Raw genomic sequence first — 54,899 nt, 5'->3', positions numbered from 1 at the left:
ACGACGGTGTTCTGGTGCAGGATGCCGGCGACCTCGCGCTGGGCGGTGGTCAGCTCGCCGGTCACGCCGTCCTCCAGCAGGGCCACGCCCTCGCGCAGCGCGGCCAGCGGCGTTTTCAGCTCGTGCGAGATGTGGCGCAGGAAGCGGGCCTTGTCGGCGTCCAGCTCGGTCAGCCGCAGGCGCAGCCATTCGAGCTGCTGGCCCACGCGCTGCACGTCGGCCGGGCCGTGGATGTCGATGACCTCGTCGAGCCGGTTCTCGCCCAGGCCGACGATCGCATGCTCCAGCCGCTTGAACGGCCGGCCCAGCCAGACGCCGAAGGCTACGGCCAGCGCCAGCGCGATCACGATGGAGCCGACCACCAGGCGCATCAGCCGCAGCCGGCTGCTCTCCAGCTCGGCCAGCAGGGCCTTGTTGCGCTCCTCGATGGTGTGCTGCACCGCCAGGCCGATGGCGGTATTGAGGCTGTCGAGCTCGCGGAATTCGCCGGCCACGGCGCGGTCGCGGTCCAGCGCGGTGGCCAGCGGGCCGTCGAGCAGGGCTGCGATGCGGTCGAGCTGGGTGCGCCACTGCGCCGCCAGCTCCTCCGGGATGTCGCCGGGCGCCAGCCGTTCGGCCAGCGCGTGGCGGGCGTCGCGCGCGGCTTCCTCGAAGCGGCGGCGCAGCATGGCATCGCCCAGCACCAGCGACTGGCGCGCCGCACGCTCCATGGTGGCGCTGCGCTCGGCCAGCGACTGGGCCGCGGCCGACAGCTCCAGCGCGCGGGCGGCGCTGCCGTTGCTCTGCGCCATCAGCTTGTCGAGCGTGAACACCGCGCGCAGCGAGATGCCGCCGAGCAGCGCGGCGATCAGCAGAAAGGCGATCAGCAGCAGCTGCTGGAACGAGGCGCGGCGCGGGCGGCTTTTCTTCATGCGGCGGCCAGCGTGTCCTCGGCGGTCCGCACCACCTCGCCGCGCAGCGTGTAGCCGGGCGCGGCGACGATGTGTACGTCGATCATGCGGCCGACCAGGCGGGCGGCCTGCGGGCCGCCGGGGAAGTTGACCACGCGGTTGCATTCGGTGCGGCCCATCAGCTCGACGCTGCCGTCGGCCGCGGCCTTCTTCGCCGTGCCCTCGACCAGCACGCGCTGCACCGTGCCCACACGGCGGCGGCTGATGGCGCGGGCGTTGGCCTCGATGGCGGCCTGCACTTCCTGTAGGCGCGCGAGCTTGACCTCGTGCGGCGTGTCGTCGCGCAGGTTGGCCGCGGGCGTGCCGGGGCGCGGGCTGAAGATGAAGGAAAACGAGGTGTCGTAGCCCACGTGCCCGATGAGATCCATCGTCCTGCGGTGGTCGTCGTCCGTCTCGCCGGGAAAGCCGACGATGAAGTCGCTGCTCATCGACATGTCGGGCCGGATGGCGCGCAGCTTGCGGATGGTGCTCTTGTATTCCATGGCGGTGTAGCCGCGCTTCATCGCCATGAGGATGCGGTCGGAGCCGTGCTGCACCGGCAGGTGCAGGTGGCTGACGAGCTTCGGGCAGCGGGCGTAGGCCTCGATGAGGCGCGGCGTGAACTCGTTGGGGTGGCTCGTCGTGTAGCGGATGCGCTCGATGCCGGGGATCTCGGCGATCACCTCGATGAGCAGCGCGAAGTCGGCGATCTCGGCCGTGTCGCCCATGCGGCCGCGGTAGGCGTTCACGTTCTGGCCCAGCAGCGTGACTTCCTTCACGCCCTGCCCGGCCAGGTGCGCGACCTCGACCAGCACGTCGCCGAACGGGCGGCTCACCTCCTCGCCGCGGGTGTAGGGCACCACGCAGTAGCTGCAGTACTTGGAGCAGCCTTCCATGATCGAGACGAACGCGGCCGCGCCCTCGACGCGTGCGGGCGGCAGGTGGTCGAACTTCTCGATCTCGGGGAAGCTGATGTCCACCTGCGGCCGGTTCCTGCGCGCGCGCTCTGCCAGCAGCTCGGGCAGGCGGTGCAGGGTCTGCGGGCCGAACACCACGTCCACGTACGGCGCGCGGGCGACGATGGCCTCGCCCTCCTGGCTGGCTACGCAGCCGCCCACGCCGATCAGCACGCCCTTGTCCTTGAGGTGCTTGACGCGGCCGAGGTCGGAAAACACCTTCTCCTGCGCCTTCTCGCGCACCGAACAGGTGTTGAACAGGATCAGGTCGGCTTCCTCCACGTCCTGCGTGGGCTCGTAGCCCTGGGCGGCGGCGAGTACGTCGGCCATCTTGTCCGAGTCGTACTCGTTCATCTGGCAGCCGAAGGTCTTGATAAATACTTTCTTGACCATGGGGTTGGTTTCTTTCAGGGAGTATGCCTTGATCGCAGGCACTATCTACCCGCTACAAATGGATACCCCCTTGGGGGATTATTGCGAGCCGAAGAGGAGGCCGCGCAGGCTGAAGCTGCTGCCGGCGCCGGCGCGGCGCACCGCGGCCTCCTCGGCGGTAAGGATCCAGACTTCCTGCAGGTCGCCCGACGCGGCATCGCGCAGGTAGTTGACCGCCAGGGTCTGGCCGGCCAGCGAGGCCGGCACGACGAACAGGTTGCCCGTGCTGCGGATGCGCGCGCCCGGCGCCAGGCGCGCAGCCTGGCCGTCGAGCAGCACGGCGGGCGGCGTGGTCACTTCGAGCGTGCCGCGCAGGGCCGCGTCGGGAAAGCTGCGCACGATCGCCTGGGCCGCCGCCGGCGCGGACGCCAGGGCCAGGAAAGAAAAAGCCAGCAGGGCTGGCAGCGTGCAGCGGGTCATGGTGTTCATCCAGGGGCTGGGCCGGCGATTTTACCGGCGGCCGGCGCAGCACCCGGCTGCACCGCGCGTTCACTGCGCGGCGATGCCCAGGCCCCGGTAGACCGCGCCGAGCTGGCGCGCCAGCCGCTTCGACTGCGGCTGCGCGTTGGCCTGCGGCTGCAGCAGGTTCTGCGCGGCGGCGAGCCGGCCGCCGCGCACCAGCGCGTCGATCCAGAGCTGGCTGAACAGGTCGCGCTGGGCGTGGCTGCCGCCGATCTCGACCAACTGCGGGATCGCCGCGCCCAGGCCGCGCGCGGCTTCGCTCCAGTCGCCGCGCGCATGGGCGACCAGCCCGCGGGCGGCGGGCACCGCCACCTGCTGCCATGCGGCGCGCGTAGCGGGCGCGGTCTGCCGCGCCGCATGGGCCTCCACGTTGGCCAGCAGCGCATCCGCTTCGGGCCGGCCGGCGCGGGCCAGGCCGTAGAGGTACTGCAGGTCGAGAAAGGGCAGCACGTGGTCGGCCGTGCGCGTGCCGAGCCAGCCGGCCAGCTCCTGCCAGCGCTGCGCGCCCACGTCGGCGCCGGCCAGCTCCAGCCGCGCGAGCAGCGAGACGGCGCCGATCTGGTCCTGGCTGTAGTCCTTGACCACGCCCCAGACCCGGGTGTCGTAGAGCGCCAGCGCCTCGTCCTGCCGGTCCTGCTCGATCAGGAACAGGGCGAGGTGCCACCAGTTGTGGGTGACCATGAACGAGTTGAGCCCGACCCAGGTGTCGGCCACCGAGCGCAGGAACTCCTCGCCCTCGGCGATGCGGCCTTCGGTCAGCATCACGTGGGCCAGCGCATGGTGGGCCCAGGGTTCCCTGCGCTGCAGTGCGATGGCGCGGCGGGCGCTGGCCTCGGCGCCGCGCAGCAGGTGGCACTGCTCCTGCGCGAAGGCGGCCATGCCGTGCAATGCGGCCACCCCGGATGCGGCCGCGAGCGCCGGCTGCACGATGCGCAGCATGCCGGGCGAGTCGCCCTGGTTGAACAGGTGGTAGTGGCCGAGCTTGAGCGAGGCCAGGTCGCGCGGGAACAGCCGCGCCTGTTCCTCGTGCAGCGCGATGGCGCGCGGCAGGTCGCCGCCGACCCAGGCGGCCACGGCGGCGACGAAGCGCTGCTCGCGCTCGGTGGCGCGGGGCGCGGCGGCCAGGGCGCGGTCGATGAAGGGGTGGGCGTTGACCGGCGCGCCGGCCGATTCGGCGAACATGTGCAGCGCGGCGCAGGCGGCCTGGATGTAGGCGCTGCCGGTGTCGCCGGCCGCGTCGAGCACGCGGGCCACGCGGGCCTCGCAGGCCAGGAAGCCGTCGACGAAGTCGTGGGCCGCCGCCAGGCTGGCGGCGTCGGCCAGGGTCAGCGGGTTGCCGAGGCTGTCGGTATGGGGCATCGAAGCATTGTGCCGCCGATGGCCGGCCGCCGCCGGCCGCCGCCGGCCGCGCGGGCCCGCCTGCCTAGAATGCGGCGTTCGGCGCGGCCCCGGGGCCGGGGATGGAGACGATGGAAGCAGCGGAGACAGGCAGCGGTGCCTACGCGCAATACGAGGCGCTGCGGGCGCGCGGCCCGGTCGTGTGGGCCGATGGCTGGTTCGGCGGCGCCTGGCTGGTGACGGGCTTCGACGGCGTGGAGGCCGCACTCAAGGATGGCCGCCTGTCCGCCCAGCGCACCGGCGGCTGGGTCATGCGCAACGCGCTGCGCGGCAGCGCCGAGCGCCGCAGCCTGGTGCGCATGCAGCGCCTGCTCGCGCGGGCGCTGCTGTTCGTCGACAGACCCGCGCATCCGCGGCTGCGGCAGGCGATGCTGGCGGGGTTCCGGCCCGCCGTGGTGCAGGGCCTGCGGCCGTTCGTGCAGGCGCGCGTGGACGAACTGCTGGCCGCGGCCGACCGCGCGCTGGCGGCCGGCCGGCCGTTCGACGCCATCGAATCGTTCGCCAAGCCGCTGCCGGCGCTGGTGGTGTCGCAGCTGCTCGGCCTGCGCGACGTGGAGCCGTCGGAGTTCCTGGAATGGTCCACGCGCATCGCGGCCTTCCTCGGCGCGGTGCAGCCCGCGCCCGCGCAGGTCGCGGCCGCCTGCGAGGCCGTGGTGGCCATGGCGCGGTACCTCGACGGGCAGATCGCCTCGGGCCGCTGCGGCGACGGCCTGATCGCGAACTTGGTCGAGGCCCAGCGGCGCGGCGTCCTCCACGACGGCACCGAGATGCTGGCGCAGTGCGTGATGCTGCTGTTCGCCGGGCACGAGACCACGCGCCACTTCCTCGCCACCGCCCTCTACTGGGCGGTGCGGCGCGGGGATGTGTGGGATGCCCTGGCCGACCCCGCCCGCGCGCCCGCGGCCCTGCGCGAGCTGATGCGCTGGGACAGCCCGGTGCAGTACACCGGCCGGCGGGCCAACACCGCGTTCGACCTGCTGGGCCAGCCGGTGCGGCGCGGCGACCTCGTCATCCCGCTGATCGGCTCGGCCAACCGCGATCCGCGGCAGTACGCGGCGCCGGACGCCATCGACGTCGGCCGCCAGGCCGGTCTGCCGCTGTCCTTCGGCGCGGGCCTGCATTTCTGCCTGGGCGCGGGCCTCACGCTGATGGAGGCCGAATGCGCGCTGGGCGCCGTCGTGCGTCACTGGCCGCGCGGCGCGCTGGCCGTCGCCGAGGCGGCATGGATGGAGGGCGTGCCGCTGTACCGCGGGCTGCGCAGCCTGAAGCTGCGGCGGTTGGAACAATAGAGGGAGTATGAACCTATAGTGCCTGTCGACTGTGCGCTGTGGGCCTATACTCCCGGAGTTACCTCGCGCGCCGGGGCAGCCTCGGGCACCGGGACCAGCGGCTTTCGCCAGATCAGCTGCACCTCGTCCGGCAGGTCTGGATAGGCGCCGGGCACGGCCTGCGCGAGCGTGCAGCCCAGCCGCTGGTAGAACGCGCAGGCGCCCGGGTTGACGTTCTGCGTCTCCACCTTGAGCTCGGTGCAGCCGTGGCGGCGGCCCCAGTCTTCGGCCGCGCGGAACAGGGCCGCGCCCACGCCTTCGCGGCGGGAGGCCGGGTCCACGCGCAGATCCCACACCACGAGCAGGTCCGCGCCGGGCGTGTCGCGCGCGGCCACCAGCCCGCCCACGCGCTGCGCGCCCTGCCAGGCCGACAGCAGCGCCCAGTGCGCGGTGTCGAACTGCCGGGGCCAGCGCTGCGGGCGCTCATGCGCGTCGTAGTCCTTGTGGAACAGCGCCGGCAGCTGCCGCCGCGCGAGCGCGAAGCGCGCCCCGTCGGCCTGCACGTCGAGCACCGTATCGGTGGAGAAGCGGCTCGGCACCGTGGCGTGGCCGTCCAGGTCGTCCACCCGGTCGATGCGCACCGTGAGCACCGGGCGCTGCGGCTGCGGCACCGGCGCGAGCTTCTCGCGCAGCACGGCGTTGACCTCGGCCCCGTAGATCAGCGTGGTCGCGCTGACGTAGAGGAAGACCAGCGTGGCCACCACGCCGGCGAAGCTGCCGTAGACCAGCGCGAGCTTGCCGGCGCTGCGCAGCGTATATGACAGCGTGGCCGCGGCGCCCACCCACAGCGCCGCGCCGGCGAGGGCGCCCGGCAGCACGGTGTAGAGCCGCTGGCGGATGTCGGGCAGCCAGCCGTAGAGCAGCGCATACAGCACCGACAGCGCGACGAAGGCCGCGCCGTAGCGCACGCCGTCGTGCAGCCAGGCGATGCCCTGGGCGGCGCCCACGTTGTCCTCCAGCATCCGCCAGACGTAGGGCATGACGACCACGGAGCCGAAGGTGGCCACCACGCCGACGCCCACGACCAGCGTGAACAACGTCACCTTGATGCGCGCCCGCCAGAAGGGCAGGCCGCGGCCGATGCCATAGGCGCGGTTGAGCGCCGTGCGCACCGCCTGCATGCCCGAGGACGCCGTCCACAGCGTGACCACCACGCCCAGCGCCAGCAGCGCCTGGTTGCGCTGGGCCAGCACCTGGGCGACGACCGGCTGCATGGCCTGGCGCACGACGGGCGGCGCGTACTCGAGCACCCGGCCGGCCAGGTCGGCCGCATCGCCGGGCTGGCCGATGTAGCCGGCGGCCGACGACAGCAGGATCAGCAGCGGGAACATGGCCAGCACCGACGAGAAGGCCAGGCTGCCGGCCTGGTTGGCGCTCTGGTGCAGCACATAGTTGCGGATGGCCAGCAGCAGGACCCCGAGGCCCGGGGTCGCGAGTGCGGCTGTGCTGAAGCGGCTCCATGCCGCGCCGGGTCGGATCATGGGGCGATTCTGATGCCGGATGCAACGCCTGCGGGCGTCTCTGACTTTTTGCAACGCTCCGGCGGCGTCGCGCGGCCCATGGCCTCCCAGGGCGGCAAAAAGAAAAGCCCCTTAGGGAAGGTCTGCACGAATCGAGTTGACGTGTGCTTGCATAGCACCGGCATCGCAATGTGATCTCGGAAAGCGATGAGCGCGTATTTGCGCGACCCAAAAGGCTCCCAACGACCTCACACGAAGTCATCGGGCGTACCGCAGACGCACCTATGCCCCAGCGGCCAGCCGGTGGCGCACCATCCACAGGTTGCTCAGCGCAAACAGCGTCTTGGGCTGCTCCGTGTTCTTCCTCAGTCCCCGGTAGCGCACCTTGGTGTGCCCGAACTGGCGCTTGATCACCCGAAACGGGTGTTCCACCTTGGCCCGGATGGCGGCCTTGAGCTTCTCCAGCTGGTGCAGCAACCCCTGCACTGGGTGCTCCTTGTCCAGGGTCCGCCGCTTTCCCGGCTTCATGGCCACATGCCATTCGACACTGTCCTTTGCATCGGCCCGCTTGTGCACTCCCTGGTAGCCCGCATCACCAAAGGCGTCTGTCTCCTGACCGTGCAGCAGGCTGTTGGCCTCCACCACGTCGGCGATGTTGCCGGCCGTGCCCCGCACCGTGTGCACCAGGCCTGAGTCGGCATCCACGCCAATGTGGGCCTTCATGCCAAAGTAATACTGCTGGCCCTTCTTGCTCTGGTGCATCTCGGGGTCGCGCTCACCGTCTTTGTTCTTCGTCGAACTCGGCGCGGCAATGAGCGTGGCGTCCACCACCGTGCCGGCCTTCAACAACAACCCCTTGGCCGTGAGCAGGTCGTTGACCACGGCCAGGATCTGGCCTGCGAGCTTGTGCTGCTCCAGCCGGTGGCGAAAGCGCAGGATGCTCGTCTCGCTGGGCACCGCTTCGTCCCAACTGCTCAAACCCGCGAAATCGCGAAACAGCGGCACGTCGTGCAAGGCCTCTTCCATTGCCGGGTCCGACAGGTTGAACCATTGCTGAAGAAAGTGGATGCGCAGCATGGTCTCTGCTGCAAAGGGTTGCTGGCCGCGCCGGCCGCCCTCGGGCTGGTAGGGCTCCACCAGTGCGACCAAGTCAGACCACGGCACCACTCGGTCCATCGAGTCCAGGAACTCCCGCTTGCGCGTGCGCTTGCTCGATTGGGGCTGCATCAGGCTGGCTTGCTTCATGGGATGCAATCGTCTCGCCGGCCGCCGCTCATGGCAAGCACATCTCGACAGGATTCGTGCAGACTATCCTGAGCGGAAACGCGGCTGCGGCACGGTTTTCAGATCGCCGTCGAGCGAACCGATGTAATCGGCCAGCACCTTCAGCTCGGCATTCGAGAACTGCTTGGCCACGCCCGCCATCACGCCGTTAGAGCGCCCCACCCGCGGCGCCGTGCCCGCCTTGTACGACCGCAGCGCGGCGTAGAGGTAATCGGGATACTGGCCGGCCACCTTGGGATACGACGGGTCGATCGGCTTGGCGAAGCCTTGGCCGTGGCAGGACACACAGGCGCCGCGCTTGATCAGGTCGGCCACCTGGCCGGCGGCCTCGTGCCCGGCCTTGGGCGCCGCCGATGCGTCGTGCCCGCTGGCTTCGTAGTAGGCGGCGACATCGGCGATGTCCTGGTCGGTCAGCGATTCGGCGATGCCGCGCATGGTGGGATGCTGGCGGTCGCCCTTGCGGTAGGCGTCGAGCGCCGAGGCAATGTACTTGCCGCCCTGCCCCGAGATCTTCGGCACCTTGTAGACCGAGGGAAAGCTCGCCTGGTATCCCGGGATGCCGTGGCATCCGATGCACATGGCGATCTTCCTGCCGCCTGCCTGGGGGTCTCCTTTGACTTCCTGTCCATGGGACGCAGCGGTCACGGAAGCGACAGCCACAGCGAATATCGTGGTCAACGTCTTGTTCATTTTGCGCGCACAATCAAACGAAAGGCGGGTGCCGGGACGGGTAGCTATCCGGACAAATTATATCGACCGCCCCTTTGAAACCACCCTTGCCGAGCGCGCGTTTTCTCCATGATTTCCCCCATGAAATTTCAAGGCTCAGAGCAGTACGTCGCCACCCGGGATCTCACGCTCGCCGTCAATGCGGCCATCGCCCTGCAGCGCCCGCTGCTGGTCAAGGGCGAGCCCGGCACCGGCAAGACCATGCTGGCCGAGCAGGTCGCAGCCTCGCTCGGGCTGCCGCTGCTGCAATGGCACATCAAGTCCACCACCAAGGCGCAGCAGGGCCTCTACGAATACGACGCGGTGAGCCGGCTGCGCGACAGCCAGCTTGCCAGCATCGACGGCGGCGAGCGGGTGCGCGACATCCGCAACTACATCGTCCAGGGCGTGCTGTGGCAGGCCTTCACCGCCGAGCAGCCGGTGGCGCTGCTGATCGACGAGATCGACAAGGCCGACATCGAATTCCCGAACGACCTGCTGCGCGAACTCGACCGCATGGAGTTCTACTGCTACGAGACGCGCGAGCTGATCCGCGCCAGGCACCGGCCGGTCGTCTTCATCACCTCGAACAACGAGAAGGAGCTGCCCGACGCCTTCCTGCGCCGCTGCTTCTTCCACTACATCCGCTTCCCCGAGGCCGACACGCTGCGCCAGATCGTCGCGGTGCACTTCCCCACGCTGCGGCAGGAACTGCTGGCCGCGGCCCTCAAGACCTTCTACCAGATCCGCGACCTGCCGGGCCTCAAGAAGAAGCCTTCGACCAGCGAGCTGCTGGACTGGCTCAGGCTGCTCGTGGCCGAGGACATCCCGCCCGAGGCGCTGCTGGCCGCCGACGACAAGGTCGCCGTGCCGCCGCTGGCGGGCGCGCTGCTGAAGAACGAGCAGGACGTGTCGCTTTTCGAGAAGCTGGTCTACCTGAACCAGAGGAACCGGTGACGCGGATGGCCTTCGTCGAACCCGTCGTCCTCTCCGACCGCGGCATCCGCCTGGAGCCGCTGGCGCTCTCGCACGAGGCCGGGCTGGCCGCCGCCGCGGCCGACGGCGAACTCTGGAACCTGCGCATCACCTCGGTGCCCGAGCCCGGCGCCACGCAGGCCTACATCGAGGCCGCGCTGCAGGGCCGCGCCGACGGCCGCCGCTTCGCCTTCGCCGTGATCGAGGAAGCCACCGGCACCGTGCTCGGCACCAGCAGCTACCACGACATCGTGCCGGCCATCCGGCGCGTGGAGATCGGCTACACCTGGTATGCCCGGCGCGTGCAGCGCACCCACGTCAACACCACCGCCAAGCTGCTGCTGCTGGGCCATGCGTTCGACACGCTGGGCGCGCACGTGGTCGGCTGGCGCACCGACAACTTCAACTTCGCCTCGCAGCGCGCCATCGAGCGCCTGGGCGCGAAGAAGGACGGCGTGCTGCGCGGCCACGCCCTGCGGCGCGACGGCACCATCCGCGACACGGTGATGTACAGCATGCGTTCCGGCGAATGGCCGGAGGCGCGGGCGCAGCTGCTGTACCTGCGGGACCGCCCGCGCCCCGAGGCCGGCTGAGCCATGCTGATCGACTTCTTCTACACCCTGCGCGCCGCGACGCTGCCGGTGTCGGTCAAGGAGTACCTCGTGCTGCTCGAAGCGTTGCAGGCCGGCGTGGCCGGCCCCGCGTCGGACGCCGCCTGGAGCATCGACGACTTCTACCACCTCTCGCGCACCGTGCTGGTCAAGGACGAGAAGCACTTCGACCGGTTCGACCGGGCCTTCGGCGCTTACTTCCACGGCGTGGAGCTGCTGGCCGACTTCACGAAGGAGATTCCGGCCGACTGGCTGCGCAGGCTCGTCGAGCGCGAGTTCACGCCCGAGCAGAAGGCCGCCATCGAGAAGATGGGCTGGGACGAGCTCATGGAGACGCTGAAGAAGCGGCTCGAAGAGCAGAAGGAGCGCCACGAAGGCGGCAGCAAGTGGATCGGCACCAACGGCACCAGCCCGTTCGGCCACGGCGGCGCCAACCCGCAGGGCGTGCGCATCGGCGGCGCCGGCAGGACCCGCAGCGCGGTCAAGGTCTGGGAGCAGCGCGCCTACCGCGACTACGACGACACGCAGGAACTCGGCACGCGCAACCTCAAGATGGCGCTGCGCCGGCTGCGCCGCTTCGCGCGCGGAGGACTGGCCGAGGAACTGGACTTGCCGGGCACCATCCGCGGCACGGCGGCAAACGCCGGCTGGCTCGACATCCGCATGGTGCCCGAGCGCCACAACAACGCGCGCGTGCTGCTGCTGATGGACGTGGGCGGTACGATGGATGAGCACATCCACCGCGTGGAGGAGCTGTTCTCGGCCGCGAAGAACGAGTTCAAGCACCTGGAGTTCTACTACTTCCACAACTGCGTCTACGACTTCCTCTGGAAGAACAACCGGCGCCGCTTCAGCGAGAAGTCCGCGACCTGGGACGTGCTGCACAGGTACAACCGCGACTACAAGCTGATCTTCGTGGGCGACGCGACCATGAGCCCCTACGAGATCGTGCAGCGCGGCGGCAGCGTCGAATACAACAACGACGAGCCGGGCGCCGCATGGCTGCAGCGTCTGACGCACGCCTTCCCGAAGCACGCCTGGATCAACCCCGAGCCGCAGGGCGTGTGGCCCTACCGCCAGAGCATCGGCCTGGTGCGCCAGCTGATGTCCGGGCGCATGTATCCGCTCACGCTCCAGGGCCTGGAGGACGCGATGCGGCTGCTGTCGAAGTAGCGCGTTGCAGGTTCACACACCGCCGGGCAGGGCTTGGGGCAGAATAGCCCGATGCCCTGGCCCTTCTCCGCGACCGAGCATCCATCCACTCGTTCCCCTTTCGCGCCGGCCCGTGTGCCGGCGTTGGCTTTTCTGGTGTGCACCGCTGCCCTCCTCGCCCTGCCCGGCTGCGGCCTGCTGCGGCCGGACAAGACAGCGGAAGGGGAGCCGGAGGACCACCAGCTGCTGACCAGCGAGCAGGCCGCCCAGCGCGCCGACAAGGAAAAGTCGGACGAGGCGAAGGACGGCGACGGCAGGACGAAAGCCCCGTCCAGACGCGACGCCTTCACCGTCGACGTCAAGGCGCCGCCCGACATCGCCGACTACCTGCGCCGCCACCTGGAGCTGCAGCGCTACCGCACGCTCGACGACCTGCAGTCCAGCGAACTCTCGCGCCTGCTCGGCGCGGCCGAAGGCAATGCCCGCGAGCTGTTGGGCACGCTCGGCTACTTCGCGCCGCGCATCAGCGTGCTGCTCAACGAAACGCCCACGTCCGAGAAGGCGCCGCGCGAGGTCGTCGTCGCGGTCGATCCAGGCACGCCGACCACCGTCTCGGGTGTGCAGATCGGTTTCTCGGGCGCCACCAACGACCTGCCGACCGATGCCAGCCGCCAGCGCGCGATCCGCGACGGCTGGTCGCTTGCGCCCGGCGCGCGCTTCACCCAGGACGCCTGGGACGGCGCCAAGACCCAGGGCCTGCGCGCCCTGACCGCGCGCCGCTATCCCACGGCCCGCATCGCCGACAGCCGGGCCGACGTCGACGCCGACGCGGCCCGCCCCAACCTGTCGGTGGACTACGACTCCGGCCCCGCCTACCGGTTCGGACCCATGCAGGTGCGTGGCGCCGAGCGCTATCCGCCCGAGGTCGCCGAGCGCCTGGCGCGCCTGCCGGTGGGCAGCGACTACGACCAGGCCCAACTGCTCGACGCGCAGCAGCGGCTGGCCTCCAGCGGCTACTACGACTCGGTCTTCCTCACGCTCGACACCGAGGCCGGAGTCGACCCGGCGGCCGCGCCGGTCATCGCCCAGGTGCGCGATGCCAAGCTGCAGAAGGTCGTGTTCGGCGTGGGCGTCAGCACCGACAGCGGCCCGCGCGTGTCGGTCGACCACACGCACAACCAGCTGCCGCTGATCGGCTGGCGCGCGCTCTCCAAACTGTCGATCGACCGCGAGACGCAGGTCATCGGCTCCGAGCAGAACTCGCTGCCCGACGAGGACCAGTGGCGCTGGGTGACCTCCGAGCAGCTCAAGCGCGAGAGCACCGGCAACTACGACGTGGACAGCGCCCGCCTGCGCGGCGGCCGCAGCAAGAACACCGACCACATCAGCCGCTCCTACTACCTGCAGTACGACCGGGCCACGAGCGAGGGCAGCGACGCCCCGCCCTCGGCCGCCGCGCTCAGCGTGAACTACGCCTGGACCGGCCGCTACTTCGACAACAACGCCGCGCCCACGCGCGGCTGGGGCTTGAGCGTGGAAGCCGGCCCCGGCTACACGCTGATGGGCGAACGCAAGCCCTTCGTGCGCGTCGACGCGCGCACGCTCGGCTACATCCCGTTCGGCACCGTCGTGCCCGAGACCGGCGCCCCGCGCCGGGCCCGGCTGCAGCTGCGCGGCGAGCTCGGCGCCGTCCTCGCGTCGCACAACGCGGGCATCCCGTCGCCGCTGATGTTCCTGACCGGCGGCGACACCACGGTGCGCGGCTACAGCTACCGCCAGATCGGCGCGCGCACGGTCAACAACCTGATCTACGCCGGCCGCTACATGGCCGTGGCCAGCGTCGAATGGCAGCGCCCCATCGTCTGGCACGGCGAGATGACGGATTTCGAAAGCGCCGTCTTCGTCGATGCCGGCGCCGTCTCGGACAAGGCCAGCGATCTGCAGATCAAGACCGGCGTCGGCGCCGGCGTGCGCTGGCGCAGCCCGGTCGGGCCGCTGCAGGCCGACCTGGCCTACGGGGTCGATCCGAAGAAGCTCCGGCTGCACCTGCGGCTCGGCTTCATCTTCTGATACCCCCACCATCGACACCCCCAGGCGCCCGTCATTCGCCCACCACAGCCATATACCCCCCGATGCACCTGCGATGGCAGACCAACCGCCCGCCCCCATGACCTCGCCTGCGGCGCCGCCCCGCAGCCGCCGGCCCCGCGTCCTGCGCTGGATCGCCGGCACGCTGGCCGTGCTGCTGCTGGCCGCAGTGGCCGTCCTGGCCGGGGCCTGGATCTGGGCCGGCTCGCAGCAGTCGCTGGGCGCAGCCCTGGCCCGGGCCGCGCGGTACCTGCCCGCGGGGCAGACGCTCGCATCGCGCGACGTCGCCGGCTCGCTGCGCGGCGGCGGCCGCATCGGCTGGCTGCGCTGGCAGAGCGAGGCGCTGGCCGTCGAGGTGCATGACGCGCACATCGGCTGGAGCCTGGCGCCGCTGCTGCGGCGGCAGGTCAGGCTCGGCGAAGTCCACGTGCGCGAGGTGGTCATCGAGAAACGCGGCCCGCAGAAGGAAAGCGAACCCGTCGAGCCGTTGCAGGGCCTGGTGCTGCCAATGGAGATCACGCTGCCCTTTCGCATCGACACCATCCGCTGGACGGGCCCGCCGGAAACCGTCGCCACCGGCCTGGCCGGCAGCTACCGCTACCGCAACGGCCGGCACGAGGCCGAGATCACCGGCGTGGACGTGTACAGCGGCCACTATGCCGCCCGCGCCACCGTGCAGGGCGCCGCGCCCATGGCCGTCGATGCCGCGCTCCAGGCCCGCGTGCGCGCCCCGGCCCCCGGCGGTGCAGAGCCGCTGCCGGTGCGGGCTGATGCCCAGGTCACCGGTACGCTCGCGGGCGCCGGGGCGCGCCTGCAGGTGAAGGCCACGCTCGACGCCGAGGCTGCGCCGGCCGCCGTGCCCGCGCCTGCACCGGCACCGAAGAAAACCGCCCGCGGCAAGCCCGCCGCCAAGCCGCCCGCGCCGCCGCCGGCCCCTGCCCCGGTGCCGATGCATGTGAGCCTCGACGCCGAGGTCGCCCCCTGGAACACCGCCCAGCCCCTGGTGCGCGCGCTGGCCGACCTGAGCGGGTTCGACGCGGCCCGCCTCGCTCCCACCGCGCCCTCCACGCGGATCGACGGCCACGTCGAGGCCGGCCCCGACGGCGGCCGCTGGCTCGCCCGCGCCACACTGCACAACGCCCTGGCCGGCCCCTGGGACCAGCGCCGTGCGCCCATCGAATCGGCCGAAGCCCAAGCCGTGTTCGACCACGGCGTCTGGACCATTCCGCAGGCCACGGTCCACCCGGCCGGCGGCGGCACGCTGGCGCTCGAAGGCCGCTGGGGTCCGGCCCCGGCAGTTCCTGAAGAAGGCACTTCCGCCAAAGCCCAGCCCGCCGTCGCCCCGTGGCAGGCCCGGCTCGCCGTCGCGGACCTGCGCCCCGGAGCGCTGCACACCCGGCTCGACGGCCCGGCCATCACCGGCACTGCCCAGGCCACCGGCGACGCCGCCGGTACCATCGCCTTCGATACCGACCTGAAGGCCCGCGGCGCCGCGGCGCCGCCGCGCAAGCAGGCCGGCGTGCTCCAGGGCCTGGGCCTGCAAAGCGCCAGCGCCAAGGGCCGCTGGGTCGCGGCCGAACAGTTGCTCGACCTCGCCGCGCTGGCCGTCCAGACGCGTGACGCGAAGCTGCAAGGCAAGGTGCAGGCCCGCGTCGCCGCGCAGTCCGGCCAGGGCCAGTTCGCCTTCAGCGCCCCCGGCGCGCGCGCCGACCTCGACGGCCGCATCGCGCCGGCCGCCGGCAGCGGCACATTCGATCTGCGTGTGGACGATGCCGCCGCGCTGCAGCGCTGGGCCGCATCGCTGCCGGGCCTGGGCGGCCTGCTGGCCGGCGCGCAGGCCAGCGGCACCGCGCGGCTCGACGCGCGCTGGCAGGGCGGCTGGCAGGCGGCGCAGCAACGCCTGGCCACCGGCCGCGCGCCGGCCAACGCGCGCGACGAGCTGTCGCTCACGGCCACGCTCGACACGCCGCGGCTGGACCTGCGCATTCCGAGCAATACTGGGGGTATATCCCTAGAGCCGGCGGATTCCAGCCGCTCGACGCCCCCTTCCCCCCCCAGTACATCCATCGCACTGCAAAGCGTGAAGGCCGAGCTGGCCGGCACGCTGGCCCGCGCCACGCTGGCCGTGCGCGGCAGCGCGGCCATGGACACGCGCCGCGCCACGCTGGACCTGTCCGCCAGCGGCGGCCTGGCCGGTGACGGCCTCTGGCAGGCCACGCTGGCCGCGCTGAAGTTGGACGCGCAGGACGAGGGCCTGCCGGGGCCATGGCGCCTGGCGCTGTCGCGCCCGTTCGACGCCCGCGTGCGCACTGGCGGCGGCGCACTGCTGGTCGAGGCCACGGCCGGCAGCGCCACGCTGTCCGGCCCGGCGCCCGGCGCGGTGCAGATCGCCTGGGAGCCGCTGCGGCTCGAACGCACCGCGGCCGGGGCGCTGCGCCTGCGCAGCCAGGGTCGCATCGACGGCCTGCCCATGGCCTGGGCGCAGGCCGTTGCGGCCGAAGGCCGCGACGCGCTGGCCGACCTGGGCCTGGCCGGCGATCTGGTGTTCGACGGCACCTGGGACATCGACGCCGGCGACACGCTGCGCGCCCGCGCCTCCCTGGTGCGCCGCAGCGGCGACATCCGCGTGCTGGCCGGCGACGCGCCGGCCGCGCCCACGCAGCTCACCAGCAGCGGCCCGGCCGAATCCAAGGCGGCCACGGCCCGCACCGCGCTGGCCGGGCAGACCGTGGCCGCCGGCGTGCGCGAGGCCCGCGCCACCCTCACCGCCGAGGGCGACGCGGTGCGCGCCGAGCTGGCCTGGGACAGCGAGCGCGCCGGCAGCCTGCAGGCCCAGGGCAGCACCCGGGTGCGGCAGGCCGACGGTGGCTGGCAGTGGCCGGCCGACGCGCCGCTCGCGGCCCGCGTCCGCGCGCGGCTGCCGAACGTGGGGCTGTGGTCGGTGCTCGCGCCGCCGGGCTGGCGCATCGAGGGCTCGCTCGACGCCGACGCCACCCTGTCCGGCAGCCGCGCCGCGCCGCGCTGGAGCGGCACGCTGGCCGGCGACCGGCTTGCGGTGCGCTCGGTGGTCGACGGCATCGAACTGCGCGACGGCCGGCTGCGCGCGGCGCTGGCCGGCGACCGGCTCGACATCACCGAATTCACGCTGCACGGCGGCACCGGCCCGGCCACGCGCATCCCCGGCATCGCCGGCACCCGGGCCACGGCCTCGCAGCTCGGCGCAGCCGGCGGCGGCACGCTCGCCGCGCGCGGCAGCGTCGCCTGGAACCAGCCGGCGACCGACGGCGGCTCCGGCCTGCGCATGGACATCGCGGCCACGCTCGACGCGCTGCGCGTGTCGGTGCGCACCGACCGGCAGCTCACGCTGTCGGGCCGGCTCGACAGCACGCTCGAGGCCAGCGGCCGCCTGAAGCTGCGCGGCGACCTCAAGGCCGACCGCGCCGCTATCATCCTGCCCGACGACACTGCGCCCACGCTCGGCAAGGACGTGGTCGTGCATTCGGCCGCGCTCGACCGCGAAGCCGCCCGCAAAGCGCGCAAGGCCGAGGCGGCCGCGGCCAGGCCGGGCACGCGCAAGCCGCCGGACATCGTCGTCGGCTTCGACCTCGGCGACGACTTCGCGGTGCAGGGCCGCGGCATCACCACGCGGCTGGCCGGCAAAGTCGAAGTGCGCAGCACCGCGGGCCTGGACCAGCCGCCGCGCCTGACCGGCGAGATCCGCACCGTGGCCGGCCGCTACCGCGCCTACAGCCAGCAGCTCGACGTCGAAAGCGGCCTGATCCGCTTCAACGGCCCGCTGGACAACCCGAGCCTCGACATCCTGGCGCTGCGGCCCAACATCTCGGTGCGCGCCGGCGTGCGCGTGACCGGCACGGCGCAGTCGCCGTCGGTCAAGCTCTATTCCGAATCGTCGCTGACCGACGCCGAAATCCTCTCGTGGGTCGTGCTCGGCCGCAGCACGGCCAACGGCGGCGCCGAGGCCGCGCTGCTGCAGCAGGCGGCGCTGGCCTTCCTGAGCGGCGGCAAGGGCCCGGGCGGCGCGGGCATTGCCAACCGTCTGGGCCTCGACGAAATCGGCTTCAAGGGACCGACCAGCGCCACCGGCACCACAGCGGCCGAAGCGGCAGCGCTCACCTTCGGCAAGCGGCTGTCGCAGAACCTCTACGTCACCTACGAGCGCAGCCTGAGCGGCACGCTGGGCGCGCTCTACATCTTCTACGACCTCTCGCGCCGCCTCACGCTGCGCGGCCAGACCGGCGTGAAGAGCGCGGTGGACCTGATCTACACGCTGGCCTACGATTGATCCTGGCGAGGCCCCTGCCACCCTTACAATGGCGGGCTTTGCCGCACCGCTTGCCTTCCCGTAGTTCAATGGATAGAACGGGCGCCTCCTAAGCGCCAGATACAGGTTCGATTCCTGTCGGGAGGACCACACCCGAGCCCGCACGCTTCCGCCAGCGTCCGGGCTTTTTTGTAACGCCGGGCCTCCCCACGGCAAAAGCGTCTCATCGGCGACCAGCCGCCGGTGCTGTGCGGCACAGCGCTGGGCTGGATGGGCGCGATAGGCCGCGCAGCGGGCGACTGGCTGGAAACGCCAGCACCACCGGAAAAATACCCCCGGACCACAAGCCCGCCAGCACTTGGGATTCGGGCATTAGCGGCCTATACCCCTCGATACCATCCTCGCCGTTCAGCGTGGATCCGGGTCCAGCCGGCGTCGAGCCGGCCGTTCCAGATCTCGCAGGCCGCTGCGCGGACGTCAGTGCCGCCGCGGTAGCTCGTATTCGGGATATGCAGCGTGAAGCTCAACACGCGGCCCTCCTTGACCGGCGCGCTGTAGTACACGCCGCGCGGGTCGCGCATCAGCGGGAGGTACCACGCGAGGCAGAGATCCGCCTCGCCCGCCAGTTGCGGGTCTGCCGGCGGCCCCTCCCCAAGCGGCTGCTGGCGCAGCCGCTCGGCCTCGTCGGCAGAGCGGTACGCAGGCCCGTCATCCAGCGGCGGCGCCGCAGGGCGGCCGTCAGGATACGCAGGATACGCAGGATACGCAGGATACGCAGGATACGCAGGATAGGGATACGCAGAGGGCTGCGGATAGCGCGGCGGACGCGGCGGCGGTGGCGGCGGCGGCGGCCGCTGGCCCGGCGCACCGTCCACCCGCGAACCCCGGACGCCCGGCGGGCACGGCAGCTGCTGCAAGGCGAACCCACCGCCCAGTTGCAGGCACCGGTGGACCTGGGCTTCGGCCGATACCCCCGCGCCCATCCACAGCGCCGCGGCCGCCAGGGCGACGAACAAGGGGTGCCGCCGGCGCATGGCCTTGCACTCAGCCCAGGCTGCGCACCTTGGCTGTGAGCCGCTCCTGCACCGGCAGCGAGACGAACTTGCCAACTTCGCCGCCCAGCGCCGCGATCTCGCGCACGAAGGTGCTGGAGATGAATTGGTACTTGTCGCTCGGTGTGAGAAAGACCGTCTCCACGTCGGGCATCAGGCTGCGGTTCATGCCGGCGAGCTGGAACTCGTAATCGAAGTCGGTCACCGCGCGCAGGCCGCGCACCATGGCCTTGCCGCCGCGCTCGACGACGAAGTCGCGCAGCAGGCCCGAGAAGCTCTCGACCTCGACCTGCGGATAGCGGGCTACGGCCTCGCGGACCATCTCGATGCGCTCGGCGAGCGAGAACAGCGTCTTCTTGTGGTGGCCCGCCGCCACGGCGACCACCACGCGCGGGAACAGCGCCACCGCGCGCCGCACCACGTCCTCATGGCCCAGGGTCATCGGGTCGAAGGTGCCGGGATAGACGGCGATCACGGGTTGTGACATGGGTGGGGTCTCCTGCGAATGAAACAATCCCCGTCCCGCGGCTCGCCGGCAGAGGTCGGCGCATTATGCAGTGCGGTGCAGCATGGATCCGGCCATTCCCGCATGCCCTGGTCGCCGGATTGGCGGCTATGGACGACCTTCGCCCGCACCGGCCCGCCGCAGCAGGTGCGCATGCACTGCGCCAGCCCGCAGGTGGCGGTGCACGGCCAGGCCGAAGGGCGCCAGCGCCTCGTCGCTCCAGGCCGCAGGCGCTTCCAGGTAGGCGAAGCCGCCGGCGGACAGCGCGGGCGCCGCGGCCGCCAGCGCCGGCTCGAACAATGCGGCATCGAACGGCGGATCGATCAAAACCAAGTCCAGGCTGCCGGCGGCGGCCTGCCGCAGCGCGGCCACGCCGTCGCCGCGGCGCACCTGCAGGATGTCCGCAGCACCGTCGAGCCTGCCGCGCAGCGCCTGCAGTCCGGCGACCAGGGCCGCGTCCTGCTCCACCAGCGTCACCTGGGCCGCGCCGCGCGAGGCGGCCTCAATGCCGAGCGCGCCGGTGCCGGCGAAGGCGTCGAGCACGCGCCAGCCGGCCAGGTCCTGGCCGAGCCAGTTGAACAGCGTCTCGCGCACCCGGTCGGGCGTGGGCCGCAGGCCGGGGCGGTCGGGCACCGGCAGGCGCGTGCGCTTCCAGATGCCGCCGACGATGCGGACCTCGCCGGCGCCGCGGTGCGGGGGCGGCCTGCCCGGCCGGCCCGTGGGCCGGCTCACGGCCTGCCTCCGACCACCACGGTCACCATGCGCTGCGGCTGCAGCACGCGCGAGAACGCGGCGCGCACGTCGGCCGCGGTCACTTTCTCGACCTGCTGCGTCCAGGTGTCCAGATAGTCCAGCGGCAGGTCGTACCAGGCAATGTTGGCCACGTTGGCGATCAGCTTGGCATTGCTGTCGATGCGCAGCGCGAAGCCGCCGACCAGGTTGGCCTTGGCCGCGCGCAGCTCCTTCTCGGTCGGGCCATCGGCCACGAAGCGGGCGATCACGCCGCGCGCCACCTCGACCGCCTGCGCGGCCTGGTCGGGCCGGGTCTGCAGGCTGGCGGTGAAGGCGCCGGCGTGCAGGCCCGGCGCGAAGGCGCTGTAGACGCTGTAGCTCAGGCCGCGCTTCTCGCGCACCTCCTCGGTCAGGCGTGAGACGAAGCCCCCGCCGCCGAGTACATAGTTGCCCACGGTCAGCGCGAAATAGGCCGGGTCGCTGCGCGGCACGCCCGGCTGGCCGATGTGGACATGGGCCTGGGCGGCGTTGAACGGGATGCGGATGTCCTGCGGCGCGGCCAGGGCCGGCACGTCGGCCACCGGCGGCAGCGCGGAACAACCCGTGGATGCGGCGGGAAGGCGCGACAGCAGCGCGGCCGCGATGCCATCGGCCTGCGCGCGGGTGACGGCGCCGACGATGCTGACCTTGGCGCGGCAGGACTGGATGCGCGCGGCATAGGCGGCGCGCAGGTCATCCACACCGATGCGTCCCAGCGTGTCGGCGTCGGCCGTGAAGCCATAGGGATGGCCGCCGTAGACTGCGCGGCCATAGGCGCGGCCGGCGACGGCGCCGGGCCGCGTCTGCGCCTCTTTCAGCGCGGCGATGGCACGCGCGCGCTCGCGCTGCCAGACATCCTCGGCAAAGGCCGGCTCGCCGATCTGGCGGGCGGCCAGCGCGACGGCCCGGCCGAGCAGCGCAGGGTCACTCAGGCTGCGCAGCGAGAAGCCGAAGCGGTCGCTGCCGGCCGAGGCGTCGAACGAGGCGCCGAGGTCGGCCCAGGCCTCGCCGAGCGCGTTCTCGTCGAGCGCGGGATCGCTGCCGCGGGCTTCGACGCCGCGCGGCGCGACGGAGGCGATGGCATCGGCGAGGCCGGCCTGCTGCGCCGGGTCGCGGCGGCTGCCGCCGTCGAAGTCGACCTGCACGTCCACGATCGGAATCGATGGGCTGTCGACGTAGTAGACCTGCGCGCCGCTGGGCTGCGACCAGTGCTGGATCGGCAGCGCGGCCCGCGCCGGCAGCGCGCCGGCCAGCAGGGCCAGCGCGGCCGCGAAAGGAAGGGCCGCGCGCCGCGCAGCCAGGCGAATCGTCGTCATCGTCATCGTGCAACCTCCTCGTGGATCAGCGCAGGGAGGAAGGATCGCCGGCGGGTGCGCGCGGCCTGCGGTTCGGATCCACCGGCAGCGGCACCAGCGTGGCCACGGTGAGCTGGTCGTCGCCGAAGTAGCGCGCTGCCACCTGCTGCACCTGGGCGGCGGTGATGCCGCGCAGGCGCTCGATGATGCGGTCGCCGGTATCGAGGGGCAGGCCCTGCACCCAGTGGCTGCCGAGCTCGTTGGCCCGGTCGAAGACCGAGTCGCGCTCGTAGACGCGGCCGGCCACCCACTGCGTCTTCACCCGGGCCAGCTCGGCCTCGCTGATGCCTTCGCGCGCGACGCGGGCCACCTGCTCGCGCAGCGCGGCCTCGACCTGATCGGCCGTCTTGCCGGCCGCCGGCACGCCGGTCAGGTAAAACTGCGCCGGCCCGCGGCCCAGCAGGGCGTGGGAGGCACCGACGCTGTCGGCCACGCGGTCGGGGCCCTGGGTCAGCGCGCGGTCCAGCCGGGCGCCGCTGTAGCCGTCGAGCACCGCCGCGAGCACGGTGAGCGCGAGCGCGTCGTCGTTGTCGGCGGCCGCGTCGAGCGAGCGCAGGCGCGGCGCCTTGAAGGCCAGCAGCACGTAGGCCTGCTCGGCCGGCGCCTTGAACCAGATGCGGCGCAGGCCCTGCTGCGGCGGTTCCTCGCGCGGCTTGCGCACCGGCACGGCGCGCGCCGGGATGCCGCCGTAGTAGCGCTCGGCCAGCCTGCGCACCGTGGCCGGGTCCACGTCGCCCGCGACCACCAGGGCCGCATTGGCCGGCACGTACCATTGGTGGTGGAAGGCCCGCACGTCGTCGGCCGTCATCGCCTCAATGTCGTTCATCCAGCCGATCACCGGGCGGCGGATGGGCGAGGCCTGGAAGGCCGCGGCCATCAGCTGCTCGAACAGCTGCGCGCGCGGATTGTCGTCGGTGCGCATGCGCCGCTCTTCCTTGATGACCTCGATCTCCTTGGCGAACTCGGTATCGGGCCAGCGGTTGTTGGCGAAGCGGTCCGATTCGAGCCGCATCGCGTCCTCCAGCTTCGCGGCCGGAATCTGCTGGTAGTAGCCGGTGTGGTCGCGGCTGGTGAAGGCGTTCTCGCGGCCGCCGAGCGCGGCCACGCGGCGCGAGAACTCGCCGGGCGCGAGCTTGGCCGAGCCCTTGAACATCATGTGCTCCAGCGCATGGGCCACGCCGCTGGTGCCGTCGACCTCGTCGAGGGAGCCCACGCGCACCCAGACCATCTGCACCACCGTCGGCGCGCGCCGGTCGGGCTGCACGATGACCGTGAATCCGTTGGACAGCGTGAACTGCTGGGGGGCGGCTGCGGCCCCTACGGAGGGCACCGGGGGCGCCGGCCGCGCAAGCGGCGCCGTCTGCGCGCCGGTCGAGAAGGCGGCCAGCAGGCAGAGTAGGGGTAGGAGTCGTTTCATAAAATGCTGCGATTCTAAGAATCCACCAATGTTCAGTTTCTTCAAGCAAAAACCCCCGACCTCCGACGCGCCTGCCGCCGATCCGAAGCCAGCGGCTGCTCCCGCGCCGGCCGATGTGCCAGCCGGGGCCGGTGTGTCCGGCTGGCTGCGCAATGCCTTCGGGCGGGCGCCGGCCGCAGAGCCGGTGGCAGTGCCCGCGCCCGCGGCTGCACCGGCCACGCCGGCGGCACCGACGCCCGTGCCCGTGGCCGTTCCAACCCCGGCGCCCGCGCCGGCCGCAGAGCCTACCGCAGTCCCGCCGGCGCCTGAGCCCACGCCCGCCATCCCGGTTGCACCGCCGGTGGTGCCGGCACCGGCCGCTGCTCCGGTGCAGGCCGGGGCGGCCGCCGAGCCGCCCGCCGCCGGGCGCCGCGGCTGGCTCGACCGCCTGCGCGCCGGCCTGCGCAGGACCGGCCAAGGCATCGCCACCGTCTTCACCGGCACGCAGATCGACGACACGCTCTACGCAGAACTCGAAGAAGCCCTGCTCATGGCCGACACCGGCGTGAAGGCCACCGACCACCTGCTGGCCGATCTCAAGCGCCGCGTGAAGGAGGGCCAGGCCACCGAGCCGGCGGCCGTGAAGTCGCTGCTGGCCGACGCCATCACCGACTTGCTGCGCCCGCTGGAGAAGACGCTGGTCATCGGCGAGCACACGCCCACGGTCATCATGGTTGCGGGCGTCAACGGCGCGGGCAAGACGACCTCGATCGGCAAGCTGACGAAGCACCTGGCCGACGCCGGCGCGTCGGTGCTGCTGGCCGCGGCCGACACCTTCCGCGCCGCCGCGCGCGAGCAGCTGGCCGTCTGGGCCGACCGCAACACCGTCGAGATCGTCGGCCAGCAGGGCGGCGACCCGGCGGCCGTGAGCTATGACGCGATCACCGCCGGCAAGGCCCGCGGCAAGGACGTGGTGCTGGTCGATACGGCCGGCCGCCTGCCCACGCAGCTGCACCTGATGGACGAGCTGCGCAAGATCCGCCGCGTGGTCGCCAAGGCCGACGCCACCGCGCCGCACGAGGTGCTGCTGGTGATCGACGGCAACACCGGCCAGAACGCGCTGGCGCAGGTCCGGGCGTTCGACGATGCGCTGCAGCTGACCGGCCTGGTCGTCACCAAGCTCGACGGCACGGCCAAGGGCGGCGTACTCGCGGCCATCGCGCAGGAGCGGCCGGTGCCGGTCTACTTCATCGGCGTGGGCGAGAAGCTCGAAGACCTCGAAACCTTCGACGCCCGCGAATTCGCCCAGGCGCTGCTGGCCTGACGCAGTAGATACTCCCCAGCCTACCAATTCACGGCACCCAAGGCATGAGCGCTGTAGCTGCATACTCCTGCCATCAGCATCAACGCGTTTCTGTTGGTGACGCTTGCGCCGTGCGGGAACCCTGCGGCGCACAATGACTCCAATCGGTGCCGGCACCAGTAGCCTTCCACCGCAAAAGGAGTTAGCTGGGTGTCTTTAGCACTCATTTCAACAGAGTGCTAACATGCCATACTGAAGTGAAAGGATTTCTGGTATGAACTATCAAACTGGAACCGCGACCACTGCCTTGGCCACCACCAATCCGTGGTCGCTCGTGCCCCCGCTGGGCAACCTCGACGCCTACATCTCGGCCGTCAACCGGCTGCCCCTGCTCACGCTCGAAGAAGAGCAGGACGCCGCGCGCAAGCTGCGCGATTCGGGCGACGTCGAATCCGCCGGAAAGCTCGTGCTGTCCCACCTGCGCCTGGTCGTGTCGATCTCGCGCCAGTACCTGGGCTACGGCCTGCCGCAGGGCGACCTGATCCAGGAAGGCAATGTCGGGCTCATGAAGGCCGTCAAGCGCTTCGACCCCGACCAGGGCGTGCGCCTGGTGAGCTATGCCATGCACTGGATCAAGGCCGAGATCCACGAATACATCCTGAAGAACTGGCGCATGGTCAAGGTCGCAACAACCAAGGCCCAGCGCAAGCTGTTCTTCAACCTGCGCTCGATGAAGCAGGGCTTCAAGGCCGACGCCGGCGCGCTCGACGACGCCGTGGTGCGCGACACGCTGAGCGACCATCAGATCGGCATCGTCGCCGAGCAGCTCAAGGTCAAGCGCGAGGATGTCATCGAAATGGAGACCCGCCTGTCGGGCGGCGACGTCATGCTCGACCCGTCGCCCTCGGACGACGGCGAGCAGGCCTTCGGCCCGGCCGCCTGGCTGTCCGACGCGGCCCACGAGCCGACCGCGATGATCGAATCGCGCCAGCGCGACGTGCTGGCCACCGACGGCATCGCCACCGCGCTGGAGGCGCTGGACGACCGCAGCCGCCGCATCGTCGAGGAGCGGTGGCTCAAGGTCAACGACGACGGTTCGGGCGGCATGACGCTGCACGAGCTGGCCGCCGAATACAAGGTCAGCGCCGAGCGCATCCGCCAGATCGAGGTGGCTGCGATGAAGAAGATGAAGAAGGCGCTGGCGGCCTACGCCTGAGACCTGCCTGCTCCATCCCGACCCGACCCGACCCGCCCGGCCTTGCGCCGGGCTTTCTTTTTGCAGATTCTTTCGCCGATGACGTCCCGCCGCTCGCTCCCCCGCCGCTTTGTCCTCCATGCCGCCTTCGGCGCCGCGTCCGCCCTGGCCGCGCCCGCGCTGCGCGCCGCCGGCTGGCCCACGCGGCCGCTGCGCATCGTCGTCGGCTTTCCGCCGGGCTCGTCGCCGGATCTGACGGCGCGCACCTTCGCCGATCCGCTGGCGCAGGCGCTGGGCCAGCCGGTGATCGTCGAGAACAGGGTCGGCGCCGGCGGCAACATCGGCGCCGCGGCGGTCGCCCATGCGGCCGACGGCCACACCTTCGGCCTGTTCATCAACGGCAACCTGACGATCGCCAGGCTGCTCAACCCGCGCGTGGCCTACGACCCGCAGAAGGACCTGGCGCCGCTCGCGCTGATCGGCACCTCGCCGCTGGTGCTGACCGCGCCCATCGGCCAGACCGGCGTGCCGTCGGACGGCGATGCCCGCGCCTTCCTCGACGCGGCCCGCCGCGCCGGCGACCGCTGGAGCTACGGCACGCCGGGCGTCGGCACGGTCGGCCACCTCGGCACCGAGCTGCTCAAGGCGCGCACCGGCATCGCGCCGGTCCACGTGCCCTACCCCGGCTATCCGCAGGTGGCCACGGCCATGCTCGGCGGGCAATTGCAGCTCGCGCTGCTGCCGCCGGCCCTCGCATTGGCGCAGGCCCGCACCGGGCGGCTGCGGCTGATCGGGCTGACCTCCTCCGGCCGCAGCACGCTGGCGCCGGGCGTGTCGGCGCTGAGCGAAGCTGGCGTGAAGGACCTGGACCTGGAGATCTGGAACGGCTTCGCCGCGCCCGCCGCGCTGCCAGCCGAGGCCCGCGGCCGGCTCTCCGGCCTGATCGCCACGGTGGCGCGCGACCCGGCCATCCGCGCCCAGCTGTTTCAACAGGGCTGGCAGGTCGCCGGCACCACGGCCGAAGGGCTGGCGCGCCGCATGGCGGACGACACGAAGCAGCTCGGCGGGATCATCCGCGCGCAGGGCATCCGGGCGGAATAGGAGCCCTACGGCCCGTCCTCCGCGGCCGCGCTTCGCTCCGCCGAAGCGTCCACTTCCTTGCGATAGCGCCGCATCGCCGCCGCCAGCAGCGCGGGCAGGTCCGTCTCCAGCCCTTCCGCGATCTTCAGCAGCACCGTCAGCGACGGCTGGTTCTGCGCGAGCTCGATCTTGGCGATGAAGGTCCGGTTGACGCGGCAGCGGAAGGCGAACTCTTCCTGCGATATTCCGCGCGCGCCGCGCTGCGCCTTCAGCTCGGCCGCGAAAGCCTTCAGCAGCGGAATGTTCTAGGCGCCGGTGCCGGGGGCCAGGCGCGGATTGCGTGCCAATGCAAAGCCCAATAGCCTGTTACGTTCACCCGGCCATGCCATGCACCTCCATCCAGCCCCTCCCCCCGCGGAACGCGAAGGCTGCCGGGCCTGTGCCAGCCGGGACGCATGCCTGCTGGGCCGCCAGCGGGAGTCCATATGCCAGCGCTGGCAGCCGCTCATGGCCGAACGCGCGTTCCGCAAGGGCGAGCGCCTGCTACTGCAGGGGCGGGTCGCGCCCACGTTCGGCGTCATCAAGGTCGGCACGGTGCTCGGGCTGCGCAGCGGCGACGACGGGGTCGAGCGGCCCGCCGGCCTGCTCGGCCGCGGCCAGGCGCTGGACGGCACGGCGCTGCTGCTCCAGCCGGCCGCGTTGTCGTGCCAGGCCCTTTCGGCGGGGCGGGTCTGCGAGGTGGACGTGGCGGCGGCGACGCAGCTGGGGCTGGTCGACGCGGCCTTCCTGCGCGACCTGCTGCTGGCGCATGCCCAGGCCCATGCGCGCCTGGCCGACTGGACCCGCGTACTGGGCACCCGCAGCGTGGCGGGACGGCTCGCGGGAGCGCTGCTGCAGCTCGCCGGCGTGCAGCGCAGCGTCCTGGTGCGCCTGCCCAGCCACACCGTGCTGGCTGCGCTGCTGGCCACCACGCGCGAGACCATCGCACGCACGCTGCGCCAGTTCGAGGCAGACCAGTGCCTCGCGCGCCGCGACCGCTGGCATTGCGAGATCGACCGCGAGCGGCTGCTGGCGTTCGCGACGGATGCGCCGCCACGCCGGCCTTAGGCGGGCAGCGCGATTGATACTCCCCCGGTAGGTTTTCCACTACGCCCTGCGAATGCGCGCTGCGGAGTTATACCCCCTGGCTATGGAGAATCACATCGCCGCCGGCCTGCCGTCCGGCCCCGCGCCCCGCAGCAAGGCGGCCACCTGGGTCGCGGGCACGGCCGGAGAATACAGCCAGCCCTGCCAGGCGTCGCAGCCGTGCCGGGCCAGGAAGCGCAGCTGCTCGGCCGACTCCACCCCTTCGGCCACGACGTGCAGCCCCAGCGTGCGCACCAGGCCGATGATGGCGCGCACCATCGCGGTGTCGGTATCGGCCGGGTCGCCCCGCCGCAGCGGACGCAGGAAGCCGCGGTCGATCTTGATGCGCGAGACCGGCAGCTGCCGCAGGTGCGCAAGCGACGAATAGCCGGTGCCGAAGTCGTCGAGCGCCACGCGCACCCCCAGCGCCTGCAGGTCGCGCAGCACCGCCCGCGCCTGCCCGGGGTCGGCCATGGCCTCGGATTCGGTCACCTCCAGCTCCAGCGGCTCGGCCGGCGCGGCGTGCTCGGCGAGGCTGCGCCGCAGCTGCTCGACCAGGTCGGCCTGCCGCAATTGCTGGACCGACACGTTCACCGCCACCCGCAGCGGCGTGCCTGCGCGTGCCCACTGCGCGATCTGGCGGCAGGCCGCGTCGATCACCCAGGCGCCGAGCGGCAGGATGAGCCCCGTGGCCTCGGCCACCGGAATGAAGCGCTCGGGCGAGACCTCCCCGTGCTGCGGATCGCTCCAGCACAGCAGCGCCTCCACCTCCTGCACGCGACCGGTGACCATGTCCACCTGCGGCTGGAAATGCAGCGCCAGGCCGCCGTAGGCCAGCGCCAGCCGCAGCCGTTCGTGCAGCAGCAGCTTCTCGGCCATGCGCCGGCCCATGCCCTCGTCGTAGAACGCATGGCTGGCGCGGCCGCGCGCCTTGGCCTCGTACATGGCCATGTCGGCGTAGCGCAGCAGCGTCGCGCCGTCCTGCGCGTCGGCGGGATACAGCGCGATGCCCAGGCTCGCGCCGAAGTTCAGCTCGAAGCCCTGGACGCGGCAGGGCTGGCACAGCACGCGCAGCAGTCCGGCGGCGTGCCGCTCGGCATCGGCGGCGTCCGCCACGGGCTGCAGCAGCACGGTGAACTCCTCGCCGCGCCCCGCATGCAGCGCGCCCGCCCGCTGCCCGCTCGCCACGGCGCGCAGGCCGCGGCCGTGCATGGCGAAGCCCCGGCGCAGCACCAGATGCCGGGCGCCGGCGTTGATGCGCCGGTACAACGCCTCGTGCGCGCGCACTTCCTGCGCCGACGGCCGGGTGCGCACCGAGAGGTAGCCCGCCACCGCGCCGCCGCGCCGCAGCGGGCTGGCGTTGGCGCGCACCCAGTAGTGGTCGCCGTCCTTGCGGCGGTTCTTGACGATCGCCGTCCAGGGCAGGCCGCGGCGGATCGTTGCCCACATGTCGGCGAAGGCCGCGGGCGGCATGTCGGGATGGCGCACCACGTTGTGGGCCTGGCCGTAGCGTTCGTCCTGATCGAAGCCGCTGACCCGGATGAACGCATCGTTCGCATAGACGATGCGGCCCTGCAGGTCGGTGGCGGACAGCAGTGCCTCGTCTTCGCCCAGGGCGTATTCGCGCTGTGTGACAGGCTCGTTGCGGCGCATGGATTCGGCTCCCCCTCGTGGATTGCGCTCCGTCCCCCCGGACGGGCGCAACCACTCTAGAAGATCCGCGCACCCGGCGAGCCCGCACCGCGCAACTATCGCGCGCGAATGTGACGAACTTCGCAGTCCGCGGCGGCGGGCGGGGCGCCGCGCCGCCCGCCCGCTTCAGGCCAGCAGCGCCTTCAGATCGCCCAGCAGCGCCTGCCCGCCCGCCCCGTAGCGTTCGTACACCCGCAGCCGGCCCTGCGGGTCGTACAGGTAGCTGCCGGCCGAATGGTCCATGGTGTAGCTCGACGGCGTCTTGCCCTCGACCTTCTTGTAGTAGACCTTGTAGTCCTTGGCCACGGCCGCCAGCTGCTCGGGCGAGGCCGGGCGCAACGCGACGAAGCTTGGGTCGAAGTTGCCCACGTAAGCCTTGAGCACTTCGGGTGTGTCGCGCTCCGGGTCGACGGTGATGAACAACACCTGCAGGCGGTCTCCATCAGCGCCCAGCTGGCGCTTGATATCGGCCAGCTCGACCATCGTGGTCGGGCAAACGTCGGGGCACTGGGTGAAGCCGAAGAACACGACCACCGCCTTGCCTTTGAAGTCGGCCAGCGTGCGCTCCCTGCCGTCCTGGTCGGGCAGGCGGAAGTTCCTGGCGTATTCGGCGCCGGTCACGTCCACGCCCTGGAAGGCCAGCTTGGGCGGCGGCGCGGAGGTGCCGGCGACCTTGTCGCAGCCGGCGAGCAGCAGCAGGCCGGCGCCGCCGGCCAGGCCGAGCAGCGCACGACGGGTCGCAGAGGATGGAGAAAAAGTCAGGGAAGCGTCGGAATGCATGACCGTCAGAGATAGTGATCGACCAAAAGTGCCGCGAAAAGCAGGCTCAGGTGCAGCAGCGAGAAGCGGAAGGTCTTGCGCGCCAGTGCGTCCGAGTAGTCGCGCCACAGCCGCCAGCCGTACCAGCAGAAGCCCAGGCCCAGCACCACGGCCGCGGCCAGGTACAGCCACGAGCTCATGCCGTAGACGAACGGCATCAGGCAGCCCGCGAACAGGACCAGCATGTAGAGGAAGACCTGCAGCCGCGTGAACGCGTTGCCGTGGGTCACCGGCAGCATCGGCAGGCCGGAGCGCCGGTAGTCCTCCACGCGGTAGAGCGCCAGCGCCCAGAAGTGCGGCGGCGTCCACAGGAAGATGATGAGGAAGAGGATCAGCGCCTCCGGCCCGACCGATCCGGTCATCGCGGCCCAGCCGAGCACCGGCGGCATGGCGCCCGAGGCGCCGCCGATCACGATGTTCTGCGGCGTCAGCGGCTTGAGAATCACCGTGTAGACCACCGCGTAGCCCACGAAGGTGGCGAAGGTCAGCCACATGGTCAGCGGGTTGACCCAGGCATAGAGCACCCACGAACCCGCCGCGCACAGCAGCGCCGAGAACAGCAGCGTCTGCCAGTCCGCCAGTTCGCCCTTGGCCGTGGGGCGCCAGGCGGTGCGCTTCATGCGCGCGTCGATGCCCTTTTCGACCAGGCAGTTGAAGGCCGCGGCCGCGCCGGCCACCAGCCAGATGCCCAAGCAGGCGACCGCGCCCAGGCGCAGGTCGGCCCAGGTCGGCAGGCCCGGCACGGCCAGCACCATGCCGATGGCCGCGCAGAAGACGATGAGCTGCACCACCTTCGGCTTGGTCAGCGCATGGAACTGGCGCAGGCGCGAAGGCAGCGCCAGCGGCGCGGGGGACGGCGTCGAGATCTCGGAACTCATGGAACGGGGAAACGGGACAGGGAAGGCGCGGGCATGCGCCGGGGCTGCACGGCATCGGCGGCGCGGCTCGCGGCCAGCGCCCAGGTCAGCACCACGACGAGCGCGGCGGCGCCGCCGGTGTGGGCCACGGCCGCCGGCAGCGGCCAGCCCAGCACCACGTTGGACAAACCGCTCGCGGCCTGCCAGAGTGCCAGGCCCGCGAGCCAGCGCGCCTGGCGCACGAGCAGGCGGCCATCGCCTGCTCCTTGCCGAGCCCGCACGCCGGCGCGGTGCAGCCGCCAGGCCAGCAGACCGAGCGCGGCAAAGACGGCATAGGCGAACAGGCGGTGCACGTAGTGGATCGCCGTCAGCGCCTCGAAGTGGATGGCACTGCCGTCGGGCTGCAGGCCCAGGTGGCGCCAGACCGTGAAGCCCTGGTGGAAGTCCATCCGCGGCCACCAGCTGCCCTGGCAGGTCGGGAATTCGGCGCAGGCCAGCACCGCATAGTTGGTGCTGACCCAGCCGCCCAGCGCGACCTGCACGGCCACCATCGCGGCCACGGTCCACAACCCCATACGCAGCCCGCGGCCCAGCACGGCCGGCGCCAGCCCCGCGGCGAGCCTGTAGCGCACGGCCTGGGCGCACAGCAGCGCCAGCAGCACCAGCCCGCCGATCAGGTGGGCGGTGACGATGGCGGGGAACAGCTTCCAGGTCACCGTCCAGGCGCCGAACGCACCCTGCAGGCAGACCCAGACCAGCGTGGCCAGCGGCCAGCCCGGATGCACGGCCGGCGCGCCCTGCCCTGCGCGCCGCGCGCGGCGCCAGCCGGTCCAGGTCAGAACGGTCAGGACGATGATGAGTACGCCCACGCCGGTCGCCAGGTAGCGGTGCACCATCTCGACCCAGGCCTTGCCGTGCGTGACCGGGCCGGTCGGCTGCGCGAGTTGCGCGGCCGAGATCTCGGCATGCGCGCCCGCCGGGCTGGCGTTGCCGTAGCAGCCGGGCCAGTCGGGGCAGCCGAGGCCCGAATCGGTAAGCCGGGTGAAGGCGCCGAACAGCACCAGATCGAAGGTCAGGAACAGCGTGAGCACGGTCAGCGCCTGCAGGCGCACCAGCGTGCCGCCGCCGCAGTTGCGCCACAGCACCCAGACCAGGGGCCCGAGCGCGACGACGATGCCCATGAGCATCAGCCAGGCGACCGGGCCCAGATCGTAGAGCGCCTGTTCGCGGATCATCGACCAACCTCCGTGCTGCGCACTGCGGTGCAAGCCGCCTTCGGAACGGCCGGGCGGCGGTTCATTGGACGACTCCTTCGCCTTCGCCTCGGCCCGCCTTGTCCCACGAGCCCGAGGCGCGCAGCAGGCGGTCCAGGTCGCGTCGCGCGCGGCCGGCGCCAGCCGCGTCGAGATGCGCCGGAAAGCGCAGCATCCAGTGGCCCAGCGGATCGACGACGTAGAGATGGTCGGCCAGCGCGGCGCCGGCCGCCGGCGCCAGCCACTGCGCGAGTGCGGCGGCATCGACGCGCAGCACCGTCGCATCGGCCAGACCCGGCGTGATCGCCTCGGGCAGCGGCGCACCGTCGGTGACGAGCCAGACGCGATCCAGGCGGTCGCGCTCGCGGCCCAGGCTTTCGCGCAGCTGGCGCTGCAGGTAGAGGTTCTGCCGGCAGTCGTCCGGGCAGGCGCCGGGGCCCACGCTGACCAGCAGCCACTGGCCGGCCAGGCTGCGCAGGTCGACGCTGCGGCCCTGCGTGTCGGTGGCGGCGAGCGCCGGAATCGGTTTCTGCGGGTCGATCAGCTCGCCGTAGCTGCGCCGCCCGTCGGGCCGCACCACGTAGTAGGCGAAGTACGAGGCGAGGACCGGCGCGGCGCAGACCAGCAGCACCGCCAGGGCCTGCCAGCGCCCGCGCTGCTGCCGCGCCGCGGCCACCGCGTCGCCCGGCGCGGGCAGCGAATGCACGGTCATGTCGAGCGGCGCGAGCACCGGGCCGAGTGGCTCAAGGGCCGGGCCGCGCGCGTGCGGGCCAGAAGCGTCGGACGATGTGGAACCAGACATAGAGGAATGCGATGAGGCCGCAGAGCCCGAACCATTGGAAGGCGTAGCCGTAGTGCTTCTCGACGCCCGAGCCCGGCTCGGTCCAGTCGCGCAGCAGGCCCTCGCCCGGCGCGCCGGTCTGCACCAGCGATACGGGCGCGAGCCGCACATGGATTTCAGCGCCGAAGGCGCCGAGTTCGAGATTCTGCCGGATGCGCGAAAACCCTTCGGCGCCCGCCACCGCCTGGCGCCTGCCGTCGTCGAAGTCGAACAGGCGCGCTGGCGGCGGCGCGATGCGGCCGTCGATCTCGACCGTGCCCGCGGGCGTCGCCACCGGCGCGATGCGGCTGCGGTCGAGGAAATCGCGCGGCACCCAGCCGCGCTGCACCAGAACCGCCGGACCGCCGGCCGCGGGCTGCAGCGGCGTGACGACGAAGAATCCCGGGCGCCCCTGCATCTGGCGGTTGTCGAGGTAGACGGTGTGGTCGGCCAGCCAGCGGCCGCGCAGGCGGGCGCGGCGGTGCACCTGGGCCTCGGCCTCTGCCGGCGACGCGGTCGCACGGACGAAGGCGGCGGTGTCCAGCGGCGGCAGTTCGCCGCGCTGCACGATGGCCGCGTGCAGCGCCTCCCTCTGCGCCGCGCGGTCCAGCTGCCAGCGGCCGAGCAGACCGGTGGCAGTGATGCCGGCCACGGCGCCCACGGTTGCCAGCCAGAACCTGGGGCCGCGACGGATGGCGCTGCGCGATGGGCTCACGGGATAATGGGCGGGATCATGAAATACGCCGTCCTGGTCGGTTTTCTCGCGATTTTCGCCAGCCTGGGCACGGCTCTGGTCTTCATGCTGCGCGGCGGCCGCGAGGGCCGGCCCGCGTCCAGCGGCATGGCCTGGGCGCTGGCGGTGCGCGTGGGCCTGTCGATCCTGCTGTTCCTGTGCCTGCTGCTGGCCTGGAAGCTGGGCTGGATCCAGCCCACCGGGCTGCCCGCCTCCGGCCGCTGAACACTTGCCTTCGGGGGTATAGGCCGGCAGCGCACGTGGCCCGTCCGCTACAGCAGTATCCTGCGAGGGGTATATCTACATCCAGTAGACCAGCACGTAGAGGCCGAGCCAGACCACATCCACGAAGTGCCAGTACCAGGCCGCGCCCTCGAAACCGAAGTGCCGCTCGGGCGTGAAGTGGCCCTTGCGCACTCGCAGCGTGATGAACAGCAGCATCAGCATGCCGACGAACACGTGGAAGCCGTGGAAGCCAGTGAGCAAAAAGAAGGTCGAGCCGAAGATGCCTGAAGTGAGCTTGAGGTTCAGCTCGGTGTAGAGGTGGTGGTATTCGTAGCCCTGCACGAACAGGAAGACGATGCCCAGCAGCACCGTGGTCCAGAGGAAGGCGACGGTGCGTACGCGGTGGCCTTCGCGCAGCGCGTGGTGGGCGATGGTCAGCGTCACGCCCGAGGACAGCAGCAGCGCGGTGTTGATGGTCGGCAGCCAGAACGGTCCGACGGTCTGGAACGGCTCCACCGTGCCGGCGGGCGACGCCGTGGCACCGGCGGCGAGGCTGGGCCAGACGGCCTTGAAGTCGGGCCAGAGCAGCGCGTTGTCGAGGCTGCCGAGGGAGGGCACCGAGTGCGATCGGGCCCACCAGAGCGCGGTGAAGAACGCGCCGAAGAACATCACTTCCGAGAAGATGAACCAGCTCATGCTCCAGCGGTACGACAGGTCGATCTTGCGGCCGTAGAGCCCGCCCTCGCTCTCGCGGATCGCGTCGCCGAACCACTGGTACAGCACGAACAGCCAGCCGACCAGGCCGAGCGCGAGGCAATACTTGCCCCAGGCGTGGCCGTTGATCCACTGCGCGGCGCCGAGGATCACGAAGAACAGGCCCGTGGCGGCCAGCACCGGGTGGCGCGAATCCGCAGGTACGTAGTAGTAGGGCGTGGTGCCGTGGGGCGTCGTGGTACTCATGCGTGTTGCTCCTGTATTTTGTTTTGCCGCGAAGGTGCGTATCCCGCCGCCTTGGCCAATGAGGGGTTGTTCTTCATGCTATCCAGTGGACGAGTGCGATCAGGCCGAAGACGAAAAGCAGCGCCAAGACGATGCCGACGGCGATCACATGCAGCGGTTTGATGCTGCCGAGGTCTTCGCGGTATCCGGCGCCCGAGCGCAGTCCGACGAAGGACCAGGCCACGGCTTTGACCGTGCGCAGCAGCGATCCCCGGCGTGCATCAGCGCTCATGTGCCCGACCCCTGTGCGGCCAACGCCGCCGACGTTTCCGGCGCCGGCGGTGTGCGGCCGCCGATCTCAAAGAAGGTGTACGACAGCGTGATGGTCGTGACGTCCTTCGACAGCTTGGGGTCGATCACGAAGACGACCGGCCACTGCTTCTTCTCGCCCGGCTCCAGCGTGTACTGGTTGAAGCAGAAGCACTCGATCTTGTTGAAGTGCGCCGCGGCCTGGCGCGGCGCATAGCTCGGGATGGCCTGCGCGGCCATGCGCCGGTCCTGCACGTTCTGGAACTCGTACATCACCGTGGCCAGCTCGCCCGGATGCACCTGCAGCGACCGCTGCGCCGGGTGGAAGCTCCACGGCCCGCGCGCATTCGCATCGAACTCGACGGTGATGGTGCGGCTGGTATCGACCTGCGTGTTGGCTGGCGCGGTGCCGGCGGCGCCCGGCACCTGGCGCTCCGACAGCGCCAGGATGTTGATGCCCGTGGCCTCGCAGATGGCTTGGTAGAGCGGGATCAGCGCGTAGCCGAAGGCGAACATGCCGGCCGCCACGACGGCCAGCTTGCCCACCATGCGTGCGTTGTCGCCAGGCCGGGTCATCGCTCGCTTCTACCGCGACAGCAGCGCCATCTTGAGCAGAAAGCCCAGGAAGAACACCACCGCGATCGACGCCAGGACCAGTGCCATGCGCAGGTTGCGCTTCTTCTGCTCGGGCGTGGCGGCCATGTCGCAGCGGCCTCCGTTCAGCCGACCACGCGGGTCGCGGTGGCGTCGAGCCTGGGCGGGTTCTCGAAAGTGTGGAACGGTGCGGGCGAAGGCACCTCCCACTCCAGGCCCTCGGCCCCTTCCCACGGGCGCTGCGGGGCGGGCTCGCCCTTGCCGCGCAGGGCGGGCAGCACGATGAAGAGGAAGAAGTAGACCTGGGCGAAGCCGAAGAAGAAGGCGCCGACCGAGGCGACGGCGTTGAAGTCGGCGAACTGCATCGGGTAGTCGGCATAGCGGCGCGGCATGCCGGCCAGGCCCAGGAAGTGCATCGGGAAGAAGGTGACGTTGAACGCAATCAGCGACCACCAGAAGTGCAGCCTGCCGCGCGATTCGCTGTACATGCGGCCAGTCCACTTGGGCGACCAGTAGTAGTAGGCGGCGAACATCGAGAACAGCGAGCCGGCCACCAGCACGTAGTGGAAGTGGGCGACGACGTAGTAGGTGTCCTGCAGCTGGATGTCGATCGGCGCCATCGCCAGGATCAGGCCGGTGAAGCCGCCCATGGTGAACACGAAGATGAAGCCCACGGCGAACAGCATCGGCGTCTCGAAGGTCATCGCGCCCTGCCACATGGTGGCGATCCAGTTGAAGATCTTCACGGCCGTGGGCACGGCGATCAGCATGGTCGCGTACATGAAGAACAGCTGGCCCGTGACCGGCATGCCGGTCGTGAACATGTGGTGGGCCCAGACGATGAACGACAGGATCGCGATCGACGAGGTGGCGTAGACCATCGACGCGTAGCCGAACAGCCGCTTGCGCGCGAAGGCCGGCACGATCTGGCTGATGATGCCGAAGGCCGGCAGGATCATGATGTAGACCTCGGGGTGGCCGAAGAACCAGAAGATGTGCTGGTACATCACCGGGTCGCCGCCGCCGGCGGGGTTGAAGAAGCTGGTGCCGAAGTGGCGGTCGGTCAGCGTCATCGTGATGGCGCCGGCCAGCACCGGCATCACCGCGATCAGCAGGTAGGCGGTGATGAGCCAGGTCCAGGCGAACATCGGCATCTTCATCAGCGTCATGCCCGGCGCGCGCATGTTGAGGATGGTGACGATGATGTTGATCGCGCCCATGATCGACGAGGCGCCCATGATGTGCATCGCGAAGATGCCGGCGTCCATCGACGGGCCCATCTGCAGCGTCAGCGGCGCATAGAGCGTCCAGCCCGCGGCCGGCGCGCCGCCGGGCAGGAAGAACGCCAGGATGAGCGTGGCGCCCGCCGGGATCAGCAGCCAGAAGCTGAAGTTGTTCATCCGCGCGAAGGCCATGTCCGACGCGCCGATCTGCAGCGGCAGCATCCAGTTCGCGAAGCCGACGAAGGCCGGCATGATCGCGCCGAACACCATGATCAGCCCGTGCATGGTGGTGAACTGGTTGAACAGCTCGGGGTTGACGATCTGGAGACCCGGCTGGAACAGCTCGGCACGGATCAGCAGCGCCAGCACGCCGCCCACCATCAGCATGGTGAACGAGAACAGCAGGTACAGCGTGCCGATGTCCTTGTGGTTGGTGGCGAAGACCCAGCGGCGCCAGCCGTGCGGATGCGAATGCTGTTCGTCGTGCGCGCGGCCGTCCGCGTGGCCGTGGCTGTCGATGACTGCGCTCATGTCGATTTCCTTGTGTGCGGGACGCGTGCTTACTTCTTGCGCTCGGCCAGGACCTCGGCCGGCTGCACGAGCTGGCCGGTCTTGTTGGACCAGTTGTTCTTGGTGTAGCTGACGACCGCCGCGATGTCGGTGTCGCTGAGCTGCTTCCACGACGGCATACCCTTGTCGACGCGGCCGTTGAGCACGGTGTCGATCTGGAGTTTCTTGTCGGCGTCGAGCACCACCGGCGAGCCGTCGAGCGGCTTGATCGGGCCGGCCCCCTTGCCGTTGGCCTGGTGGCAGGCGGCGCAGTTGGCGGCGTAGACCTTCTCGCCGCGCTTGACGATGTCCTCCAGCGTCCAGACCTTGGCCGGGTCGTCGAGCTTGGCCGCGGCCTTCTTGCGCTCGGCCTCGACCCAGGCGGTGTAGTCCGCGGCCGAGAGCACCTTCACGTGGATCGGCATGTAGGCATGCTCCTTGCCGCAGAGCTCGGCGCACTGGCCGTAGTAGTCGCCGGTCTTCTCGGCGCGGAACCAGGTGTCGCGCACAAAGCCGGGGATCGCGTCCTGCTTAATGCCGAAGGCCGGCACCATGAAGGAATGGATCACGTCGTTGGCCGTGGTGATGACGCGCACCTTCTTGCCCACCGGCACGACCAGGGGATAGTCGACCTTGAGCAGGTAGTCGTCCGGCACCCGGCCCCTGGCGCCGGCATCGGACAGCGCGCGGTGCGAGCTGTCGAGCGTGGAGATGAAGGCCAGGCCCTCGCCTTCGCCCTTGAGGTAGTCGTAGCCCCACTTCCACTGGTAGCCGGTGACCTTGACGGTGAGGTCGGCGTTGGTCGTGTCCTTCTGCGCGACCAGCACCTTGGTGGCCGGCAGCGCCACCGCGATCACGATGAGGAAGGGCACGATGGTCCAGGCGACTTCGACCGTGACCGACTCGTGGAAGCTCGCGGCCTTGTGGCCCCTGGACTTGCGGTGCTTCCAGATCGAATAGAACATCACCGCGAACACCGCGACGAAGATGACCGTGCAGACGATCAGCATCATCCAGTGGAGGGAGTGCTGCTCCTCGGCGATCCTGGTGACCGGCGCTGCGAGGTTCAACTGGCGAACGGCCGGCCCTCCCGGCAGGTCATTCACGGCGTGGGCGGCAGTGCCGATCCACGTGCCGGCGATGGCCGCCAGGGCCTGCACCGGCTTCAGGGGAATGCTCTTCATCGTGTTCACTTCTTGCTTGTTTGCCTCTGTTATCCGACATTCCGCACCTGCCACCCCCGCGCAGGCGTCTTCACCGTCGCAGGTCAGCTGCCGCGCACGGCCAGGCGGATTTCCGATGCGAGCGCCGCGCGCAGTTCGGGGCGCACATAGCGCCCCACTTCCACCGACCTGCCCTGCCCGGACAACCTGATCAACGATCCATCACCGGCCTTGGGTTCCACACGGACCCAGGCGCGCTTGAATTCGGCCCGCTGCATGCGGCCGGCCTGCTCCAGCTCGACGACCAGCCGCGGCCCGCGCAGCTGGATGCGCTCGCCGTCGGCGGCATGCCGTGCGTAGGCCAGGAATGCGATGCCCACCGCCAGCAGTTCGAGGCCCGCAAAACCGATGACGATGCGCGCGCCCATCTGCCAGAACCACAGGCCGATGGCCAGCGACAGCAGGCACAGCGACCCGTATAGCCAGGCGAGTTGGGCAGGCGTGATGGAGCAGTTGCGGCGCAGGCTCCAGTCGACATGCTGACCGGACACCTGGGCGAATCGGAATGCGGGATGGGCCACGTACCAAGCTCTCGAGCGTTTTAGCGAAACGGCGTCGGGCGGGGCCCGGAGGGGGTTGGGACGGGGGCGATTTTAACCGACAGCCCCTCGAACGTTGACAATTCTCAACGGACCTGGGATTTCCCCTGTCAGGGGATGACCGGGGCTGCGGCGGCCCGGTTCCGCGTTCAGGAGCGCCGATCGCGCCGCAAGGCGCTGCGCATATCTTCCAGCGCGATGCTGCTCTGGGCCGCGACCTTCATGCGCGCGGCGGGGCGGAAGGCATGGCCGTAGATGATCTCGAAGGTGAGCGCGAGGCGCCCGCCCTCGTCCTCGCGGGCCAGCCCCTGGGCCAGCGCCTGTTCCAGCGCGGCCTTCCAGCCGCGGCCGCGCAGACCGGCGAAGCGCGCCGGATGCAGGTTGCGGCCCAGTTCGCGCAATTCCAGCAGCAGGCGCGCGGGCGACTCGAAGGTGAGCACGATGCGCTCCATGTCCATCACCGGCTCGGCGAAGCCGGCATGCACCAGCATGTCGCCCCAGTCGTGCATATCGGTGAACTCGTGGCCGGCCGGCGGCCAGCCCAGCCGCGCGTAGAGCGCGCGCAGTTCGCGCACCGTGTCGGGGCCGAGGCAGGAGAACATGAGGTAGCCGTCGACCGCCACGGCGCGGTGCCAGCGCGCGATCAGCGCCTCGGGGTCGGCCTCCATGTGCAGCGCCATGTTGGACCACAGCATCTGCACGCCGCCGTCGGGCGGCGCGGCGAACGCGGCGGCCGGGCCGCTCCAGCGCGCCGGGCTCCACCAGGGGCGCTCCAGCGCCCGGCGTGCGGCGGCAATGCGGCCGGCGCCCTGCTCCACCACGTAGCACCGCGCCTGCGGGAACTGCCCGGCCACCAGGGCATGGCCGGCCAGGCCGCCGCGCACCGGGCCCCAGTCGGCCCAGGCGTCGGGCTTGCGGGTGATCCACGGGAGCCGCTCCTGCATGCGGCGGGCGACCTCCTCGTGCAGCCAGGGGGAAGCCGCGGCTGCGGGCTGGCGCTGCCAGCGCTCGGCAGCGGCGGTATCGATGGTCGGGGGGCGCGCAGTGTCAGTGTTCATGGGAGGCGCGCAAGTATATTGACGGCATGTTCCGCGCGCTGTTGGCAAGGGCTTCCGCGAGCGCCGTCCGGTCGGTGCCGAGCCAGTAGTGGGCCGTCTGCCGGGCCTGGCCGGCGCAGCCGGTTTGCACGGCCTGCCAGGGCCGCTTCGCCCGGCCGCGCCACCGCTGCCGCACCTGCGCGCTGCCGCTCGAAGGCGGAGCCGGGCGTTGCGGCGCCTGCCTGCGCCATCCGCCGCCGCTGGCGGCCTGCATCGCCGCGGTGGACTATGCCTATCCCTGGGCCGAGCTCATCGGCCGCTTCAAGTTCCATGCCGAACCCGGCTGGGCCGCCGCGCTGGCGGCGCTCATCCGTTCAGCACCGGGCGCGCAGGAGCTGCTGGCCCCTCCCTCCCTGGTGCTGCCTATGCCGCTCGCGCCTTCGCGGCTGCGCGAGCGCGGCTACAACCAGGCGTTCGAGCTTGCGCGGCGGCTCGCCCCCGCCCAGGCCGACGCCCGCCTGCTGCTGCGCACGCGCGACACCGCGTCGCAGCTGGGGCTGGACCGCGCCGCGCGGCTGCGCAACGTGCGCGGCGCCTTCGCCGTCGAGCCGCTGCGCGCCGACGCCGTCGCCGGCCAGACGGTCGTGCTGGTCGATGACGTGATGACCACGGGTGCCTCGCTGCATGCCGCGGCCGAGGCGCTGCTGCGCGCCGGCGCCGCCAGCGTGAGCGCCCTGGTCGTCGCCCGGACCCCGGCCGCTTGAGGCGGCCGCGGCGACAATCCGGGCGATGTTCCATATCGTCCTGGTTGAGCCCGAGATCCCGCCGAATACCGGCAACGCCATCCGCCTGGCGGCCAACACCGGCTGCACGCTGCACCTGGTGGAGCCGCTCGGTTGCTCGATGGAAGACCGCCTGCTGCGCCGCGCCGGCCTCGACTACCACGAATACGCCCGCGTGCTGCGCCATGCCGGCTGGCAGGCCTTCCTCGGCACCGCCCGGCCGGACCCGGCCCGCATGTTCGCCATGACCACGCACGGCGCGCAGCCGCTGCACGACGTCCGCTTCGCGCCCGGCGACTGGCTGGTGTTCGGCTCGGAGACGCGCGGCCTGGCGCCGGCGCTGCGCGAGACCTTTCCTGCGGCCCGGCGCCTGCGCCTGCCGATGCTGCCGGGCCAGCGCAGCCTCAACCTGTCCAACGCCGTGGCGGTGACGGTGTTCGAGGCCTGGCGGCAGAACGGGTTCGCCGGGGCCTAGATGTTCAGGCCCCGTCCAGCCACGGGGTGATGTCCTGCCACTGCTCCAGGTCGCGCTCCACCCGCGACGTCGACACGTCGAAGACCGACAGGCCCTGCGCCGCCAGGTGCACGTAGTTCTGCGTGGGCCGCAGCCAGCCGACGACCGGCACGCCCAGGCCGTCGATGAAGGCGCGCAGCTGGTCGGCCGCATGGGTGCGCGCGTCGAAGCGCACGCCGACCAGCCCGATCCGCACCGCGTCGCTGCGCCGGGCCGCGGCCACCTCGTCGAGGAAGGCCTTGGTGGCGAAGATGTCGAACACGCTGGGCTGCAGGGGCACGACCACGCGGTCGGCCAGGCGCAGCACGTCCTTGAAGCGCCAGCCGTTGAAGCCGGCCGGGGTGTCGAGCACCGCGTGCGTAGCCTGGGCCGGCGGGCGGGTGACGATGTCGGCGCTGGCCTCCCACACGCCGAGCGGCCGGGCCGCGGGCGGGCGCAGGCCGAGCCACAGGCGCGACGACTGCTGGCGGTCCAGGTCGCCGAGCACCGTGGGGTGCCCACGGCTGACGTAATAGCCCGCGATGTTGGTGGCCAGCGTGGACTTCCCCACGCCGCCCTTGGGATTGGCGACCACGACGACCGGCATGCTGCGATTCCTTCCTGGCGCGACCTCGCGCAGCCGCCGATGCTACAACGCCGCGCCGAAGCCGTCCCACACGAGCTTGGCGCCCGTCAGCAGCATGCCGAGGTACAGCACGCGGTAGAACCAGGCCGGATCGATGCGCCGCGCGATGCGGATGCCGATCCAGACACCCAGCGGCGCCAGCGGCAGCAGCAGCAGCGAGGTGCCGAGGTTGCGCCAGTCCAGCAGGCCGAGCCAGGCGTAGGGCACCCACTTGGACAGGTTCACCACGAAGAACAGGTAGGCCATCGTCGCGGTGAAGCGCATCGGCGCCAGCCGCAGCGGGATCAGGTAGGCGCTGATCGGCGGGCCGCCGGCGTGCGAGACGAAGCTGGTGAAGCCCGAGGTCGCCGTCAGCAGCGCGCCCAGCCAGCGCGGCGGCGGCCGGCTGCCGGCCCGGGGGGCAAACAGCAGGCGCTGCGCCAGGAACACCAGGGTGAAAATGCCGACGATGCCGGCCACCAGGCGGGCATCGAGCAGGCGAAAGAGCAGCGTGCCGACGACCGTGCCGACCAGCGCCCACGGCACCAGGAAGCGCAGCAGCGCCCAGTCCACGTGCCGGCGGAAGGCCGCGAGGCCCAGCAGGTCCATCAGCAGCAGCACCGGCATCAGGATGGCCGCGGCCTGCGGCACGGTGACAGCCAGCGCCATGATCGGCACGGCCAGCGAGCCGAAGCCGGCGCCGAAGCCGCTCTTGCTCACGCCCAGCAGCAGCAACGCCGGCACCGCGGCGAGGTAGAAGAACGGATCGGTGACGAACGGCAGGGCCATGCGGGAACGCGGTCGGCGGGCTGGCAACGAAACCGCCCGCGGATGCGGGCGGGTGAGCGGGCGACGGAGAATTTAGCAGACGGGCATCGTCAGCATACCCCACCGGATATGCTCCCCGAGCCCATTGCGGACAGGCACAGTAGCCTTGTACTAGTACCAGTATACGATGCAGAATCAGTCCGCGCTCGCGCCGGACTCCTTGACCACCTTGCTCCACTTGGCCGTCTCGGTCTTGATGAAAGCCGCGAACTGCTCCGGCTTCTCGACGTAGGGCTCGGCGCCCTGCTCGCTGAGCTTCTTCTTCACGTCGGCATCGTGGAGCACCTTGGTCAGTGCGGCATTGATCCTGTCGACCACCGGCTGGGGCGTGCCCGCCGGCGCGAACAGGCCGAACCACGACGTGGCCTCGTAACCCGGCACGAATTCGCCGATGGTCGGCACGTCCGGCAGTTCGGGCGAGCGCCTGGGCGTGGTCACGGCGATGGCGCGCAGCTTGCCGCTGCGCACGTGCTGGATCGACGACGGCAGGTTGTCGAACATGATGGCGATCTGGTTGCCCAGCAGGTCGGTCACGGCCGGCGCGCTGCCCTTGTAGGGCACGTGCACCATGTCCACCTTGGCCAGCGACTTGAACAGCTCGCCCGAGAGGTGGATCGAGCTGCCGCTGCCCGAGGAGCCGAAGTTGACCTTGCCCGGGTGGGCCTTGGCATAGGCGATGAGTTCGGGCACGGTCTTGAACGGCTGCTGCGGGTTGGCCACGAGCAGGTTGGGCACGTTGGCCACGCGCGAGATCGGCGCGAAATCCTTGATCGGGTCGAAGCCGAGCTTCTTGTAGAGCGACTGGTTGATCGCATGCGTGCCGACCGTGCCCATGAGCAGCGTGTAGCCGTCGGCCGGCGCCCGCGCGACGAGTTGCGCGCCGATGTTGCCGCCCGCGCCCGCGCGGTTGTCGACGACCACCTGCTGGCCCAGCTGCGGGCCGAGGGCCTGGCCGATCACACGGGCCAGGATGTCGGTGGTACCGCCGGCCGCGAAGGGCACGACGATGGTGATGAGCTTGGTCGGATAGGCCGCCTGGGCGGACGCGGCGCCGGGGACGGCGGCGAAGGCGGCGGCCAGGGCGGCCAGGGCCGTGCGGCGGGCGAGGGAAGCGGTTGTCTTCATGAGGATTCCTGAGTGGAGGGAAGAAGGCGACGTGCCGAAGGGTACGTACCGTCGGGGCCGTGCGCGCTGGAGAAACCGGGCGCGCTCAGAGGCGCGGCCAGGCCAGGACGGCGACGGTGTAGATCGCGCCGACGAGGAACATCGACACCACCGTGTAGCCCATAATGTCCTTGAGCTTGAGCTTGGAAAGCGCCAGGGCCGGCAGGATCCAGAAGGGCTGTACCAGGTCGTTCCAGCCGTTGCCCAGCATCACCGACATCGCCGTCTGCGCCTGCGATGCGCCAAGCGTCTTGGCCGCATCGATCATGAAGGGCCCCTGCAGCACCCAGTGGCCGCCGCCCGAGGGCGCGAAGAAGTTGATCACGAAGGAGCTGACGAGCCCCCAGAACGGCAGCGTGTGGGCGCTGGAGATGCCCACGAACACGTGGGCGATCGACTCCACCAGGCCCGAGCCGTGCATGATGGCCATGATGCCGGCGTAGAACGGGAACTGCAGGATGATCCCGCCGATCGTCTTCACGCCCTCGTTGACCTTCTCCACGTACTTCATCGGCGTGCCCAGCAGCAGCACGCCGAGGAACAGGATGAAGAAGTTGATCATGTTCAGGTCGAGGCTGCCGCCCTGCACGAAGTGCATCGCCACATAGGCCATGCCGCACAGGCCGATCAGCAGGCTCAGCACGCGGCTGTTGTTGAGGCGGTACGCCAGCGTCTTCTCGTCGCCGAGCAGGCCCTCCGCCGCCGCGGCCGGCCTGGCTTCGGCGGCCACGGCGGCCGGGTCCAGCCCGACCACGGCCTCGCCCGGCTTCGGGTGCATGGCAGCGTTGAGCAGCGGCAGCAGGACCAGCACGGCCAGGCTGCTCAGCAGGACGGGCGCGGAGAAGATGGTCTCGGTCAGCGGCACCAGGCCCATCGTGCTTTCGAAGGCGTGGCCCTTGGTGGAGATCAGCACCGGAATGGTGGCCGAAAAGCCGAGGCTGTACATCGTGAAGCCGGTATAGGCGGAGGCGATGATCAGCGGGTAGTGCACGCCCTGGACCCGCAGCGCCAGCTTGCGCGCCATGATGCCGCCGATCACGAGGCCGAAGCCCCAGTTCAGGTAGCTGCCTATGCAGCCCGCGAGCGTGGCCACGACGATGGCCTGGCGCGGCGTCCGCACGCGCGCGGCGATGCGGTCGAGGAAGCGATCGACGATGGGCGCGGCCGCCAGTACGTAGCCCATGACCAGGATCACCGCCATCTGGGTGGTGAAGGCCAGCAGGCTCCAGAAGCCCTTGCCCCAGTCCTGCACCACATTGTCGACCGCACGGCTCTCGACGCCGAAGGCGAGCGCCATCGTGAGCAGCGTGAGCAGAATGGCGAAGACGAACGGGTCCGGCAGGTAGCGCCGCATCAGCTCGGTGAAGAAAGCCGTGATCCTGGACATGTCGCGTATGTTGTTATGGGGGTGTGCGGGAAGGAAGCAGCGGGTTCAGACGCCGGCCACGCCGACCGTCATGCCCCCGCAGACGTAGAGCACCTGGCCGGTGACGAAGCCGCTGCGGGCATCGAGCAGGTACGCCACGGCGTGCGCGACGTCGTCGGGCGTGCCGACGCGCTTGACCGGCACCGCATCGATGATGGCCTGCGTGCGCGGCGCGTCCGGCGGGTTCGCGCGGTCGAACAGCTCGGTGCGGATGGGGCCCGGTCCGATGGCGTTGGCCGTGATGCCCAGGCGGCCCAGTTCCAGCGCCCAGACGCGGGTCATGCCGATCAGGCCAGCCTTGGTGGCCGAATAGGCGGTGCGCAGCTCCTTGCCGAGCGCGGCGCGCGAGGACATGTTGACGATGCGGCCGAAGCCCGCGGCCTCCATGCCCGGCAGCAGCGCCTGCATGCACTGCAGCGCGCAGCGCAGGTTCAGCGCCACGGCCAGGTCGAACTGCGCCAGCGTCTGGGCACCGGCCTCGGCCGGCACCACGACGCCGACATTGTTGACCAGGCGCGTGATCGGGCCACCGGCCAGCGCCTGTTCCAGCGCATGCGCGGTGGCTGCCGTGTCGGACAGGTCGGCCTGGATGCCGCCCGGAACGTGGTCGACCACGCGGTCGATGATCACCGGCTCGTAGCCGTCGGCGCGGCAGCGCTCGGCCGTCGCGGCGCCGATGCCGGCGGCGCCGCCGGTGATGAGCACGCGTTCGCGGGAAGAGGTGGATGCGGGCATGGTGTGGATCCTTCGAAAGAGTCAGAGATAGCTGCGGCCGTCCACATAGGCCTTGCGCCAGCGGGTCAGCGTGACCCGCTCGAACAGGCCGGCCGCATGGAAGGGGTCGGACTCGATAAAGCGCCGGGCTTCGTCGCGCGTTTCGAGCGCGACCACGTAGAGCCCGCCGCCCAGGTCGGTGCCGTCGTCGGCCAGCTTGGCGCCGCAGGCCAGCAGCAGGTGCCGGTGTTCGTCCAGAAAGGCCAGGTGGGCCGGCCGGTTGGCCTGGCGCACATGCTGGTGCCGGGGCTTGTCGAAGGTTTCGATGATGAAAGGCATGGCAGGTCTCCCGGGGGCGTACAGGCGGCCCCCAACGTTCGGTACGGGTGGTGGCTCGGCCGGCGGCCGCGTGGCGTCACCTTCTCAGACAGTGGCCACCGGCGTGACCGGCGAGGCCACCGCCCCGGGCAGGTTCAGCGGCGGGGCCGTCAGCAGGAACCGGTAGCGCCTGCGTTCGCGCAGCCAGCGGGCCAAAGGTGTCAGATGCCACAGTTCGCCCAGGTGCACGCCCAGCCTGAACAGGCAGTGCTCATGCAGCGGCAGCGCCGCGCAGCAGGCTGGCCCGGGCCGCGCCGGGAAGGCTTCGACGGCGTAGTTATCGGCCGCGATCGCGGCGACCTGGCTGTCGGTGATCCACTGCAGCAGCCGCTCGTCGCGGCCGTCCAGCACGGCGCAGCTCGCGGCCAGCACGGCCGGGTCGGGCTGCCTGCGCATGCCCAGCACCACGTCGGCAAAGCCGGTGTGCAGGCAGACGATGTCGCCCGGCTCGACCACCACGCCGTCGGCCTCCATCACGCGCATCAGCGCGTCGTGGCCGACCACTGTGCGGGTATCGCCGAGATGGGCGCGCAGGTCGACCAGCACGCCGCGGCCCTGCACGCCGGTGCGGGCCATGCCTTCGATGCCGAGCGCACGCGCGGCCGAGGTGCTGGTGGCCGCGCCGGGCGCGGCCGGCACGCCGGCATCGCGCACGTCGACCGGGCCGACCACGTCGCGGCCGGCGGCAAAGCCGTTGTAGTACACCGGTTCGGGCAGGCCGTCGCCGTCGGCATCGAACAGCGAGCCCGCGTGCGCCAGCCCGTCCCACTGGGTCGAGTACTGCAGGTGCAGGATCACGAGGTCGTCGCTCAGCACATCGGTGCGGCCGGGCTCCAGCTCGCCGAGCAGGCAGTTGAAGTTGACCAGGCCCTTGCGCAGCAGCGGCCGCAGCACGGGCGGGTTGCGGTTGGCGTTGAGCGCGTTGCCGCCGGGGTAATCCAGCGGCAGGCTCAGCGCGAAGCTGCGGCCTTCCCGCACCTCGGCCACGCCCTGGCGCACCTTCTCGGGCGTGAGCAGGTTCAGCCGGCCGAGCTGGTCGTCCGGGCCGAAGTCGCCCCAGGTCGAGCCGGGCGGACGCTGCCGCCAGCGGGGCTTCGGCGAAGAAGGCATCGCACCATCCATGCCCGCCCGCCCCTCAGCCGTTCAGGAACTGCGCGACCGCAGCGTCGAAGCCCTCGGGCGCCTCGATGTTGGACAGGTGCGAGGCCGGCAGTTCCACCAGCCGGGCGCCGCCGATCGCCGATTGCAGGATCCGCGCGTCGGCCACGGTGGTCACCGGGTCGGCACTGCCGGCCACGATCAGCGTGGGCACGGCGATGCGGGCGATGTCGGCGCGCAGGTCGGCCCGGGCCAGCGCCTCGCAGCAGCCGGCGTAGCCCTCGGGCGCGGTGCCGGCGATCCAGCCCTGGGCGCGCTGCACCACGGCCGGCTGCGCGGCGGCGAGCGCCTCGGTGAACCAGCGCCCGGGCGCCGAGGCCGCCAGGTCGCGCATGGCGGCCGCGCCCTGCGCGCGCACCAGCGCCGCGCGGCTCAGCCAGCCCTCTTCGGTGCCGATTCTGGCGGCGCTGTTGGCGACGACCAGCCGGTGCAACCGCTGCGGGGCGTTCACGCCGAGCCACAGGCCGGTGAAGCCGCCCATGGAGATGCCGACGAAGTCGGCCCGCTCGATCTTCAGTGCGTCCAGCAGGGCGACGACGTCGCCGCCGAGCTGGTCGAAGGTGTACGGGCCGGGCGACACCTCGCTGCCGCCGTGGCCGCGGGTGTCGTAGCGCACCACGCGGTGCGTGGCGCTGAAGCGCGCGGCCTGTGCATCCCACATTTCGAGCGTGGTGCCCAGCGAGTTGGAGAATACGAGCGCGGGCGCATCGGCCGGCCCATCGATGCGGACGCGGAAGCGGCCGGTTGCGGTGGAGATGGTTTGATCGCTCACGGTGTGCCTCACACTTTCTCGAAGACCACTGCGATGCCCTGGCCCACGCCGATGCACATCGTGGCCAGCGCATAGCGCCCGCCCGCGCGGTGCAGCCGGCTCACGGCTGTGGTGGCGAGCCGCGCGCCGCTGGCGCCCAGGGGGTGGCCCAGCGCGATCGCGCCGCCCCACGCGTTGACGCGGGCGTCGTCGTCGGCCACGCCGAGTTCGCGCAGCACGGCCAGGCCCTGCGCGGCGAAGGCTTCGTTGAGCTCGATCACGTCGATCTGGTCGATCGTGAGGCCGGTCTGGGCCAGCACCTTCTGCGTGGCCGGCACCGGACCGATGCCCATGACGCGCGGCGCGACGCCGGCCGTGGCCATGCCGACCACGCGGGCGCGCGGGGTCAGGCCGTGGCGGGCGGCTTCGCTCTCGCTGGCCAGCAGCAGCGCGGCGGCGCCGTCGTTCACGCCGCTGGCATTGCCGGCCGTGACCGTGCCGCCTTCGCGCACCACGGGCTTGAGCCTGGCCAGCGCTTCGAGGCTGGTCGCACGCGGATGTTCGTCCTGGTCGACGATGACCGGCTCGCCCTTCTTCTGCGGCACGGCGACGGGCGTGATCCCGGCGGCGAGGTGGCCGGCCTGCTGCGCCGCCACGGCGCGCTGCTGCGAGGCCAGGGCCATGCGGTCCTGGTCCTCGCGGCTGATCTTGTAGTCGGTGGCGACGTTCTCGGCCGTCTCGGGCATCGAATCGACGCCGTACTGCTGCTTCATGAGCCGGTTGACGAAGCGCCAGCCGATCGTCGTGTCGTAAATCGCGCTGGCGCGGCTGAAGGCGGTCTCGGCCTTGGGCACGACGAAGGGCGCGCGGCTCATGCTCTCGACGCCGCCGGCGATGAGCAGGCCGGCCTCGCCGGACTTGATGGCACGCGCGGCCGTGCCCACGGCGTCGAGGCCGGAGCCGCAGAGGCGGTTGACGGTGGAGCCTGGCACGCCGAGCGGCAGGCCCGCGAGCAGCAGCGACATGCGCGCGACGTTGCGGTTGTCCTCGCCGGCCTGGTTGGCGCAGCCGTAGATCACGTCGGCGACGGCGTCCCAGTCGACCTTGGGATTGCGCGCGACCAGCGCCTTGAGCGGCACGGCGCCGAGGTCGTCGGCACGCACGCCGGAGAGCGCGCCGCCGTAGCGGCCGAACGGCGTGCGGATGGCATCGCAGATAAAGGCTTGTTGAATACTCATGGCAGGATCCTTTGGATGCGGTTGTAGTTCGTGCGGCTCAGGCGGCATCTACCGGGAGTAACACCGGCAGGCCGACGAGCTTTTCGAGTTCTTCGTGTGTGAGGCCCTCGACCTTGTCGATGAGCCTGAGCCCGTCGGGCGACGTCGCGAAGGTGGCCAGGTCGGTGTAGATGCGCTTGACGCAGGCCAGGCCGGTGAGCGGATAGGTGCATTCGCGCACGATCTTGCTTTCGCCCTTCTTGGTCAGCAGGTCCATCATCACCCAGGTCTGCTTGGCGCCGATGGCCAGGTCCATCGCGCCGCCCACGGCGGGGATGGCGCCGGGCTCGCCGGTGCTCCAGTTGGCCAGGTCGCCGGTGGCCGAGACCTGGAAGGCGCCGAGCACGCAGATGTCGAGGTGGCCGCCGCGCATCATCGCGAAGCTGTCGGCATGGTGGAAGAAGCTGCCGCCCGGCAGCAGCGTGACCGGCTGCTTGCCGGCGTTGATCAGGTCGTAGTCCTCGCTGCCGGCGGCCGGCGCCGGGCCCATGCCGAGGATGCCGTTCTCGCTGTGCAGCACGACTTCGATGCCGGCCGGGAGATGGTTGGCCACCAGCGTGGGCTGGCCGATGCCGAGGTTGACGACGGCGCCGTCGTGGATGTCCTGCGCGACGCGCCGGGCCAGGTCGTCCTTGCTGCGTTTCTGGTAGCTGCTCATGTTCATGCTGCCTTTTTGAAGCCGCCGGCCTGCGTGGCCACGCGGTCGATCTTCACGATGCGGTGGACGAAGATGCCGGGCGTCACGACCGCCTCGGGATCGAGTTCGCCGAGTTCGCGGATCGCGTGCACCGAGGCGATGGTCTTCTTCGCGGCCATGGCCATGACCGGGCCGAAGTTGCGCGCGGCCTTGCGGTAGGTCAGGTTGCCCCAGCGGTCGCCCTCCTCGGCCTTGATCAGTGCGACGTCGCCGCGGATCGGGTACTCCAGCACGTACTGGCGGCCGTCGATCTCGCGGGTCTCCTTGCCCTTGGCGAGTTCGGTGCCGAAGGCCGTCGGACAGAAGAAGGCGCCGATGCCGGCGCCGGCGGCGCGCATGCGCTCGGCCAGGTTGCCCTGGGGCACGAGTTCGAGCTCGATCCTGCCGCTGCGGTAGAGGTCGTCGAAGACCCAGCTGTCCACCTGGCGCGGGAAGCTGCAGATGATCTTGCGCACCCGGCCGGTCTTGAGCAGCGCGGCCAGGCCGGCGTCGGCGTTGCCGGCATTGTTGTTGACCACCGTCAGGTCGCGCGCGCCCTGGGCGATGAGGCCGTGGATGAGTTCGTTGGGGTTGCCGGACGTGCCGAAGCCGCCGATGAGGACGGTCGCGCCGTCCTGGATGTCGGCGAGCGCGGCGGCCACCGAATCCGCAATTTTGTTGATCATGCTGGGAACGAGGTAGGAGCGGAAAGGAAAGGCGAAGCAAAGAGAGACGCTGCACAGGCAGCACACGCGCGAGCGCCTCGGAAAGCTCGACAGGCGCGATGCACAATGTTCTAATAACGAACAACTGTTCGCATAAAGAATTTTAGGACGTTCGGGCCATGCGCGACACCCCCCTGGATCCTGGTAGTAACCCTAGGCCCGGAGACAGCTATGTGCAGTCTTTCGCGCGCGGGCTCGAAGTCATCCGCTCGTTCAACGCGCAGGCGCCGCAGCAGACGCTGACCGGAGTGGCCACCGCCACCGGCCTGACGCGGGCCGGCGCGCGCCGCATCCTGCTGACGCTGCAGACGCTGGGCTACGTGGCAAGCGACGGGCGGCTGTTCCAGCTCACGCCGCGCATCCTCGACCTGGGCTTCGCCTACCTGTCGTCGATGCCGATCTGGGACTTGGCCGAGCCCGAGATGGAGGCGCTGGTGGACCAGGTCCACGAGTCCTGCTCGGCCGCCGTGCTGGACGGCTCGGACATCGTCTACGTGCTGCGGGTGCACACCCACAAGATCATGACGACCAACCTGGGCGTGGGCTCGCGCCTGCCGGCGTTCTGGACCTCGCTGGGCCGCACGCTGCTGGCCGCGCTGCCCGAGGACGAGTTGCGGCAGCGCCTGGCCGCCACGCCGCGGCGCGCCTTCACACCGAAGACGGCGCTGGACGACGGAGCGCTGCTCGCGCGCATTGCCGAAGCGCGCGTCCAGGGCTGGTGCCTGGTCGACCAGGAACTGGAGGAAGGGCTGATCTCGATCGCCGCGCCGCTGAAGAACCGCGCGGGCCGCACGATCGCGGCACTCAACATCAGCGGCCAGGCCAACCGCACCGACGTGCGCGCGCTGCGCGACGAACTGCGGCCCGCCCTGCAGCGCACGGCGCAGCGGATCTCGCGCCTGCTGGCGGCGCGGCGGGCCTGAGCGGGTCCGGGCCACCTGCGTGCTACGCTTGCCCGACCATGTTCAACCCCACGCAGGCGGATGTCCGCCGCTTCTTCTGCGCCGTCTACGCCAAGGCCCGCGCCGGCCAGCCGATGGAGGCCATCGAAACGCTCGCGTCCCAGTGGATCGACGAACATCCCGAGTTCCATGACGACCTCGCTAACGCCGATGCGGCGGTCGCTCGCAACTACGAGGCCGAGTCCGCCAACCCCTTCCTGCACCTGTCGATCAGCGAGCAGTGCAGCATCGACCAGCCGCGCGGCATCCGCCAAGCGGTGGAACTGCTGGCCGCGCGCCTGGGCTCGCTGCACGAAGCCCACCATGCCGCGATGGAAGGCCTGGGCCGCATGCTCTGGGAAAGCCAGCGCGCCGGCCGGCCGCCGGACGGAGCGGCATACATCGACTGCGTACAGCGCCGCGCGACGCGAGATTGAAAATCCCCGTGCTGCAAAAATGCCGCTGGAATACCGCGGCCTTTTTCGATTTTGAAGCCTGATTCCGGCCTTAGCTAATAATAGACACTCCGTGGACCATTCTTCCGATGGGGCGGGGTAAATTTGTCTAAAACCATTTTTCTGGTGGATTAGTTAGGCAATGTAATTGCAGGCACAGCGACTGTCGTTTGAGTGTTCGTTTTCTCTTGGAGATAACGTCCCGGTGGTTTGCCTACTGCTTTGCGAAACATTGTGACGAATCCACTCGCGTTTTCATAACCAAGCTCCAGCGCCACGGTTTGTACGCTATCGCCTTTTGTAAGTCGTTGAAGCGCAAGAATCACATGTAGTTGCCGGCGCCAGCGTCCGAAACTCATACCGATTTCTTGCATCAAGAGCCTGCTCATACTGCGTTCGCTGATGCCGATACGAACCGCCCATTCCCTCTTTGATGTTTTGTCTGTGGGGTCTGCCAACAACATTTCCGCGAGCTTGCGTAATCGTACATCCCGTGGCATCGGTAAATGCAGATCCTCCACTGGCGCGCTCCCGAGTTCATCCAATAACGTAGAAATCAATCGACCTTCTGCGCCACTCAAGTCGTATAGCACTGGATAGCTCATTGCCTTCAACACCAACTCGCGCAAGAGTGGTGACACTGCGATAGTGCAGCAAACTTTCGGAAGATTCGACGCGGCGTCAGGATCGACTTATAAGCAGTAGCACTCAGTTTCGCCAGAACCACGGGCGGAATGAGGCAGATTCCCGGGTATCCAAACGGCGCATTGAGGCGGAACAATCCAAACACCATCTTCAATTTCGCAATTGACTACTCCGCGGACTGCGTAGAACAGTTGGGCCTTACGCGCACCATAAAGGAGTTGGAGGATGAGCTTGGTGCGCGCCTTTTTGTTCGGACCACCCGAAACACCCAACTGACTCGTGCAGGTCGGCAACTTTTAAAGAGCACGTACCTCGGATATTTACGGCGCTAGGCCAAGCCCGCGATAGTGTAAAGTCTGCGGCCAATGGCTTTCACGGACAATTAAGCATCGCCCTGTCCGACGGGGTCACACCTTCACGCTTGCCTGCCTTGCTCGCGCGTTGCCGCGAAGAAGATCCCGAGGTAGAAATTCGAATCTTTGAGGTTCCCCTAGTCCAACAGATCAAAGGTTTACATGACGACCTATACGACGCTGGCTTTTCAATGGCCGACGACGTGGGTATGGCATCCTGATTACTAGCTTGGGAGGATGAGTTGATGGTGGCAGTGCCGGCCCGTCATCCACTCCTAGGTGTCGCATCCCGGACGATCATATAGCCGCTTATGGAACAGATGCGGGTGAGTCTGATACCAGTTCTTCATGGCCTGCATGGGCGTCTTGCTGCCCAGCGCTGACTGCGGCAGTTGCTGGTTGTACAAGGCCACATAGCGCAGCAAGGTCTGCTCGAGGTCCTCTCGGCCGTTGAACCGATGCGTCTTGAGTACATCGGCGATGCGCCCATTGAAGCGCTCGACCATGCCGTTGGTCCTCGGTGTCCTGGGCTGGGTCAGCCGGTGCTCGATGCCCAGTTCCTGGCACAGCCGGTCGAACTCGTGATTGCCGCTGGGCTCGCGCTCCTTGCTCGTAAACAGGCGGTCCGTGAACTCCTTGCCGTTGTCGGTCAGCACCTTGGAGATCCTGATCGCACAGGCCTTGTGCAATGCCTTGAGGAAAGCCTGGGCGCTGGCGGCCGTCTTGTTGGCCTTGGGTTGCACGAACACCCAGCGCGTGGCCCGGTCGATGGCCACGAAGAGATAACGCCGGTTGCTCTCGTCGTGCATCTGCGGCAGGTACTTCACGTCCACGTGCACATACCCCGGC

Annotated in this window: 54 protein-coding genes, 1 tRNA gene and 2 pseudogenes (1 of these 57 running past the window's edge); 17 read left to right on the top strand and 40 right to left on the bottom strand. The window is 70.5% G+C overall.

Annotated features, from left to right (window positions below):
* The 4 genes from GAK38_RS06510 to GAK38_RS06495 form a co-directional block, all read right to left on the bottom strand.
* On the bottom strand, nt 1-911 hold the 5' portion of the coding sequence (locus GAK38_RS06510) for a sensor histidine kinase (RefSeq protein WP_325342483.1). Its footprint begins 520 nt before the window's first position; the window shows 911 of its 1,431 coding nt (coding positions 1-911); it begins with the start codon at nt 909-911; the stop codon falls past the left edge of the window.
* Nucleotides 908-2,278, bottom strand: a complete 1,371-nt coding sequence (gene miaB / locus GAK38_RS06505; protein ID WP_325342481.1) for a tRNA (N6-isopentenyl adenosine(37)-C2)-methylthiotransferase MiaB — start codon at nt 2,276-2,278, stop codon at nt 908-910. The genes GAK38_RS06510 and miaB overlap by 4 nt, the downstream gene beginning before the upstream one ends.
* Before the next feature lie 78 nt (nt 2,279-2,356).
* The gene (locus GAK38_RS06500) at nt 2,357-2,737 is read right to left on the bottom strand and encodes a hypothetical protein (RefSeq protein ID WP_325342479.1); all 381 of its coding nucleotides are present in this window, start codon (nt 2,735-2,737) and stop codon (nt 2,357-2,359) included.
* Between the two features lie 69 nt (nt 2,738-2,806).
* Nucleotides 2,807-4,138 (bottom strand): tetratricopeptide repeat protein, encoded by a 1,332-nt coding sequence (locus GAK38_RS06495; protein WP_325342477.1) that lies wholly within the window; start codon nt 4,136-4,138, stop codon nt 2,807-2,809.
* A 110-nt stretch (nt 4,139-4,248) separates the two neighbouring features.
* Between GAK38_RS06495 and GAK38_RS06490 the strand changes: the two genes are divergently transcribed.
* Nucleotides 4,249-5,466 carry a cytochrome P450 gene (locus GAK38_RS06490; RefSeq protein ID WP_325342475.1) on the top strand — a complete coding sequence of 406 codons (1,218 nt, stop codon included), beginning with the start codon at nt 4,249-4,251 and terminating at the stop codon, nt 5,464-5,466.
* A 44-nt stretch (nt 5,467-5,510) separates the two neighbouring features.
* Here GAK38_RS06490 and GAK38_RS06485 read toward each other — a convergent pair whose 3' ends face one another.
* From GAK38_RS06485 to GAK38_RS06475, 3 genes are all read right to left on the bottom strand, one after another.
* On the bottom strand, nt 5,511-6,986 hold the full coding sequence (locus tag GAK38_RS06485) for a YhjD/YihY/BrkB family envelope integrity protein (protein ID WP_325342473.1): 1,476 nt from the start codon (nt 6,984-6,986) through the stop codon (nt 5,511-5,513).
* Nucleotides 6,987-7,247: 261 nt separating this feature from the next.
* Complete coding sequence (locus GAK38_RS06480; protein ID WP_325342471.1) at nt 7,248-8,210, bottom strand: IS5 family transposase; 963 nt, start codon at nt 8,208-8,210, stop codon at nt 7,248-7,250.
* Between the two features lie 63 nt (nt 8,211-8,273).
* Nucleotides 8,274-8,939, bottom strand: a complete 666-nt coding sequence (locus GAK38_RS06475) for a c-type cytochrome (RefSeq protein WP_325342469.1) — start codon at nt 8,937-8,939, stop codon at nt 8,274-8,276.
* Nucleotides 8,940-9,059: 120 nt separating this feature from the next.
* On the opposite strand from GAK38_RS06475, the gene GAK38_RS06470 reads away from it, so the two are divergent.
* From GAK38_RS06470 to GAK38_RS06445, 6 genes are all read left to right on the top strand, one after another.
* The gene (locus GAK38_RS06470) at nt 9,060-9,914 is read left to right on the top strand and encodes an AAA family ATPase (RefSeq protein WP_325342467.1); all 855 of its coding nucleotides are present in this window, start codon (nt 9,060-9,062) and stop codon (nt 9,912-9,914) included.
* A gap of 5 nt (nt 9,915-9,919) precedes the next feature.
* Entirely contained in the window at nt 9,920-10,525 is a 606-nt protein-coding gene (locus tag GAK38_RS06465) for a GNAT family N-acetyltransferase (protein WP_325342465.1), read from the top strand.
* Between the two features lie 3 nt (nt 10,526-10,528).
* Nucleotides 10,529-11,716: a vWA domain-containing protein gene (locus GAK38_RS06460; RefSeq protein ID WP_325342463.1), complete on the top strand. Its 1,188-nt coding sequence runs from the start codon at nt 10,529-10,531 to the stop codon at nt 11,714-11,716.
* A 51-nt stretch (nt 11,717-11,767) separates the two neighbouring features.
* On the top strand, nt 11,768-13,765 hold the full coding sequence (locus tag GAK38_RS06455) for an autotransporter assembly complex protein TamA (RefSeq protein WP_325342461.1): 1,998 nt from the start codon (nt 11,768-11,770) through the stop codon (nt 13,763-13,765).
* Between the two features lie 97 nt (nt 13,766-13,862).
* Nucleotides 13,863-18,086, top strand: coding sequence for a translocation/assembly module TamB domain-containing protein (locus tag GAK38_RS06450; protein ID WP_325342459.1), 4,224 nt, complete (start codon nt 13,863-13,865; stop codon nt 18,084-18,086).
* A 54-nt stretch (nt 18,087-18,140) separates the two neighbouring features.
* Nucleotides 18,141-18,215 (top strand) — tRNA-Arg (locus GAK38_RS06445).
* A gap of 230 nt (nt 18,216-18,445) precedes the next feature.
* On the opposite strand, the gene GAK38_RS06440 is transcribed toward GAK38_RS06445, so the two are convergent.
* From GAK38_RS06440 to GAK38_RS06420, 5 genes are all read right to left on the bottom strand, one after another.
* A complete protein-coding gene (locus GAK38_RS06440; protein WP_325342457.1) occupies nt 18,446-19,081 on the bottom strand; it encodes a hypothetical protein in 636 nt (211 codons plus the stop codon).
* A 28-nt stretch (nt 19,082-19,109) separates the two neighbouring features.
* Nucleotides 19,110-19,604 (bottom strand): pantetheine-phosphate adenylyltransferase, encoded by a 495-nt coding sequence (gene coaD / locus GAK38_RS06435; protein WP_325342456.1) that lies wholly within the window; start codon nt 19,602-19,604, stop codon nt 19,110-19,112.
* 126 nt (nt 19,605-19,730) lie between these two features.
* Entirely contained in the window at nt 19,731-20,354 is a 624-nt protein-coding gene (gene rsmD / locus GAK38_RS06430) for a 16S rRNA (guanine(966)-N(2))-methyltransferase RsmD (RefSeq protein WP_325342454.1), read from the bottom strand.
* Complete coding sequence (locus GAK38_RS06425; RefSeq protein WP_325342582.1) at nt 20,351-21,709, bottom strand: M16 family metallopeptidase; 1,359 nt, start codon at nt 21,707-21,709, stop codon at nt 20,351-20,353. The genes rsmD and GAK38_RS06425 overlap by 4 nt, the downstream gene beginning before the upstream one ends.
* A 25-nt stretch (nt 21,710-21,734) precedes the next feature.
* Nucleotides 21,735-23,165 (bottom strand): M16 family metallopeptidase, encoded by a 1,431-nt coding sequence (locus tag GAK38_RS06420; RefSeq protein WP_325342453.1) that lies wholly within the window; start codon nt 23,163-23,165, stop codon nt 21,735-21,737.
* Nucleotides 23,166-23,193: 28 nt separating this feature from the next.
* On the opposite strand from GAK38_RS06420, the gene ftsY reads away from it, so the two are divergent.
* The 3 genes from ftsY to GAK38_RS06405 all read left to right on the top strand — a co-directional run bounded on the left by ftsY (nt 23,194) and on the right by GAK38_RS06405 (nt 26,743).
* The gene (gene ftsY / locus GAK38_RS06415; protein ID WP_325342451.1) at nt 23,194-24,468 is read left to right on the top strand and encodes a signal recognition particle-docking protein FtsY; all 1,275 of its coding nucleotides are present in this window, start codon (nt 23,194-23,196) and stop codon (nt 24,466-24,468) included.
* Nucleotides 24,469-24,721: 253 nt separating this feature from the next.
* The gene (gene rpoH, locus GAK38_RS06410) at nt 24,722-25,663 is read left to right on the top strand and encodes an RNA polymerase sigma factor RpoH (protein ID WP_325342448.1); all 942 of its coding nucleotides are present in this window, start codon (nt 24,722-24,724) and stop codon (nt 25,661-25,663) included.
* 78 nt (nt 25,664-25,741) lie between these two features.
* Entirely contained in the window at nt 25,742-26,743 is a 1,002-nt protein-coding gene (locus tag GAK38_RS06405) for a Bug family tripartite tricarboxylate transporter substrate binding protein (protein ID WP_325342446.1), read from the top strand.
* A gap of 5 nt (nt 26,744-26,748) precedes the next feature.
* Here GAK38_RS06405 and GAK38_RS06400 read toward each other — a convergent pair whose 3' ends face one another.
* Entirely contained in the window at nt 26,749-27,015 is a 267-nt protein-coding gene (locus GAK38_RS06400) for a helix-turn-helix domain-containing protein (protein ID WP_325342580.1), read from the bottom strand.
* A 214-nt stretch (nt 27,016-27,229) separates the two neighbouring features.
* Here GAK38_RS06400 and GAK38_RS06395 point away from each other — a divergent pair, with 214 nt between their 5' ends.
* Complete coding sequence (locus GAK38_RS06395; RefSeq protein ID WP_325342444.1) at nt 27,230-27,829, top strand: Crp/Fnr family transcriptional regulator; 600 nt, start codon at nt 27,230-27,232, stop codon at nt 27,827-27,829.
* 90 nt (nt 27,830-27,919) lie between these two features.
* Here the strand turns inward: GAK38_RS06395 and GAK38_RS06390 are convergent, their stop codons facing one another.
* The 6 genes from GAK38_RS06390 to GAK38_RS06365 form a co-directional block, all read right to left on the bottom strand.
* The gene (locus tag GAK38_RS06390) at nt 27,920-29,500 is read right to left on the bottom strand and encodes a sensor domain-containing protein (protein ID WP_325342442.1); all 1,581 of its coding nucleotides are present in this window, start codon (nt 29,498-29,500) and stop codon (nt 27,920-27,922) included.
* Nucleotides 29,501-29,665: 165 nt separating this feature from the next.
* A complete protein-coding gene (locus tag GAK38_RS06385; RefSeq protein ID WP_325342440.1) occupies nt 29,666-30,319 on the bottom strand; it encodes an SCO family protein in 654 nt (217 codons plus the stop codon).
* Nucleotides 30,320-30,324: 5 nt separating this feature from the next.
* Nucleotides 30,325-31,236, bottom strand: coding sequence for a heme o synthase (gene cyoE / locus GAK38_RS06380; protein ID WP_325342438.1), 912 nt, complete (start codon nt 31,234-31,236; stop codon nt 30,325-30,327).
* The gene (locus tag GAK38_RS06375) at nt 31,233-32,450 is read right to left on the bottom strand and encodes a COX15/CtaA family protein (RefSeq protein WP_325342437.1); all 1,218 of its coding nucleotides are present in this window, start codon (nt 32,448-32,450) and stop codon (nt 31,233-31,235) included. The genes cyoE and GAK38_RS06375 overlap by 4 nt, the downstream gene beginning before the upstream one ends.
* 61 nt (nt 32,451-32,511) lie before the next feature.
* Nucleotides 32,512-33,270: an SCO family protein gene (locus tag GAK38_RS06370; protein WP_443089168.1), complete on the bottom strand. Its 759-nt coding sequence runs from the start codon at nt 33,268-33,270 to the stop codon at nt 32,512-32,514.
* Nucleotides 33,212-34,003, bottom strand: a complete 792-nt coding sequence (locus GAK38_RS06365) for an SURF1 family protein (protein ID WP_325342435.1) — start codon at nt 34,001-34,003, stop codon at nt 33,212-33,214. Before GAK38_RS06365 ends, GAK38_RS06370 begins: the two co-directional genes overlap by 59 nt.
* Before the next feature lie 18 nt (nt 34,004-34,021).
* Between GAK38_RS06365 and GAK38_RS06360 the strand changes: the two genes are divergently transcribed.
* Nucleotides 34,022-34,246, top strand: a complete 225-nt coding sequence (locus tag GAK38_RS06360) for a twin transmembrane helix small protein (protein ID WP_325342433.1) — start codon at nt 34,022-34,024, stop codon at nt 34,244-34,246.
* A gap of 75 nt (nt 34,247-34,321) precedes the next feature.
* Here GAK38_RS06360 and GAK38_RS06355 read toward each other — a convergent pair whose 3' ends face one another.
* The 8 genes from GAK38_RS06355 to GAK38_RS06320 all read right to left on the bottom strand — a co-directional run bounded on the left by GAK38_RS06355 (nt 34,322) and on the right by GAK38_RS06320 (nt 40,680).
* Entirely contained in the window at nt 34,322-35,206 is an 885-nt protein-coding gene (locus GAK38_RS06355) for a cytochrome c oxidase subunit 3 (RefSeq protein ID WP_325342431.1), read from the bottom strand.
* Nucleotides 35,207-35,279: 73 nt separating this feature from the next.
* Complete coding sequence (locus GAK38_RS06350) at nt 35,280-35,477, bottom strand: DUF2970 domain-containing protein (RefSeq protein ID WP_325342429.1); 198 nt, start codon at nt 35,475-35,477, stop codon at nt 35,280-35,282.
* Nucleotides 35,474-36,070: a cytochrome c oxidase assembly protein gene (locus GAK38_RS06345; RefSeq protein WP_325342427.1), complete on the bottom strand. Its 597-nt coding sequence runs from the start codon at nt 36,068-36,070 to the stop codon at nt 35,474-35,476. The genes GAK38_RS06350 and GAK38_RS06345 overlap by 4 nt, the downstream gene beginning before the upstream one ends.
* A 9-nt stretch (nt 36,071-36,079) precedes the next feature.
* Entirely contained in the window at nt 36,080-36,196 is a 117-nt protein-coding gene (locus GAK38_RS06340; protein ID WP_325342425.1) for a cytochrome oxidase small assembly protein, read from the bottom strand.
* Nucleotides 36,197-36,213: 17 nt separating this feature from the next.
* Nucleotides 36,214-37,842, bottom strand: coding sequence for a cytochrome c oxidase subunit I (gene ctaD, locus GAK38_RS06335; protein WP_325342423.1), 1,629 nt, complete (start codon nt 37,840-37,842; stop codon nt 36,214-36,216).
* Between the two features lie 29 nt (nt 37,843-37,871).
* Nucleotides 37,872-39,044, bottom strand: a complete 1,173-nt coding sequence (coxB, locus tag GAK38_RS06330) for a cytochrome c oxidase subunit II (protein WP_325342421.1) — start codon at nt 39,042-39,044, stop codon at nt 37,872-37,874.
* A gap of 83 nt (nt 39,045-39,127) precedes the next feature.
* Nucleotides 39,128-39,604 (bottom strand): DUF2244 domain-containing protein, encoded by a 477-nt coding sequence (locus GAK38_RS06325; RefSeq protein ID WP_325342419.1) that lies wholly within the window; start codon nt 39,602-39,604, stop codon nt 39,128-39,130.
* 167 nt (nt 39,605-39,771) lie between these two features.
* Nucleotides 39,772-40,680 (bottom strand): biotin synthase, encoded by a 909-nt coding sequence (locus tag GAK38_RS06320; protein WP_325342417.1) that lies wholly within the window; start codon nt 40,678-40,680, stop codon nt 39,772-39,774.
* Nucleotides 40,681-40,706: 26 nt separating this feature from the next.
* Here GAK38_RS06320 and GAK38_RS06315 point away from each other — a divergent pair.
* Nucleotides 40,707-41,423, top strand: a pseudogene (locus tag GAK38_RS06315) (phosphoribosyltransferase family protein).
* Between the two features lie 25 nt (nt 41,424-41,448).
* Nucleotides 41,449-41,916: a tRNA (cytidine(34)-2'-O)-methyltransferase gene (locus tag GAK38_RS06310; protein WP_325342415.1), complete on the top strand. Its 468-nt coding sequence runs from the start codon at nt 41,449-41,451 to the stop codon at nt 41,914-41,916.
* A gap of 4 nt (nt 41,917-41,920) precedes the next feature.
* Here GAK38_RS06310 and GAK38_RS06305 read toward each other — a convergent pair whose 3' ends face one another.
* From GAK38_RS06305 to GAK38_RS06255, 11 genes are all read right to left on the bottom strand, one after another.
* The gene (locus tag GAK38_RS06305; protein ID WP_325342414.1) at nt 41,921-42,541 is read right to left on the bottom strand and encodes a ParA family protein; all 621 of its coding nucleotides are present in this window, start codon (nt 42,539-42,541) and stop codon (nt 41,921-41,923) included.
* Between the two features lie 42 nt (nt 42,542-42,583).
* Nucleotides 42,584-43,348, bottom strand: coding sequence for a sulfite exporter TauE/SafE family protein (locus tag GAK38_RS06300; protein WP_325342412.1), 765 nt, complete (start codon nt 43,346-43,348; stop codon nt 42,584-42,586).
* A gap of 174 nt (nt 43,349-43,522) precedes the next feature.
* Nucleotides 43,523-44,512: a Bug family tripartite tricarboxylate transporter substrate binding protein gene (locus GAK38_RS06295; protein ID WP_325342410.1), complete on the bottom strand. Its 990-nt coding sequence runs from the start codon at nt 44,510-44,512 to the stop codon at nt 43,523-43,525.
* An 85-nt stretch (nt 44,513-44,597) separates the two neighbouring features.
* The gene (locus tag GAK38_RS06290; RefSeq protein WP_325342408.1) at nt 44,598-45,938 is read right to left on the bottom strand and encodes a short-chain fatty acid transporter; all 1,341 of its coding nucleotides are present in this window, start codon (nt 45,936-45,938) and stop codon (nt 44,598-44,600) included.
* A 45-nt stretch (nt 45,939-45,983) separates the two neighbouring features.
* Complete coding sequence (locus tag GAK38_RS06285; protein ID WP_325342406.1) at nt 45,984-46,712, bottom strand: SDR family oxidoreductase; 729 nt, start codon at nt 46,710-46,712, stop codon at nt 45,984-45,986.
* Between the two features lie 21 nt (nt 46,713-46,733).
* Complete coding sequence (locus tag GAK38_RS06280; protein ID WP_325342404.1) at nt 46,734-47,030, bottom strand: YciI family protein; 297 nt, start codon at nt 47,028-47,030, stop codon at nt 46,734-46,736.
* A gap of 84 nt (nt 47,031-47,114) precedes the next feature.
* Nucleotides 47,115-48,179 carry a cyclase family protein gene (locus tag GAK38_RS06275; protein WP_325342403.1) on the bottom strand — a complete coding sequence of 355 codons (1,065 nt, stop codon included), beginning with the start codon at nt 48,177-48,179 and terminating at the stop codon, nt 47,115-47,117.
* A 25-nt stretch (nt 48,180-48,204) separates the two neighbouring features.
* Nucleotides 48,205-48,999 carry a 3-oxoadipate enol-lactonase gene (gene pcaD, locus GAK38_RS06270; RefSeq protein WP_325342401.1) on the bottom strand — a complete coding sequence of 265 codons (795 nt, stop codon included), beginning with the start codon at nt 48,997-48,999 and terminating at the stop codon, nt 48,205-48,207.
* 8 nt (nt 49,000-49,007) lie between these two features.
* Nucleotides 49,008-50,216, bottom strand: a complete 1,209-nt coding sequence (pcaF, locus tag GAK38_RS06265; RefSeq protein WP_325342400.1) for a 3-oxoadipyl-CoA thiolase — start codon at nt 50,214-50,216, stop codon at nt 49,008-49,010.
* Nucleotides 50,217-50,253: 37 nt separating this feature from the next.
* Nucleotides 50,254-50,913 (bottom strand): 3-oxoacid CoA-transferase subunit B, encoded by a 660-nt coding sequence (locus GAK38_RS06260; protein ID WP_325342398.1) that lies wholly within the window; start codon nt 50,911-50,913, stop codon nt 50,254-50,256.
* Nucleotides 50,914-50,915: 2 nt separating this feature from the next.
* Complete coding sequence (locus GAK38_RS06255) at nt 50,916-51,617, bottom strand: 3-oxoacid CoA-transferase subunit A (protein ID WP_325342396.1); 702 nt, start codon at nt 51,615-51,617, stop codon at nt 50,916-50,918.
* A gap of 158 nt (nt 51,618-51,775) precedes the next feature.
* On the opposite strand from GAK38_RS06255, the gene GAK38_RS06250 reads away from it, so the two are divergent.
* Together GAK38_RS06250 and GAK38_RS06245 are read left to right on the top strand one after the other, a co-directional pair.
* Nucleotides 51,776-52,579, top strand: coding sequence for an IclR family transcriptional regulator domain-containing protein (locus GAK38_RS06250; protein ID WP_325342394.1), 804 nt, complete (start codon nt 51,776-51,778; stop codon nt 52,577-52,579).
* Between the two features lie 38 nt (nt 52,580-52,617).
* On the top strand, nt 52,618-53,034 hold the full coding sequence (locus GAK38_RS06245) for a DUF1841 family protein (protein WP_325342392.1): 417 nt from the start codon (nt 52,618-52,620) through the stop codon (nt 53,032-53,034).
* Nucleotides 53,035-53,183: 149 nt separating this feature from the next.
* Here the strand turns inward: GAK38_RS06245 and GAK38_RS06240 are convergent, their stop codons facing one another.
* Nucleotides 53,184-53,657: a helix-turn-helix domain-containing protein gene (locus GAK38_RS06240; protein WP_325342390.1), complete on the bottom strand. Its 474-nt coding sequence runs from the start codon at nt 53,655-53,657 to the stop codon at nt 53,184-53,186.
* A gap of 234 nt (nt 53,658-53,891) precedes the next feature.
* Between GAK38_RS06240 and GAK38_RS06235 the strand changes: the two are divergent.
* Nucleotides 53,892-54,328 (top strand): annotated as a pseudogene (locus GAK38_RS06235) (LysR family transcriptional regulator); the annotation flags it as partial.
* Here GAK38_RS06235 and GAK38_RS06230 read toward each other — a convergent pair.
* The coding region (locus GAK38_RS06230; protein WP_325342388.1) for a DDE-type integrase/transposase/recombinase at nt 54,326-54,899 on the bottom strand (574 nt) is incomplete at its 5' end. The pseudogene GAK38_RS06235 and the gene GAK38_RS06230 sit on opposite strands and share 3 nt — an antisense overlap.

This window comes from Xylophilus sp., assembly GCA_009914555.1.
Lineage (GTDB): Bacteria > Pseudomonadota > Gammaproteobacteria > Burkholderiales > Burkholderiaceae_C > WNDY01.
The sequence above is the reverse complement of the archived record's forward strand: the minus strand, read 5'-3'. Positions and strand labels throughout refer to the sequence as shown.

What these genes read in the sequence shown, in the direction of transcription:
- miaB (WP_325342481.1), bottom strand. Translation starts at nt 2,278, where the DNA reads ATGGTCAAGAAAGTATTTATCAAGACCTTCGGCTGCCAGATGAACGAG.
- GAK38_RS06500 (WP_325342479.1), bottom strand. Translation starts at nt 2,737, where the DNA reads ATGACCCGCTGCACGCTGCCAGCCCTGCTGGCTTTTTCTTTCCTGGCC.
- GAK38_RS06495 (WP_325342477.1), bottom strand. Translation starts at nt 4,138, where the DNA reads ATGCCCCATACCGACAGCCTCGGCAACCCGCTGACCCTGGCCGACGCC.
- GAK38_RS06490 (WP_325342475.1), top strand. Translation starts at nt 4,249, where the DNA reads ATGGAAGCAGCGGAGACAGGCAGCGGTGCCTACGCGCAATACGAGGCG.
- GAK38_RS06485 (WP_325342473.1), bottom strand. Translation starts at nt 6,986, where the DNA reads ATGATCCGACCCGGCGCGGCATGGAGCCGCTTCAGCACAGCCGCACTC.
- GAK38_RS06480 (WP_325342471.1), bottom strand. Translation starts at nt 8,210, where the DNA reads ATGAAGCAAGCCAGCCTGATGCAGCCCCAATCGAGCAAGCGCACGCGC.
- GAK38_RS06475 (WP_325342469.1), bottom strand. Translation starts at nt 8,939, where the DNA reads ATGAACAAGACGTTGACCACGATATTCGCTGTGGCTGTCGCTTCCGTG.
- GAK38_RS06470 (WP_325342467.1), top strand. Translation starts at nt 9,060, where the DNA reads ATGAAATTTCAAGGCTCAGAGCAGTACGTCGCCACCCGGGATCTCACG.
- GAK38_RS06465 (WP_325342465.1), top strand. Translation starts at nt 9,920, where the DNA reads ATGGCCTTCGTCGAACCCGTCGTCCTCTCCGACCGCGGCATCCGCCTG.
- GAK38_RS06460 (WP_325342463.1), top strand. Translation starts at nt 10,529, where the DNA reads ATGCTGATCGACTTCTTCTACACCCTGCGCGCCGCGACGCTGCCGGTG.
- GAK38_RS06455 (WP_325342461.1), top strand. Translation starts at nt 11,768, where the DNA reads ATGCCCTGGCCCTTCTCCGCGACCGAGCATCCATCCACTCGTTCCCCT.
- GAK38_RS06450 (WP_325342459.1), top strand. Translation starts at nt 13,863, where the DNA reads ATGACCTCGCCTGCGGCGCCGCCCCGCAGCCGCCGGCCCCGCGTCCTG.
- coaD (WP_325342456.1), bottom strand. Translation starts at nt 19,604, where the DNA reads ATGTCACAACCCGTGATCGCCGTCTATCCCGGCACCTTCGACCCGATG.
- GAK38_RS06425 (WP_325342582.1), bottom strand. Translation starts at nt 21,709, where the DNA reads ATGACGACGATTCGCCTGGCTGCGCGGCGCGCGGCCCTTCCTTTCGCG.
- GAK38_RS06420 (WP_325342453.1), bottom strand. Translation starts at nt 23,165, where the DNA reads ATGAAACGACTCCTACCCCTACTCTGCCTGCTGGCCGCCTTCTCGACC.
- ftsY (WP_325342451.1), top strand. Translation starts at nt 23,194, where the DNA reads ATGTTCAGTTTCTTCAAGCAAAAACCCCCGACCTCCGACGCGCCTGCC.
- rpoH (WP_325342448.1), top strand. Translation starts at nt 24,722, where the DNA reads ATGAACTATCAAACTGGAACCGCGACCACTGCCTTGGCCACCACCAAT.
- GAK38_RS06405 (WP_325342446.1), top strand. Translation starts at nt 25,742, where the DNA reads ATGACGTCCCGCCGCTCGCTCCCCCGCCGCTTTGTCCTCCATGCCGCC.
- GAK38_RS06395 (WP_325342444.1), top strand. Translation starts at nt 27,230, where the DNA reads ATGGCCGAACGCGCGTTCCGCAAGGGCGAGCGCCTGCTACTGCAGGGG.
- GAK38_RS06390 (WP_325342442.1), bottom strand. Translation starts at nt 29,500, where the DNA reads ATGCGCCGCAACGAGCCTGTCACACAGCGCGAATACGCCCTGGGCGAA.
- GAK38_RS06385 (WP_325342440.1), bottom strand. Translation starts at nt 30,319, where the DNA reads ATGCATTCCGACGCTTCCCTGACTTTTTCTCCATCCTCTGCGACCCGT.
- cyoE (WP_325342438.1), bottom strand. Translation starts at nt 31,236, where the DNA reads ATGAGTTCCGAGATCTCGACGCCGTCCCCCGCGCCGCTGGCGCTGCCT.
- GAK38_RS06375 (WP_325342437.1), bottom strand. Translation starts at nt 32,450, where the DNA reads ATGATCCGCGAACAGGCGCTCTACGATCTGGGCCCGGTCGCCTGGCTG.
- GAK38_RS06370 (WP_443089168.1), bottom strand. Translation starts at nt 33,270, where the DNA reads ATGTCTGGTTCCACATCGTCCGACGCTTCTGGCCCGCACGCGCGCGGC.
- GAK38_RS06360 (WP_325342433.1), top strand. Translation starts at nt 34,022, where the DNA reads ATGAAATACGCCGTCCTGGTCGGTTTTCTCGCGATTTTCGCCAGCCTG.
- GAK38_RS06355 (WP_325342431.1), bottom strand. Translation starts at nt 35,206, where the DNA reads ATGAGTACCACGACGCCCCACGGCACCACGCCCTACTACTACGTACCT.
- GAK38_RS06350 (WP_325342429.1), bottom strand. Translation starts at nt 35,477, where the DNA reads ATGAGCGCTGATGCACGCCGGGGATCGCTGCTGCGCACGGTCAAAGCC.
- GAK38_RS06345 (WP_325342427.1), bottom strand. Translation starts at nt 36,070, where the DNA reads ATGACCCGGCCTGGCGACAACGCACGCATGGTGGGCAAGCTGGCCGTC.
- GAK38_RS06340 (WP_325342425.1), bottom strand. Translation starts at nt 36,196, where the DNA reads ATGGCCGCCACGCCCGAGCAGAAGAAGCGCAACCTGCGCATGGCACTG.
- ctaD (WP_325342423.1), bottom strand. Translation starts at nt 37,842, where the DNA reads ATGAGCGCAGTCATCGACAGCCACGGCCACGCGGACGGCCGCGCGCAC.
- coxB (WP_325342421.1), bottom strand. Translation starts at nt 39,044, where the DNA reads ATGAAGAGCATTCCCCTGAAGCCGGTGCAGGCCCTGGCGGCCATCGCC.
- GAK38_RS06320 (WP_325342417.1), bottom strand. Translation starts at nt 40,680, where the DNA reads ATGAACACTGACACTGCGCGCCCCCCGACCATCGATACCGCCGCTGCC.
- GAK38_RS06310 (WP_325342415.1), top strand. Translation starts at nt 41,449, where the DNA reads ATGTTCCATATCGTCCTGGTTGAGCCCGAGATCCCGCCGAATACCGGC.
- GAK38_RS06305 (WP_325342414.1), bottom strand. Translation starts at nt 42,541, where the DNA reads ATGCCGGTCGTCGTGGTCGCCAATCCCAAGGGCGGCGTGGGGAAGTCC.
- GAK38_RS06300 (WP_325342412.1), bottom strand. Translation starts at nt 43,348, where the DNA reads ATGGCCCTGCCGTTCGTCACCGATCCGTTCTTCTACCTCGCCGCGGTG.
- GAK38_RS06295 (WP_325342410.1), bottom strand. Translation starts at nt 44,512, where the DNA reads ATGAAGACAACCGCTTCCCTCGCCCGCCGCACGGCCCTGGCCGCCCTG.
- GAK38_RS06290 (WP_325342408.1), bottom strand. Translation starts at nt 45,938, where the DNA reads ATGTCCAGGATCACGGCTTTCTTCACCGAGCTGATGCGGCGCTACCTG.
- GAK38_RS06285 (WP_325342406.1), bottom strand. Translation starts at nt 46,712, where the DNA reads ATGCCCGCATCCACCTCTTCCCGCGAACGCGTGCTCATCACCGGCGGC.
- GAK38_RS06280 (WP_325342404.1), bottom strand. Translation starts at nt 47,030, where the DNA reads ATGCCTTTCATCATCGAAACCTTCGACAAGCCCCGGCACCAGCATGTG.
- GAK38_RS06275 (WP_325342403.1), bottom strand. Translation starts at nt 48,179, where the DNA reads ATGCCTTCTTCGCCGAAGCCCCGCTGGCGGCAGCGTCCGCCCGGCTCG.
- pcaF (WP_325342400.1), bottom strand. Translation starts at nt 50,216, where the DNA reads ATGAGTATTCAACAAGCCTTTATCTGCGATGCCATCCGCACGCCGTTC.
- GAK38_RS06260 (WP_325342398.1), bottom strand. Translation starts at nt 50,913, where the DNA reads ATGAGCAGCTACCAGAAACGCAGCAAGGACGACCTGGCCCGGCGCGTC.
- GAK38_RS06255 (WP_325342396.1), bottom strand. Translation starts at nt 51,617, where the DNA reads ATGATCAACAAAATTGCGGATTCGGTGGCCGCCGCGCTCGCCGACATC.
- GAK38_RS06250 (WP_325342394.1), top strand. Translation starts at nt 51,776, where the DNA reads ATGCGCGACACCCCCCTGGATCCTGGTAGTAACCCTAGGCCCGGAGAC.
- GAK38_RS06245 (WP_325342392.1), top strand. Translation starts at nt 52,618, where the DNA reads ATGTTCAACCCCACGCAGGCGGATGTCCGCCGCTTCTTCTGCGCCGTC.
- GAK38_RS06240 (WP_325342390.1), bottom strand. Translation starts at nt 53,657, where the DNA reads ATGAGCTATCCAGTGCTATACGACTTGAGTGGCGCAGAAGGTCGATTG.